The following is a 56437-nucleotide window of genomic DNA, read 5'->3' as shown; positions in this document are numbered from 1 at the left end:
GAACTTCGGCATCCCCGTGGCCGACGGGGTCACCCCGCAGCGCTTCTCCTCGTACAACTTCCCCGACCGGTTCGTCCGGCACTACGACTACCGGGCCCGGATCGAGGCGAACGTCACCAAGCTCGCCGACTCGCAGTTCCGCGTCGTGCCGGGCCTCGCCGGCAGCGGCACCGTCTCGCTGGAGTCGGCCAACTTCCCCGGCTCCTACCTGCGGCACAAGAACTTCGAGGTGTGGCTGGAGAAGAACGACGGCAGCGCTCAGTTCGCGTCCGACGCGACCTTCCAGCGGCGGGCCGGACTCGCGGACCCGGCCGGTGTGTCGTTCGAGTCCTACAACTACCCGGGGCGATACGTCCGCCACTGGGAGTTCCTGCTGAACGTGCAGGCGGTGAGCACGGCCACCGACCGGGCGGACGCCACCTTCTACGCCCAGTGACGCACGGTAAATGCACGTAATGCCCTGAATGTCTTCCCGATGGGCGGGCACTCAGGGCATGTGCACATACAAGAGGGCAAGCGACCGCGCAGGGTGCTGCTCACCGGCTGGTTCAGCTTCCGCGACAGGGAGGCGACCGCCGGGGACGTGCTGGCCCTGCGCCGGGTGGAGGACGTGCTGCGGGGGACGGGCATCCCCTACGACGTCGCCTGGAGTCCCCGTTTCCGTCCGGAGGCGCTGCATCTGGACCGGCTGTGGCCCGAGGACTACACCCACCTGGTGTTCGTGTGCGGCCCGCTGCACGGGCCGCAGGTGGAGGAGCTGCACCGGCGGTTCGCGCACTGCGTGCGGATCGCCGTCGGCACCTCGGTGATCGACCCCGGCAGCCCGGCTGTGACCGGCTTCCACCGGGTGCTGCCCCGCGACGGGCCGGACAGCGAACCGGTGGAGGACCTCGCGGCCCGCGCCCCGGACGTACCGGCGCGGCCCGTCGTCGGGGTGATCCTCGCGCACGGGCAGCACGAGTACGGGCAGCTGCGGCGGCACGGGCAGGTCGCCGAGGAGGTGACGCGCTGGCTGGCCGCGAAGGACTGCGGGCGGCTGGAGCTGGAGACCCGGCTGGACACGCACGACTGGCATCTGAGCGCGACGCCCGCGCAGCTGCAGTCCGTGCTGGCCCGGCTGGACCTCGTCGTCACCGACCGGCTGCACGGGCTGGTGATCGCGCTGCGGGTCGGCACACCGGTGCTGGCCGTCGACCCGGTCGCGGGCGGCGCCAAGCTGACCGCGCAGGCCCGTGCCTGCGGCTGGCCCGCCCTGGTGCCCGCCGAGCGGCTGGACGTGCGGCAGTTGGACCGCTGGTGGGACTGGTGCCTGACCGGCGGCCGGGTGACCGCGCGGCAGATCCGCGACGGGTTCCGCGAGGGCTCCGTGCCGGACAGCGCGGACCGGCTCGTCGAGGCGCTGGCACGGCCGGTGCCCGGTTAGCGCAGGGGCACCACGGGGCACCCGCTTGTACGTCCCCCGCTGTACTTCCCCCGCCGCACGTCCCCCCGGGAGGAGAGACGGTCCGGCCGCCCGGAAGGAGTAAGCGTGTCCATCGGCCGACTTCCCGAGAACGAGCAGCGCATCCTCGACGAGATGGAACGCGCCCTGCGCCGCGACCGTCGCCTCGCCCGCAGGCTGCGCACCCACCGAGTGAGCCGCCGCCCCGACCCCGCCCGCGTCCTGGCCCGACTGGCCTCCTACCGTCCCCGTGGCTGGACCGTGGCGGTCCTGCTCGCGGTGTCGGTCGGGCTGATGGTGGCCGGGATCGTCACGTCCGAGCCGGGCGTGATCTGGGCGTTCGCCGCGCTGTGGCCCCTGACGATGTTCGCCGCGTTCCGGCTGTTGTGCCGGTGGTGCGAGGACTGAGCGCGGTCCTTCCCGCTACGGCCGCGGGGCGCCGGGCAGTTCGCCGACGGCCCGCAGGACGTCCTCGACGGTGATGCGCAGGAGCGCCGGGTCGGGCCGGCGGCCGTGCGGGTCGCCCTCCGGGCCGTACCACAGGGCGCGGTGCCGCGGGTCGGGCGGCGGGCCCCAGCGGCTCGGGGCGACCGGGCCGAACAGGGTGACGGAGCGGGTGCCGTGGGCGACGGCGAGGTGGGCGATGCCGGTGTCGCCGCTGATCACGGCGTAGGCGTCGGCGACAAGGGCGGACAGCCGGTCGAAGGGCAGGCCGCCGCCGAACACGTCGGTGTCCGGCAGGCCGGCCTGCTTGGCGAGCCGGGCCACCAGGTCGCCCTCGGCCGGGCCGCCGGTCACCACGACCCGCAGGCCCAGGGCGCGCAGAGCGGCCGCGACGGCCGCGTACCGCTCGACGGGCCAGCAGCGCGCGGGTGACCCGGCGCCGGGATGCAGGACGACCGCGCAGGGCGCCGGGGACGCGGCCCGCGGGCGGGGCAGCAGCAGATCGCCCGGGTCGGCTTCGATGCCGTACGCCCGCAGCAGCCGGCACCAGCGCTCGCGTTCGTGCTCCTCCGGGTGCCAGGGCGGGCCGTCGATCCCGGGCAGGTCCGGGTGGGCGAAGGCGAGCAGCTTCAGCGGGCGCAGGCCCAGGAGCAGCCGGTGGCTGGGCGGGCCGTTGCCGTGCAGGTCGACGGCGACGTCCGGGGGCGGTCCGTTCCAGTCGAGCGTGCGCGGGACGGCCCGCCCGGGGGCGGAGGCGGGCAGCAGCCGGTCCACGGCCCCGGTCGCCGCCGCGACCGGCGCGAGCTCGACGGGCGCTGCCAGGACGAGTTCGTGCTCCGGGTGGGCCCGCCGCAGGGCGCGCAGCGCTGGGACGCCGGCGAGGAGGTCACCGAGCCCGAGGGCGCGCAGGACGAGGAGACGGGGGCGTACGGGCTGCGCTGTCCGGTCCGGGGTCATACCAGCAGCCTGCCGTGCGAGCCCCGGCCCCGCCGCCGCAAGCCCGCCCATCGGGTACACCACAGCACCTCTGCGGCCGGGTCGGCGAGAGCGAGGGCCTGGTGCGGCACCGCCCCTCACGGGTACCTGCCCGGGCCTGAACCGCAGCCGCTCATCGCGTGCCGCCCAACACCGCTGCGGCCGGGTCGGCAAAGGTGACGGCCCCGTGCGGCACCACCCCTCACAGATGCCACCCGGCCCGTCCGCCGCCGCGACCCACTCATCAGGTGCCGCGCAGCACCTGTGCGGCCGGGCAGCGACAGCGGCGGCCCCGTGCGGCACCGGCCGTCACAGGTGCCTGCGCGGGTCCGGGCCGGCCGTGAAGGCGTTCTGGATGGGGCGTTCGTCGGCGAGGACTCGGCCCTTCGGCGGTCCGTCCAGTACCGCGCGGACGGCGGTGAGCAGGTCGGGGGCGACGTGGTCGGCCCGGGTGGTCTCCTCGGGGCGGGTCTGCCCGTTCGGGACGAGGATGCCGTGGGCGCCCGCCCGGCGCGCGGCCTCCGCGTCGGCGGCGGTCGCGCCGATCACGACGAGTTCGGCGGGCCCGGTACAGATCCGTCCGCCCGCCCACAACAGCATGCCGGGCTGGGGCCTGCGGCAGTGGCAGCCGTCGTCGTGGCCGTGCGGGCAGACGGCGAACACGTCGAAGGGGCCGAGGAGTTCGTCGACACGGTGGTTGACGCGGCGGACGTCGGCGTCGGTGAGCAGTCCGCCCGCGACACCGGGCTGATCGGTGACGACACCGGTGCGGATGCCGCGCCCGCGCAGCAGGGCGAGTGCCTCGCGGGCGCCCTCGACGGGGCGTACGCGGTCGGGGTCGGCGTTGTTCGGGACGTCCTCGACGAGCGTGCCGTCGCGGTCGAACAGCACGGTCTTCACCGGGCTCACGGGGTGGCCTCCTCCTGCCAGGCGGGGGTGTGACGGTGGCGCCAGGCACCTGCCAGCCGGTGCCAGGTCGCGGTGGGCGGGATCAGCACGCTGGTCGCCAGCATCGTCGCCACCTCGTGGCGGGTGCGCGGGCCGGGCGCGATACGGGCGCGGGCGAACTCCGCCGTGCCGGCCGCCCAGCCGAGCGCGCAGGCCGTCGCGGCCCGGCCGTGCCCGGCGGCGGCGAGAGCGCACGCGGCGACCCCGGCGGTCGTGATGGCCGCGTGGGTGCGGATCCGGCCGCGCGGCGCGACGGCCTTGTCCCACCAGTCGGGGCCGTGCAGATGCCGCATGAGGGCGTCGTCGGCGTTGCCGCGCTGCTGGCGCACGGACACCCAGCGGGAGGCGGAGCGCACGGGGTGACGGCTGGTGCGGCGGCCCTGCCGGATGCGCCGGCCCGAGTCGAGGACGCGCAGTGCGAGGTCCGCGTCCTCGCGGAAGGCGCGCTGGAAGCGTTCGTCGAAGCCGCCGACCTGCTTGAGGACCTCCGTGCGGTAGGCCATGTCGGCGGTGACCCAGTGGGCCCGGACGAGGCCGGCGGTGCCGCGTTCCCAGTCGGTGGGGCGGCGTTCGCCGGGCAGTGGCACGGCGAGGACGCCCTGGACGCCCGCGGTGTCGTGGGACGCCTCGTCGAGGTCCTCGGCCAGCTGGTCGCACCAGTGGGCTCCCACCTGGACGTCGTCGTCGAGGAACACGGTCCACGGCGTGCTCACGGCGTGCAGCCCGGTGTTGCGGGCGGCGGCGGGCCCACGACCGCCGCCGCCCAGCACGGTGGTCCGCTCCCGCAGGTCGCCGAGGACCCTCAACGGGTGCTGCAGCAACCCGGGTTCGCGATCGGTCCGGTCGTCGACGAGGACGATCTCCTCGGGACGCGGCCCGGTGGCGGCGGCGAGCGCGGCGAGACAGTCGGCGAGGGTGTCCGGTACGAGGGTGGGGATCACGACGGAGTACGAGGTCATGCGGGCGGGCCCTCCCTCCGACGGCGTGCGCGGACTACGGTGCTGGCGAGTGCCGCGGTACGGCTCGCTCAAACACCAGGTCAGACCGTCAGGAACGCCTCGGAGACTATAAACCACGTGTATACACGCGATATATAGTCCCGCCATGCCTTCTCTGACCAAGAAGATGAAGAAAACGGGGACCGCGTTCCGAACGGCCGGAACGCTCGCGGCGATCGCCGCCCTCACCCTCGCCCTGAGCGGCTGCACGGGGGCCGACACCACGGCCCCCAGCGCCGCCCGGGCCCGACCGGCCACGGACGTGCAGGCGGCCCGCTTCGGCGCCGTCGACTGCCGCGAGGTCAAGTGCATCGCGCTCACCTTCGACGCCGGGCCGAGCGAGCACTCCGCGCGTCTGCTGGACATCCTGAAGGAGAAGCAGGTCCCGGCGACCTTCTTCCTCCTCGGCGAGCGGCACATCGAGAAGTACCCGGAGCTGGTGCGGCGCATGGCCGACGAGGGCCACGAGGTGGCCAGCCACACCTGGGACCACAAGATCCTGACGAAGCTGAGACCCGAGGAGATACGCGAGGAACTGGAACGCCCCAACGAGGAGATAGAGCGTCTCACCGGCCGGCGCCCCACCCTGATGCGCCCGCCACAGGGCCGCACCGACGACACCGTGCACGCGATCTGCCGCGAACTGGGCCTGTCCGAGGTGCTGTGGAGCGTGACGGCCAAGGACTACCGGACGACCGACTCCGACCTGATCACCCGCCGCGTCCTCGACCGGTCCTCCCGGGACGGGATCATCCTCCTCCACGACATCTACGACGGCACGGTGCCGGCGGTACCAGGGATCATCGACGTGCTGAAGGAACGCGGCTACGTCTTCGTGACCGTGCCCCAACTCCTGGCACCGGGTAAGGCCGAGCCGGGGAAGGTGTACCGATAACGCTCCGCGGGTTCCTTACGATCGGGGGGTGGCGAACATCCTGCTCGAACGCACGGCCCCGCTCCCCCTCGACGAGGCGTGGCGGCGGATCACGCGGTGGCCCCGGCACGGTGAAGCGGTGCCGTTGACGGTGGTCCGGGTGGTGCCGCCCGGGCCCACGCGTGAGGGCACTCTCGTCGTGGCCCGCTCGGGCGCCGGGCCGCTGGCCTTCGACGACCCGATGGAGGTCACGGTGTGGCGGCCGCCCGAGGGCGGGGCCGTGGGGATGTGCCGGCTGGAGAAGCGGGGCCGTGTGGTGCTCGGCTGGGCCGAACTAGAGGTGCGGCCGGGGCCCGGGGGCCGTACGCGGGTGGTCTGGCGGGAGGAGATCCGGGTCCGGTTCGTGCCGTCGCTCTTCGACGGCGTGGTGCGGCGCTCCTCGCGGTACGTGTTCGGGCGGGCCCTGAACCGCCTGCTCAGACAGCCCTGACCCACCGGCCGCCGGTGGGGCGTTCGGCGACCAGGGCCTCAGGCCACCGAGCCGATCCGCCCCACCGCCTTCGGCTCCGGCTCGTGGTGGATCGGCGTGTGCGCCCCGGTCAGCGAGACCCCGCTGCCGCCACGCCGGCCGGCGACGATCTCCGACGCGATCGACAGGGCCGTCTCCTCGGGTGTACGGGCCCCGAGGTCCAGGCCGATCGGCGAGTGCAGCCGGCTCAACTCCAGGTCCGTGAGGCCGACTTCCCGCAGGCGCGCGTTGCGGTCCAGGTGGGTGCGCCGGGAGCCCATGGCACCGACGTACGCCACCGGCAGGCGCAGCGCCAGCTTCAGCAGGGGCACGTCGAACTTGGCGTCGTGGGTCAGCACGCACAGGACCGTACGGGCGTCGACGTCGGTGCGCTCCAGGTAGCGGTGGGGCCAGTCGACGACGATCTCGTCGGCCTCCGGGAAGCGGGCCCGGGTCGCGAAGACGGGGCGCGCGTCGCACACGGTGACGTGGTAGCCGAGGAATTTGCCCACGCGGACCAGGGCGGAGGCGAAGTCGATCGCGCCGAACACGATCATGCGGGGCGCGGGGACCGAGGACTCGACCAGGACCGTGAGGGGCGCTCCGCAGCGTGAGCCCTGCTCGCCGATCTCCAGAGTGCCGGTGCGTCCGGCGTCCAGGAAGGCACCGGCCTCGGCGGCGACCGTGCGGTCCAGTTCCGGATGGGCGCCGAAGCCGCCTTCGTGGGAACCGTCGGGGCGGACCAGCAGGGCACGGCCGGTCAGTTCGCGCGGGCCCGACACGATCCGCGCCACCGCCGCCGCCTCCCCTCGGGCGGCGGCGGTGAGCGCGGACGCGACCACCGGGCGGACCGGATCGGCGGCCCGTACCGGGGTGACCAGGATGTCGATGACGCCACCGCAGGTCAGACCCACGGCGAAGGCGTCGTCGTCGCTGTACCCGAAGCGCTCCAGGACGGTTTCGCCGTCCCGCAGCGCCTGCTCGCACAGGTCGTAGACCGCGCCCTCCACGCAGCCGCCGGAGACCGAGCCGATCACCGTGCCGTCGGCGTCCACCGCGAGCGCGGCGCCGGGCTGCCGGGGCGCGCTGCCGCCGACGGCCACCACGGTGGCAACGGCGAAGTCACGGCCCTGCTCGGCCCACCGGTTCAGCTCCTCGGCGATGTCCAGCATCTGTCTCGGTCTCCTTGAGGCTGCGGCGTCAGGGCTGCTGCGGGGCGTCAGTGGACGCCCAGCCAGCTCTCGATCGGGTTGAGGGCGAAGTAGACGACGAAGACCGCCGTGAGGATCCACATGAAGACGCCGATCTCGCGCCCCTTGCCCTGGGCGGTCTTGATGGCGACGTAGGAGATGACACCCGCGGCGACACCGGTGGTGATGGTGTACGTGAACGGCATCAGCACGACGGTGAGGAACACCGGGACGGCGGTGGCCCGGTCGGCCCAGTCCACGTGCCGGGCGTTCATCAGCATCATGGCGCCGATGACGACGAGGGCGGCGGACGCGACCTCCGAGGGCACGATCGCGGTGAGCGGGGTGAAGAACAGGCAGGCCGCGAAGAACAGGCCCGTGACCACGGAGGCCAGGCCGGTGCGGGCGCCCTCACCCACACCCGTGGCCGACTCGATGAACACCGTCTGGCCGGAGCCGCCCGACACACCGCCGATCGCGCCGCCTGCCCCGTCGATGAACAGTGCCTTGGACAGACCCGGCATGCGGCCCTTGTCGTCGGCGAGCTTGGCCTCGGTGCCGACGCCGATGATGGTGGCCATCGCGTCGAAGAACCCGGCGAGCACCAGCGTGAAGACGATCATGCCGACGGTCATCGCGCCGACCTCGCCCCAGCCGCCGAACTCGACGTCTCCGAAGAGCGAGAAGTCGGGCATGGAGACGGCACTGCCGTGCAGTTCGGGTGCGCCGCCCGCCCACTGCTTGGGGTCGATGACACCGGCGGCGTTCAGGATCGCCGCGACGACCGTGCCGCCGACGATGCCGATGAGGATGGCGCCCGGGACGTTCCGGGCCTGGAGCATGAAGATCAGCAGCAGGGTGCCGGCGAAGAGCAGGACGGGCCAGCCGGCCAGTTCGCCCGCCGGGCCGAGCGCGAGGGGCGTGGCCTCGCCCTGGTGCACGAAGCCGGACTTGTAGAAGCCGATGAGGGCGATGAACAGGCCGATGCCCATGGTGATGCCGTGCTTGAGGGCGAGCGGGATCGCGTTCATGATCATCTCACGCAGGCCGGTGACGACCAGCAGCATGATGACCACGCCGTACATCACGCACATGCCCATCGCCTGCGGCCAGGTCATCTCGGGTGCGACCTGGGAGGCGAGGACTCCGGAGACGGACAGGCCGGCGGCGAGGGCCAGGGGCACCTTGCCGATGAAGCCCATGAGCAGGGTGGTGAAGGCCGCCGCGAACGCGGTCGCGGTGATCAGGGCCGGCTGGGCGAGCGTGGCCCCGGCCGCGTCCTTGCCGGACAGGATCAGGGGGTTGAGCAGGAGGATGTACGCCATCGCCATGAAGGTCGTGATGCCACCGCGCACTTCACGGGCGACCGTGGACCCTCTGTGGGATATGTGGAAGTACCGGTCGAGCCAGGACCGTCCGGCCGGGACGCGGGTGCCTTCACCCGCGTCTTCGGCTGTGGCCCTCGGCTCCAGTGATTGCTGGGTCATGGGTGCCGTCTCCCAAGTTTCAAAGGGGGTTGGGATGTTCACGCCCGGGGGACGGCCCGAGACGAACAAGGGGTCCGGGGGACGAGGTCCCCCGGGAGGACGTGACTGCTCAGCCCGCGGGGAGCTGCGTACCCGTCAGGTGCTCGGGCCTCACCGGGGTCCGGTTCAGCTCGAGCCCGGTCGCGTTCCGGATCGCCGCGAGGACGGCCGGGGTCGACGACAGGGTGGGGGCCTCACCGATGCCGCGCAGCCCGTACGGGGCGTGCTCGTCGGCGAGTTCGAGCACGTCGACCGGGATGGTCGGCGTGTCGAGGATGGTCGGGATCAGGTAGTCGGTGAAGGAGGGGTTCTTGACCTTCGCCGTCTTCGGGTCGACGACGATCTCCTCCATCACCGCCACACCCAGGCCTTGCGTGGTGCCGCCCTGGATCTGGCCGAGCACCGACAGCGGGTTGAGCGCCTTGCCGACGTCCTGGGCGCAGGCCAGCTCGATCACCTTGACCAGGCCGAGCTCGGTGTCGACCTCGACGACGGCACGGTGCGCGGCGAAGGAGTACTGCACATGCCCGTTGCCCTGGCCGGTGCGCAGGTCGAAGGGCTCGGTCGGCCGGTGCCGCCACTCCGCTTCGACCTCCACGGTCTCGCCCTCCAGGACGTCGGCCAGGTCGGCCAGGACCTCACCGCCGTCGGTGACGACCTTGCCGCCCTCCAGGAGCAGCTCGGCAGTCGCCCAGGCCGGGTGGTAGGAGCCGAACTTGCGGCGGCCGATCTCCAGCACCTTCTCGCGGACCAGCTCGCAGGAGTTCTTCACCGCGCCACCGGTGACGTACGTCTGCCGCGAGGCCGACGTCGAACCGGCGCTGCCCACCTGCGTGTCGGCCGGGTGGATGGTCACCTGCGCGACGCCCAGCTCAGTGCGGGCGATCTGCGCGTGGACGGTGACACCGCCCTGGCCGACCTCCGCCATGGCGGTGTGCACGGTGGCGACGGGCTCACCGGCGACGACCTCCATGCGCACCTTGGCGGTGGAGTAGTCGTCGAACCCCTCGGAGAAGCCCACGTTCTTGATGCCGACCGCGTAGCCGACCCCTCGTACGACGCCCTCGCCGTGCGTGGTGTTGGACAGGCCGCCCGGCAGCTGCCGCACGTCGGCGCCCTCGCTGGACTCCCACTGGCGTTCCGGAGGCATCGGCATCGCCTTGACGCGGCGCAGCAGTTCGGCGACGGGGGCCGGGGAGTCGACGGGCTGCCCGGTCGGCAGGAGCGTGCCCTGCTCCATGGCGTTGAGCCGGCGGAACTCCACCGGGTCCATGCCGAGCTTCGCGGCGAGCTTGTCCATCTGCGCCTCGTAGGCGAAGCACGCCTGCACCGCGCCGAAGCCGCGCATGGCGCCGCAGGGCGGGTTGTTGGTGTAGAGGGCGATGGCCTCGATGTCCACGTCCTCGACCACGTACGGGCCGACGGACAGGGAGGAGGCGTTGCCGACGACGGCCGGGGAGGCGGAGGCGTAGGCGCCGCCGTCCAGGACGATCCGGCACTTCAGGTGGGTGAGCTTGCCGTCCTTGGTGGCCCCGTGCTCGTAGTACAGCTTCGCGGGGTGGCGGTGGACGTGCCCGAAGAAGGACTCGAACCGGTTGTAGACGATCTTGACGGGCTTGCCCGTGCGCAGGGCCAGCAGGCAGGCGTGGATCTGCATCGACAGGTCCTCGCGACCGCCGAACGCGCCGCCGACGCCGGACAGCGTCATCCGCACCTTGTCCTCGGGCAGGCCGAGCACGGGCGCGATCTGGCGCAGGTCGCTGTGCAGCCACTGGGTGGCGATGTAGAGGTGGACGCCGCCGTCCTCCTCCGGCACGGCGAGCCCGGACTCGGGGCCGAGGAAGGCCTGGTCCTGCATGCCGAAGGTGTACTCGCCCGTGACGATCACATCGGCCCGCTCGCGGGCGGCCGCGACGTCGCCGCGGATGATCGGCTGGCGGTGCACGATGTTGGGGTGCGGGACATGGCCGGCGTGGTGGTCGTCGCGGTTCTCGTGGATGAGGATCGCGTCCGGGGCGGTGGCGGAGGCCTCGTCGGTGATGACGGGCAGCTCGCGGTAGTCCACCTTGATCTTCGCGGCGGCGCGGCGGGCCGTCTCCGGGTGGTCGGCTGCGACCAGTGCGACCGGCTCGCCGTGGTGGCGGACCTTGCCGTGCGCGAGGACCGGGGTGTCCTGGATCTCCAGCCCGTAGTTCTTCACGGCCGTGGGCAGGTCGTCGTACGTCAGCACGGCGTAGACGCCCGGCATGGCCAGGGCCTCGCTCGTGTCGACGGACACGATCTCGGCGTGCGCGACGGTCGAGCGCAGGATCTGGCCCCACAGCATGTCCTCGTGCCACATGTCGGACGAGTACGCGAACTCGCCGGTGACCTTGAGGATGCCGTCGGGGCGGAGCGTGGACTCGCCGATGCCACCCTTGGTCCGGGACCCCTGGGTGATCTTCGTGGGGGTTCCGCTGGGGGAAGCCATGATCAGACCGCCTCTGACTGCCGGGCGGCCGCCAGGCGGACCGCGTCCATGATCTTCTCGTAGCCGGTGCAGCGGCACAGGTTGCCCGAGAGGGCCTCGCGGATGTCCGCGTCGCTCGGGTTCGGGTTGCGCTCCAGCATCTCGTCGGCGGCGACCAGCAGACCGGGAGTGCAGAAGCCGCACTGCACGGCGCCGGCGTCGATGAACGCCTGCTGGACCGGGGACAGCTCGGTGCCCTCACCGGTGTGCGAGTCGGATCCCTTGGCCTCCCTCCCCCAGGCTTCGCCCGGGGGACCACCAGCCGGGCGTCCTGCAGCGACGTGCCACCGCAGGCGCCGGACGCGCAGCCGCTCTCGGCGCGCTGCTGGGCGAAGTCGGCCAGCCCCTCGACGGTGACGACCTCGCGGCCCTCCACCTGCCCGGCGGCGACCAGGCACGAGCACACCGGCACACCGTCCAGACGGACCGTGCACGAGCCGCACTCGCCCTGCTCGCAGGCGTTCTTCGAACCCGGCAGCCCGAGCCGCTCCCTCAGCACGTACAGCAGGGACTCGCCCTCCCACACGTCGTCGGCTTCCTGCGGACGGCCGTTGACCGTGAAGTTGACGCGCATTACGCAGCGCCCCCCTTTCGATAGGCGGTGCGGCGGGCGCCGCGGTAGGACTCCCAGGTCCAGGTCAGCGTGCGGCGGGCCATGACGCCGACCGCGTGGCGGCGGTAGCTCGCGGTGCCCCGGACGTCGTCGATCGGGTTGCAGGCCGCGGAGCACAGGTCCGCGAACTGCTTGGCGACCGACGGGGTGATGATCTGTCCGTTGTCCCAGAAGCCGCCCTCCTCCAGCGCGGCGTTCAGGAACTCCTCGGCGGCCTTGGCCCGAACGGGTGTCGGGGCGGCCGAACCGATCCCGGTCCGCACGGTCCGCGTCTCGGGATGCAGCGCGAGCCCGAAAGCGCACACGGCGATGACCATCGCGTTCCTGGTCCCCACCTTGGAGAACTGCTGCGGCCCGTCGGCCTTCTTCACGTGCACGGCGCGGATCAGCTCGTCGGCCGCCAGCGCGTTGCGCTTCACGCCCGTGTAGAACGCGTCGATCGGGATCCGGCGCGATCCGCGCACCGACTCGACCTCCACCTCGGCGCCCGCGGCGAGCAGGGCGGGGTGGGCGTCGCCGGCCGGGGAGGCGGTGCCGAGGTTGCCGCCGACGCCGCCACGGTTGCGGATCTGCGGGGAGGCGACCGTGTGCGAGGCCAGGGCGAGACCCGGCAGCTCGGCACGCAGGTTCTCCATGATCTTCGTGTACGGCACGGAGGCACCCAGCCGCACGCTCTCCTCGCCGACCTCCCACTCGAAGAGGTCGCCGACGCGGTTCAGGTCCAAGAGGTACTCGGGCCGGCGGTGGTCGAAGTTGATCTCGACCATCACGTCGGTGCCACCCGCAATCGGCACAGCCGAGGGGTGCTCCGCCTTCGCGGCGAGCGCCTCCTCCCAGCTGGCGGGGCGAAGGAAGTCCATGACCGGCTCTCTTCTTCGTCATCTCGTGGGGCGTTCAGATTGAGCCAATCCGTGTGCGGCGGTCCCGGCTCGTTCATGTGCTGTTAACGCGTAGTGGCCTCAGTACACAGCGCGCTGCGCCGAGCGAGTCAGTCACGGAAACCATGAAGGAGTTGGCTGGCCAGGACAGGCATCTTGTAGATTCGTATGAACAGAGGTCATCGGAAACCTCCTCGTTCTCCTGTGGAAACGCGCGACCCAGCCGCGTGACCTGGGACACAGCCGGGACGCGGTCCGAAGGCCGGCGGGCATCGCCCACCAGCCCGCCGAACAGCGTTCCCCGCGTACCCCTCCAAGATCCACCATAGATTTCGAGACAAAGAACGGCGGCGACGAGAATGCGGCTGCGCGCACTGCTGGACACCGACGCGCTGGGCCTCAAGCTGCTCGGCGGCGAGGATGAGCTGGACCGCACCGTGCGGGGTGTGATGACCACCGACCTCCGCGACCCCAGCCGCTACCTCGCGGGCGGCGAACTGGTGCTCACCGGCCTGGCCTGGCGCCGGGACGCCGACGACTCGGAGCCGTTCGTCCGGATCCTGGTGCAGGCGGGCGTGACGGCCCTCGCCGCGGGCGAGGCCGAACTCGGGGACGTCCCCGAAGACCTGGTCGTGGCCTGCGCCCGCCACCGCCTCCCGCTCTTCGCGGTGCACGAGTCGGTGGCGTTCGCGACCATCACCGAACACGTCGTACGGCAGGTGTCCGGCGAGCGCGCCGGCGACCTCGCGGCGGTCGTCGACCGCCACCGCCGGATGATGACCTCGGGCCCGGCTGGCGGCGGCCCCGACGTGGTCCTGGACCTGCTCGGCACGGACCTGGACCTGAGGGCCTGGGTCCTCTCCCCCACCGGCCGCCTGATCGCCGGCTCCAAGGCGGCGGGCCCCGCCCTGCCGGCCGAGGTGTGCGCCCGGCTCGCCGGCGAGCACCTGGCCGCCACCCGCACGGGCCGCCGCGGCCCCCACCGCGTCCTCCTGGGCGCCACGACGTACTCCCTGTTCCCGGTCCGCTCCACCGGCCGCTCCCCGCAACCGGCCCGGGACGTCCGCGAGACCGTCCTGTCGGACTGGCTGCTGGCCGTGGAGGCGGACGCCGGGGACTGGCCCGAGGAGCGCCTGGACCTGCTCTACGGCGTCACCCAGCTGATCGCGGTCGAACGGGACCGCCGCGACGCGGCCCGTTCGGTCCGCCGCCGCCTGGCCCAGGAGGTCCTGGAACTGGTCCAGACGGGCGCCGCGCCCGCCGAGATCGCCGCCCGACTGCGCGTGGCCGCGCCGGTGCTGCTGCCCGGCCTGGGCGCCGCGCCGCACTGGCAGGTGGTCGTGGCCCGCGTCGACTGGGAGGGTGAGGAGATCGAGGGCGGCCCGGTGGCGCAGGCCCTGCTGGAGGAGGTCCTCGTCGACCCATCGGCCGCCGGGCCGGAGCACTCCGACCGCATCGCCGTCGCCCACACGGGCGACGAGGCCATCGCGCTGGTTCCCCTCCCGGCCGTCTCGACGGAGCACGACGGTTCGGAGGCGGGCGTCCTCGCGGACGCGCTCCTGGAATCGGTACGGGACCCCCTCACGGCGGGCCTCGACGACGACGGCCGGCTCACCCTCGGCGTCAGCGCGGCCGTCCACTCGGCGGAGGGCCTGCGCGGCGCGCTGGAGGAGGCCCGCCACGCCCGTCGCGTCGCCGCGGCCCGCCCGGGCCGGGTCTGCGCGGCGGGCCACCAGGAGCTGGCGTCACACGTCCTGCTGCTGCCCTTCGTCCCGGACGACGTCCGCCGGGCCTTCACGGCCCGCCTCCTGGACCCCCTGCGCGACTACGACCGCCGCCACCGCGCCGAGCTGATCCCCACCCTGGAGGCGTTCCTCGCCTGCGACGGCTCCTGGACCCGCTGCGCCGCCCGTCTGCACCTGCACGTCAACACGCTGCGCTACCGGGTCGGCCGGATCGAGCAGTTGACGAGTCGTGATCTCTCACGGCTCGAGGACAAGCTGGATTTCTTCCTGGCACTGCGCATGAGCTGATACGCGGGGTGTCCCGGCGGCAAACCCGGGACACCCCCGAGTCCCACGACTTTGTGAAATCCTTCACCCACCCTCTTGGCCCGGCCCGCCGATTCGTGCTGAGATGCCGCCACCACTCAACAGCTCGATGGCGTGCTCGGGGAGGGCAACGTGGCGCATACCGCCATGTCTGGTAACGGAACGACCGCCGGTGACGATCCCCTCCAGACCGCGGTATGGCGGCTGCGCTCCCGCGGGTGCTGGGCCGACGCGGCCGCCCTGCTGCTGCCGGCCACACCGGCGGCGGCGCTCCAGCGCGCTTCGTTGCTGGTGGAACGGTGTCTGTACACCGAGCAGGGCTGGGAGGAGGCCGAGGACGCGCTGCGCACGGCCGAGGCGATGGCCCACAGCGACGACGAACGCGGGGCGGCAGCTTGTGAACGCGGGTACTTGGCCTACGCGGCGACCCTGCTCGCGGTGCGGGACCGGGCCGACGAGGCGCGGGCCGCGCTCGGGCGGGCGGCGGCGCTGATCCCTCCGGGGGCTCCGGCGCGAGCTCTGCTCGACTTCCGTCGCGGGCTTCTGGCGGAGAACCTGACGAGTGCCCCGCAGGCCGCGCGGGCCGCGTACCGCCGGGCCCACGCGGGCGCGACGGCGCACTCCGATCCGCTGCTGCTGTCCTTCACGTGGCGTCATCTGGCGGGACTCGCCCTGCGGGACGGGGAGTTGGCTGAGGCGCGGCACGGTTTCACGGAGTCGCTGCGGATCCGGGAGGAGCTGGGCTACCTCATCGGCACGGCCCCGGCGCTGGTGGCCCTCGCCGACACCGAGACGGAGCCGGAGGCGTCCCGGCTGCGGGAGGAGGCCCGGCGGTTGTTCCGGCTGCTCGGGGGCGTACCGACGTGGCTGGCCCGCCAGTTGGCTCCGCCGGCTGCGACGGCTTGAGGCGGTGCCGGCTACCCGGCGTTGTCGCTGAGGCCGGGTGGGCCCGCAACCCGGCGGAGCGGGGTGCCGCTGCGCCCACCCGTGCCGCCCTTAGCGGCACGATTGCCCGCAGCTAGGGCGGAAGCCACGACGCACCCGCACCCGCCGCCGTACGCAAGGGGACGTGTCGGGGGGTGTCCGCCCGCAGCTGGTTGGCGCGTCAACGGACAGTCAGTCGGCGTGAGACCCCATCGCGCCGTTCCGAGGACGGACACCCCCCGACACGGCCCCGACCCACCACCCGGCGATCAGGCGAAGCACGGCGCCATCCCGAGGACGGACACCCGCCGTCACGCTGAGCGCTCAGCCAGCAGCAGCCGCCCCCGCGAAATGCTCGCCCACCAGTGCCCGGACCACGTCCAGGTCCCGTGCGATCAGCGCGTCCAGCAACGCCGTGTGCTCGTGCGCGTCCGCCACCAGATCGGCCCGCCCCCGGGCCCCCGGCCCACCCCCGACCAGCGGCCACTGCGCCCTGCGGTGCAGGTCCTCCGCGATCTGGACCAGCTGCACGTTGCCCGAGAGGGACAGCACGGCCCGGTGGAACCCCCGGTCGGACTCCGCGTAGGTCGCGCGGCAGCCCGAGGACGCCGCGCGCACCGTCGCCTCGGCGAGAGGGCGCAGCGCGGCCCAGCGTTCGGCGGGGACGGTACGGGCCAGCCGCAGCATCACCGGCACCTCGATCAGCGCCCGCACCTCGGCCAGTTCCGCCAGTTCCCGCACACCCCGTTCGACCACCCGGAACCCGCGGTTCGGCACGACCTCGACGGCCCCTTCGAGGGCCAGTTGCTGCATGGCCTCCCGCACCGGCGTCGCCGAGACCCCGAACCGCTCGCCCAGCACCGGCGCCGAGTACACCTCACCCGGCCGCAGATCCCCCGCCACCAGCGCGGCACGCAGCGCGTCCAGGATCTGCCCCCGCACGGAGGCCCGCTGGACAACCGGCCGAGCCCGCGGAACGGCCGGCCCGGGCGGCTCACTGTGCGTGTGCTCCCCCCGCACCGCCGCCCAGGGTGTTCCCGTTTCCGCGGAGCCCTGCGCTCCCTGCTTCACGGGTCCTCCTCCGGACGTATCGGTACTTGGGGTCATTACGGCGGGTTGTTACTCGTCCGTCAAGCACCATAAGCGCCCCGGCCCCCAGTTCAAATCTCAGTTCAATTTCCGCGGATCTTGGGTAAGGTAAGGCTTACCTTCAAGAGCCCCGTTTCACCCCCGACGGATCGGTGATCACATGCCCGCGCCCCAATCGGCCGTCTCCGGCGCCTACACCCGCCTGGCCGAGGTCCTCCCGGGGCTCGCCGTCACCGAACTGAACGCCGAGGACGAGACGCCGATCGGCGGCGGCTGGACCGCGGCGGCCGACCTCGCGGCCGCCGGCCCCGCCCTCGACCGCTTCCTGGCCTGGGACGTGGAGCAGATCCAGCGGGACTACGACCGGCAGGCCCGCCCCGACGTCGTCGCCAGCTTCGGCCTGCACCGCTACGCCTGGCCCGCCTGCCTCCTGATCACCGTGCCGTGGTTCCTGCACCGCCGGGTCCCCCGCTACCCCGTGACGCACGTCTCCTACGACCGCACCGCTCCCGGTCACGCCCTCGGGCACCTGGCCGTCCGCCCCGCCGGCTTCGCCTGCCTGCCCGGCGACGAGGCGGCCGAGCTGCCCGGTGCCCGGGTCGTCCCCGACGAGGAGGCGCTGCGGGCGGAGGTGCGGTCGGCGGTCGCCGAGCACCTGGAGCCGGTCCTGGCCGGTTTCGGCCCCCGGATGCGGCGCCGCGGACGCGCCCTGTGGGGTATGGCGACCGACGAGATCGTCGAAGGCCTCTGGTACATCGCCCAGCTGCTCGGCGAGATCGAGGAGCGGCGCGCGATGCGCGAGCTGGAGCTGCTTCTGCCGGGCGCGACCAAGCCGTACGTCGGCACGGCGGCGTTCCGCGAGCTGACCGGGCCCGGCGGCGAGCCACTGCTCACCCGCGACCGCGCGAGCTGCTGCATGTTCTACACGCTGCGCCCGGAGGACACCTGCGCCACCTGCCCGCGCACCTGCGACACGGACCGCGTCACCAAGCTGCTGGCCACGGCCGGTTGACGTGCGGCCGGGGTCGATCGCTCCCGCCGTCCCGTAAGATCATCGCGGAACCGGACACCCACACGCCCACCGGCGATTCACAACTTCCCCACGCGTCACGGGAACTTTCCGGAGAACCACTCGTACGGGTAGTCTTGTTCGAACTCAACTCCCGCCCCTCAAGCGGCAGTTCGAGCAGAACGCCGCCCTGGGCATTCCCTTGCACTTCCTTGGCGGCCTCTTGCCCCGAAACCCCCTGAGGGCCGATGGGATTGGGCCAATATGGCGGGCGTTACGCCCTATCCCAATGCAAGGGACCACCCAGATGAGACTGACCGACATATCGCTGAACTGGCTGCTTCCGGGCGCCGTGCTTCTCCTGGGCATGCTGGCGGCGGTGGCGGTGCTCGCACGCGGCAAGCGCTCCTCGGTCAAGGACACGAGCGCGGACGACTCCTGGGAGCGCAGCGAGGAACGCCGCAGACGCAAGGAAGCCCTCTACGGCACCCTCTCTTACCTCCTGCTCTTCTGCTGTGCGGCCGTCGCCGCCCTGCTCTCCTTCCACGGCCTGGTCGGCTTCGGCGAGCAGAACCTCGGACTGTCCGGCGGCTGGCAGTACCTCGTCCCGTTCGGCCTGGACGGCGCCGCGATGTTCTGCTCCGTCCTCGCGGTGCGCGAGGCCAGCCACGGTGACGCCGCTCTCGGCTCCCGGATACTGGTCTGGACGTTCGCCTTCGCCGCGGCCTGGTTCAACTGGGTGCACGCGCCCCGGGGCGCCGGCCACGCGGGTGCCCCCCACTTCTTCGCGGGTATGTCCCTGTCGGCGGCGGTGCTCTTCGACCGCGCGCTGAAGCAGACCCGCCGGGCCGCCCTGCGGGAGCAGGGCCTGGTGCCCCGCCCGCTGCCGCAGATCCGTATGGTGCGCTGGCTGCGGGCCCCCCGCGAGACGTACCGTGCCTGGTCGCTGATGCTCCTCGAGGGTGTGCGCAGCCTGGACGAGGCCGTCGACGAGGTGCGCGACGACAAGCGCAAGAAGGAAGAGACCCGGCAGCGGCGGCGCGACCAGCAGCGCGTGGAGCGGGCCCAGCTGAAGGCGATCAGCCGCGGTCACCGCGGCCACTTCGGCCGTGGTGCCGGACGCCAGCTCGAGGTGCAGGTGGAGCGCGGCTCCTCGCAGGTCTCCGCGGAGCCTGCCATATCCGCGCCGGAGCCCCTGCCCGTGCGCTCGCGTCCCTCCCTTCAGCCGGTACGCAAAGGAACTGACCCCGTGACCGTCGACCTCACCGCCGAGGACGACACCATGGCGCTGCCGCGTCTGGACTCCCTGGAGCGCAAGCTCAAGGACCTCGAGCAGCAGTTCGGTTAGCCGCACCGCGTCGACGCGGTGAAGGGGCGTGGCCTGCGGGCCGCGCCCCTTCGGCGTTCACGCCGCCTCGGCCTCCAGCTCGAACCAGATGGCCTTGCCCACTCCGTGCGGCCGGATCCCCCAGGCGTCCGCGAGGGACTGCACCAGGAACAGGCCCCTGCCGTTCGTACCGTCGTCGGCGACCGGTACGCGCAGCCGGGGCCTGCGGGCCACGAAGTCCCGTACCTCCACCCGCAGTCCGCGGGGTCCGACGGTGGCCGTGAGGACCGCGTCGTGGTCGGTGTGGACGATCGCGTTGGTGACGAGTTCGCTGGTGAGCAGTTCCGCCACGTCCGATTGTCCGTGCTTCCCCCACTGCCGGAGCAGTTCCCGCAGGGCCCGGCGGGCTTCCGGGACGGCCCGCAGGTCCGCCCGCCCGAGTCTGCGCCTCAACTGCGGCGCCGGATCCCGCTCCGTGACGTCGTCGGTCCTGTCCTCCACCGTCTTCGCCGAGATGCCCCCGATCGCTATGGGTCCGCCTCGTCGTGCCTGCCTCTCCATGACCCCCGCCCGCGCGCCGATGTCGGTTCCCCTCCTGCTCGAACATGTTCACGGGGATCCATGCCCCATCGGGAACGCGGCAGTCATGTCGAATCGTCAACGACCGGGTGTTCGGCCACCGGAACGGGGCGGACGGCCCGGGCGGCGGGCCGCTGAGCGGCACGGCGGTGGAGGAGAGGGGGACAAGAGGGTAGCCGGTCATCGTCCTCCGGCGGATCCTGACCGCCGGAGATCGGACGATGGGCCGACGGCCGGCTGCCGATCCCTGCGTACGCGGCGAAGGAGCGGGCGACCGGCCCCCTGCGCGGTGCTCCGGTGAAGTTGGCCGAAGTACGACGGTCTTGACGGACACCGAGACCGGTACGGGGCCGTCCTCCCCACCCCCGTGGCGGGAGGACGACCCCGGTCTTCCGGCGGAGAGGCGGTCAGTACAGCTTGTTGACGGCGGTGGCCGTCGTCTTCTTGAAGGCCGCCACAGGAGCGTCGTCGAAGTCGCCCATCTGCCCCCATGACACGACGGTGACGGTCCTGCCGTCGCGTCCGACGGACAGCAGCGAGATGTCCGTGGCGCCCCAGGACGTCTCGGTGTGCAGGCCGCGCACGCGAGCGCCCTCCTCGACGGGCAGCGAACCGTAGTCCCGGCCCTCGGCCTCGACGTCCGGGTCGGATTCCTCGATGCGGTGTGCGCAGGTGCGGATCAGATCGTCGTAGTGCTTCGCCAGGGCCTTGGCCTGGGCGGCTGTGCCGGTCACGACGGTCAGCTGCACGGCGCCGGCGTCCAGGTCGGTCCGGAACTCACGGTGCCGGTAGTCGTAGTCGAGCACGCCCTCCGTACTCACGCAGAAGCCGAGCCCCTCCGGGAACCCTTCGGTGACCGGGCCGGCCGTCCAGGCCGAGGTCGGGTGCGGCGGCAGCTGGGACGCCGACAGGAACTTGGGTGCGGCGGCCTTCGGCGCGGCGCCGGCGGCCGGTGCCGTGAGGACCGTGCCCGCCGTGAGGGCGGCGACGGTGAGTGCGGTGAGCGCGCCGGCTCGGATGCGCATGGGCATGGGTGTTCCCCCGTGGGTGAGTTCGTGGATGTGGATGCCGCGGCGAGGCCGGCTGGTCGGCCCGGGCCTGGTCGGTGCGACACCAAGAGCATCAGCGGTCCCACCGCCCGGATGCAACAGCCCGCACCCGATCCGGCGCGGTGGAACCATCCCAGCCCGTCTGACGTGCAGGTACATGGAGTGCCTGGGATGCCGTTCCGGGCCGGGTCGGACCACAAGGGCGGGGGAACGGTGTCGGCACAGGACGACGTCGACGACGTCGGGGAGTTCGCGGCGCTGCTGAGGACGCTGAAGGAGCGCACGGACCGCAGTTACGGTTCACTGGCCCGGCGCCTGGCCATGAACACCTCGACGCTGCACCGCTACTGCGCGGGCGAGGCGGTCCCGCTCGACTTCGCGCCCGTGGAGCGCTTCGCCGCCCTGTGCGGGGCGTCACCGGAGGAACGTCTGGAGCTGCACCGCCGCTGGCTCCTCGCGGTGGCGGCGCGGCAGCGTCCCCGGACGGCGAGCGCGGCCGGTACGGCGGAGGAGTCCGCGATCGCCGCGGACGAACCGGGGGACGCACCCGAAGGCATCGACAGCCCTGCCGACACACCCCCACTTCCCCACCGCCCCTGGTACCGCCGCAGACGCGTCGTGGTCGCGGTGGCCGCCGCCTGTGCGGTGCTCGCGACGCTCGGGAGCCTGTCCGCGCTGCCGGACGAGCGGCGGGCGTCCGGCGACGACCGGCCCCGTGCCGCCGGTCCGGCCGCGTCCGCCACGACGTCAGCCGGTGCCTCGGACCGGCGCGGCGCCTCCCCCACCCCGAGCGGTGGCTCCCCCGCTCCCGAGCGGCCCTCACCGTCCGCCACCCCGAGACAGAAGAAGCCCGCCCCCTCACCCTCCGTCCGCACCACCCCGCCCACCGGCACAACCGCCCCCACCACGCCCCTCACCTGGTCGGCCGACTCCCAGGCCTGGAAGCTGGGCTGCGGTCACGACTACGTCGTCGCCGCGCCGCCCGAGCAGGTGCCACCGCCGCCGGTCCCTCAGGACGCCGGGGTCTGGGCCGCGTCGCAGAACGCGGTGCACGGCGGTGAGACGCTCGTGCGGCTGTCCGTGCAGGGGCGGACCGACACGGCCGTCGTACTGGAGGCGCTGCGCGTGCGCGTGGTGGGGCGTACGGCACCCGCGCAGGGCAACGCCTACGCCATGGACCAGGGCTGCGGCGGTTCGGTCACCCCGCGCTCCTTCGACGTGAACCTCGACAAGGACCGCCCCATCGCCCGCGCGGTCGCCGGGAGCGACACCGGTACGCCGATCCCGGCGGTACGCATGCCGTACCGCGTCTCCGCGCGGGACCCCGAGGTGCTGCTGGTCAACGCCAGGGCCCAGGCGTGCGACTGCCGTTGGTACCTGGAGCTGGACTGGTCCTCCCAGGGCCGCACGGGCACGGTCCGGATCGACGACGACGGTCGCCCGTTCCGGACCAGCGGCATCAAGGGCCTGCCCCGCTACATGTACGACACCTCCGCACGCCAGTGGGCGCCCTATCGCTAGGGCCGCGGCACGTTGCGCAGGTTGGAACGGGCCATCTGGAGCATCCGGCCGACCCCGCCGTCCAGCACCATCTTCGAGGCGGACAGGGCGAACCCGGTCACCATCTCGGCCTTGATCTTCGGCGGGATGGACAGCGCGTTGGGGTCGGTGACGACGTCGACGAGAGCCGGACCCTTGTGCTTGAAGGCGTCCTTCAGGGCCCCGGGGAGGTCCTTGGGCTTCTCGACGCGCACCCCGTACGCACCGCAGGCGCGGGCGACGGCGGCGAAGTCGGGGTTCTTGTTGGCGGTGCCGTACGACGGGAGCCCGGCGACCAGCATCTCCAACTCGACCATGCCGAGGGAGGAGTTGTTGAACAGGACGACCTTCACGGGCAGGTCGTACTGCACCAGCGTCAGGAAGTCGCCCATCAGCATGGAGAAGCCGCCGTCACCGGACATCGACACGACCTGCCGTTTGCGGTCGGTGAACTGGGCGCCGATCGCCATGGGCAGCGCGTTCGCCATCGAGCCGTGCGAGAAGGAACCGATGACGCGGCGGCGGCCGTTGGGGGAGATGTAGCGGGCGGCCCAGACGTTGCACATGCCGGTGTCGACCGTGAACACGGCGTCGTCGGCGGCGACTTCGTCGAGCACGGAGGCCACGTACTCGGGGTGGATCGGCGTGTGTTTCTCGACCTTGCGCGTGTACGCCTTCACCACCCCCTCCAGCGCGTCCGCGTGCTTCTTCAGCATCCGGTCGAGGAAGCGGCGGTTCTTCTTCTCCTTCACCCGCGGGATCAGACAGCGCAGCGTCTCCCGTACGTCGCCCCACACCGCGAGGTCCAGCTTCGAGCGGCGACCGAGGTGTTCGGGCCGGATGTCCACCTGGACGATCTTGACGTCGTCGGGCAGGAAGGCGTTGTAGGGGAAGTCGGTGCCGAGCAGGATCAGCAGGTCGCACTCGTGAGTGGCCTCGTAGGCGGCGCCGTACCCGAGCAGCCCGCTCATCCCGACGTCGTACGGGTTGTCGTACTGGATCCACTCCTTGCCGCGCAGGGCGTGCCCCACCGGGGACTTGACCTTCCCGGCGAACTCCATGACCTCGGCGTGCGCGCCGGCCGTGCCGCTGCCGCAGAAGAGGGTGACCTTGCCGGCCTCGTCGATCATCTCGACAAGCCGGTCGATCTCGGCGTCGCCGGGGCGGACCGTCGGGCGGGAGGTGACGAGGGCGGTCTCGGCGGCCTTCTCCGGGGCGGGCTGGTCGGCGATGTCGCCGGGCAGGGTGACGACACTGACGCCGCTGCGGCCGACGGCGTTCTGGATGGCGGTCTGCAGCAGCCGGGGCATCTGCTGCGGGCTGGAGATCATCTCGCTGTAGTGGCTGCACTCGGCGAACAGCCGGTCGGGGTGGGTCTCCTGGAAGAAGCCGAGGCCGATCTCGCTGGACGGGATGTGCGAGGCGAGGGCGAGGACCGGGGCCATGGAGCGGTGGGCGTCGTAGAGGCCGTTGATGAGGTGGAGGTTTCCGGGGCCGCAGGAACCGGCGCAGGCGGCGAGCCCGCCGGTGATCTGCGCCTCGGCACTGGCGGCGAAGGCGGCGGTCTCCTCGTGCCGGACGTGGATCCAGTCGATGGCGGAGTTGCGTCGGACGGCGTCGACGACCGGGTTGAGGCTGTCGCCGACGACTCCGTAGAGGCGTTTGACTCCGGCACGGGTGAGGATGTCGACGAACTGTTCCGCGACGTTCTGTTTGGCCATGGTTCTCGTCTGCCCCTTCGGTCTCCTGGGATCCCTCCGGGTTCCATCAAGTCACACCGGTCGCGCTCACGCCTCCCACACGGCGGCGGCCGTACGGTCGTCCGCATAACCCTTGACCCGGACTTGGGAGTCGGCGAGGAAGGCCGCGAGGCCGGGCGGCTCGGGGCGGGACCAGCGCTCGGCGAGGTACTCGCCCAGTTCGGGCTCGGCGCGCAGGGGCTCGGCGAGGCCGCCGCTGCACATCAGGAGCGTGTCACCCGGGCGGGCGACGGAGGTCCGGAAGCGGAAGGGCTCGCGGGGCGGCTCCGGGGCCGGCTCGTACGGGCTGGGCGGGGTCGGGATGCCCAGGTCCATGGTGAGCCGGTCGCCCTCGGGGGTCTCGGAGGGCGGCGAGCCGAACCCCACGACGGGTTCTCCCTTGACGTCGGCGACCTGCGGCTCGATGTCCTGCCACTCCCCCTCCCGCAACCGGAACAGTCCGCCCGGCCCGACCCCGAAGAACACACGCGTACGGCATGCGGGGTCGGCCGACAGCAGCAGGCAGCGCAGACTGGCCGCGTACTCCTCGGGGTCGACGCCCTGCTCGGAGGCGCTGGCCCGGAGCTTGCCGAGGCTACGGTCGGTGAGCCGGTGCAGCCCGGACTTCAGGTCGCCGCGCCGGCCGTCCCTTATGTCCTCGACCAGGCGTGCGTGGCTGCGTCCGACGGCCCGCCCGATCCAGTGGCAGGCCTCGGCGGCGGCCCGGTGCGCACCCGGCGTGGCCCGGGCCCCGGTCGCCATCGCCACCAGCAGCAGCGCGTGCTCCCCCGTGCCGAAGCGGGCGGTGAGCAGCGAATCCCTGCGGGGCTCGCCCCGGTACCGCGCGGAGTCGCCCCGCACGGAAACGGCCCGCACCGTACAGGCCCCGTACCGGGCCCCGTCCAGCACGGTGTCCGCCACGAGGTCGTCGAGATCATCCGGATCGGCGGCCGGGAGAGCGGTGGGTTCGCCGTCGTAGGTGGGCGGCCGGGTTCCGACGTAGCCACGGGAGCGGGGAGTGGACGCGGGGCGCTCGATCCGGGGGCCGGGTTGGCCGGGCGGGGGGTCGGTGGTGGGGGGCGGGGGCGCCGGGTCGGCGGGGCGCAGCAGTACCGACTGAGGATCTGCGGGACGCGGGACCGCGGACGGCGGCTCGGCGGGGAGCGGCGGCCAGGTCGGAGGGGCCGTCGGGGGTGAGGGGACCGGGGGTGTCGGTGAGGTGGGGGTCGTCGGGGCGGGGGGCTGCCTCGGGCTCTCCGAGGGTGGACGGGGGGCGGCGGCAGGCGGGGCCCCGTCGCCTCCGCGCTCGCCCGGGGACGGACCCGGGCCGACCGGCGAAGCCGCGTCACCCCCCGCGCGCTCGCCCGCGGACGCACCCGGGCTGACCGGGGGAACCGCGTCATCTCCGGCGCACTCGCCCGGGCGCGCACGCGGGTCGGCCGGCGAAGCCGCGTCGAGCCCCGCGCGCTCGCCCGCGGACGCACCCGGGCCGACCGGCGAGGCTGCCTCGCGTGGGCGCTCGTCCGTGGGCGCGCGGTCGGGTTTCCGCTCGGCGCGCCCCGGCGGTTTCGCCGCGGTCGGGAAGCTCACGGGCCCGGTGGGCCCGGGCGGCGGCTCCCAGGGCGCGCGCTGCGGGGACCGGCCGTACGGGCGGGGCGTGTCCAGCACGTCATCGGCCCCGCTCCGGGGCGCCGGGAACATGGGCTCCGCGCCGAAGAGCCGCCCCACCGGCCGGTCCGAGGGCCCTGTCCGCTCCTCCGCCCCGTCTCCCACAGCTCCCGACGCCGAAGCGAACCGGTCGTCCAGAGAATCCCGCGCCGGTGTGGGGCCCGTGTCGTCGGTGGAGTCCTCGTACAACTCCCTCCACCAGTCGTCCTCGTGACCGGTGGGCCTTCCCCCCTGCTGGCTCATGCCCGTAATTGTCCACCGCACGAGCCGGATGAAAACGGGGCTTGTGGAAAAAACCGCCCCGCCACGGGACGGCGAACGGCACGTCGAGTGAGCCGTAGAACGGTCATGCGATATCGGGAGCCCGGCGGGCCGCGGGCGGCTGACCTGCGGGTCTGGGTCCCGGACACGCTTCTGACCTGCGCGTTCTCGCTTGTTCCGGCAGTCTGGTCAGATGGGAGTGTGGGACCTCCTGCTGGTCGGGCTGGTCATCCTGCTCGGGCTGTGCGGAGTGCTGCTGCCCGCGATGCCGGGACCATTGCTGGTGTGGGCCGCGGTCATGTGGTGGGCGCTGAAGGATCCGCAGCCCGTCGCGTGGTGGGTGCTGGTCGCCGCCACGGTGCTGCTGCTCGTCTCCCAGGCCGTCCGCTGGGCGTTGCCACCCCGGCGGCTGCGTATGAACGCCACCACCCGCCGCATGCTGTCCTGCGCCGGAGCCGGTTCCGTCCTCGGCTTCGTCCTGGTCCCCGTACTGGGCGCGATCCCGGGATTTTTGGCCGGTGTCTACCTCTTCGAACGGCTCCGCCTCGGCCGTCACACCGACGCGATCGCCGCCCTGCGCACGGTCATGCGCGCGGGCGGCTCCAGCATCCTGGTCGAACTGTTCACCTGCCAGCTGATCGCGGCGGCCTGGGTGGGTGCGGTCTTCTGGGGCTGAGCCCTCAGGCGGGCAGCACACCCTCGTGCGTCAGCAGCCGAACCTTGCGGTCCAGGCCGCCCGCATAGCCGGTCAGTGCGCCGTCCGCGCCGATCACCCGGTGGCACGGCCGGACCACCAGCAGCGGATTCGCGCCGATCGCACCGCCGACGGCCCGCACGGCCGCCCGGGGCGCCCCGATGCGCGCGGCGATCTCGCCGTAGGTCGCGGTCGAGCCGTAGGGGATGTCGTCCAGCGCGGCCCAGACCTGCTCGCGGAAGGCGGTGCCCTCGGTGCGCCAGGTCAGGCGGAACTCCTTCAGTTCCCCGGCGAAGTAGGCGGCGAGCTGCTCCTCGGCCTCCCGGAAGGGCCCGGGGTCGCGCCGCCAGTCGTCCCGCACCTCGCGTCCGCCCTTCTGGCCGGGCACGGACAGGGAGGTCAGCTCTCCGGTCGGGGCGGCGGTGAGGAGCAGCGGCCCGAGGGGGCCGGTCACACTCGTCCAGTAGATCGGGCAGGTCATCGGGACTCCCACTCCCCTGCTGCGCGCAGGTGGTTCAGAGCGTACGAGCGCCAGGGGCGCCAGCTGTCGGGGACGTCGAGGCCGGGCGGGGCCACGTCCGGGTCGCCGAGGGCGCGGATGCGGATCTCGGCCACGGTACGGGCGTCCAGGCCGGGCACGGCACGCAGGGCGTCCCGCGCGTCGTCCCGGTCGACGCCCGGGTCCAGTCGGACGGCCTGGTCGGCGAGGGCGGCGGTGAGCGCGCCGAGGGTGCCGCCGGGTTCGGCCCCGGCGAGGACGGCGGGCTCGGGGAAGAGGTGGGTGAGGCTGCCGCAGGGGGCGTCGAGGGCCTTGCCGTAGCGGTGTACGAGCCGTTCCGCCTCGACGCGGCCGGTCAGCGCGCGCACGGCGAGTTCCTCCGGGTCGGCGGTGCCCGGTGAGCGCAGGCCGGGCCGGGCGGCGACCAGGGGTGCCAGCCGCGGGTCGGCGGCGAGGCGCTCGTCGACGGCGTAGGGGTCGGCGTCGAGATCGAACAGCCGCCGCAGCCGCTGGACGGCGGTGGTCAGGTCGCGCGGGTCGGTGAGGTGCAGCCGGGCGTCGAGCCAGCCGCCCGGGTGGGCGCCGAGTCCGGTCCGGGCGGCGCCCGGGCGTTCCTCCACGGCGACGATGCCGGTGCCGTACGGCAGGCGGAGGGTGCGCCGGTAGGTGCGGGTGCCGGGCGGGCCGCTCACCTCCTCGATGCCGGGTACGGCCTCGTGTTCCAGCAGGTCGAAGACGGGTCCGGCCCGGTAGGGGCCGCGGTGGGCGAGCCGGAGCGGGATGCCCGCGTTGGGGGTGGCCGTGCGGCGGCCCCGGCCGTGCTTCGGCGCGGCGGCGCGCAGCTCGCTCGGGGTCGACGCGTACACGGCCCGGATCGTGTCGTTGAACTGCCGCACGCTGGCGAAGCCCGACGCGAACGCGATCTCGGTGATGGGCAGCTCGGTGGTCTGCACCAGGACGCGCGCGGTGTGGGCCCGCTGGGCCCGGGCGAGCGCGACCGGTCCGGCGCCGAGTTCGGCGGTGAGCTGCCGCTGTACCTGCCGTGCGCTGTAGCCGAGGCGTTCGGCGAGCCCGGCGACGCCCTCCCGGTCGACCACGCCGTCGGCGATCAGCCGTACGGCCCGGCCCACCACGTCCGCGCGGACGTTCCACTCGGCGGAGCCGGGCACGGCGTCCGGGCGGCACCGCCGGCAGGCCCGGAAACCCGAGCCCTGCGCGGCGGCGGCCGTGGCGAAGAACCGTACGTTGGCCCGCTTCGGGGTGACCGCGGGGCAGCTCGGCCGGCAGTAGATGCCGGTCGTCTCGACCGCGAAGAAGAACACGCCGTCGAAACGGGCGTCGCGGCTGCGAACGGCCTCGTACCTGGTGTCTTCGTCCGTTCCCTGGTTCATCACCCGTCCAGTCTCCGCCGCCGGCCGGTCGGCCGCTGGCGGAAATCGGACACCGTGATCGGGCCGGGGGTCCGAACGGCGGGACGCGGAGCGGTTACGAACGCCCGTGCGGTCCCCGCTTCGCCTCCATCGCGGCCTTGCCGATCGCCCCCTTCCGCTTCCAGTCCTTGCGGATCTCGGCCCGCAGGCGGGCGTCGGTCTTGGCGACGATGCGCTGGTTCTCCCGCAGCAGCTTGCGGTAGCTCTGCAGCCGGCGCTCCGGCAGCTCACCGGTGTCGACGGCGGCCAGTACGGCGCACCCCGGCTCGGCCTCGTGGGCGCAGTCGTGGAAGCGGCACCGCTCGGCCAGTTCCTCGATCTCGGAGAACACCTGCCCGACGCCGGTCCCGGCGTCCCACAGGCCGACGCCCCGCAGCCCGGGGGTGTCGATCAGGACGCCCCCGCCGGGCAGCGCGAGCAGGTTGCGCGTGGTCGTGGTGTGGCGGCCCTTGCCGTCGACGTCCCGGATGGCCTGGACGGTCATGACGTCCTCGCCGAGCAGCGCGTTGGCGAGGGTCGACTTGCCCGCGCCGGACTGCCCGAGCAGCACGGACGTCCCCCCGCCGACGATCGCGGCGAGCACGTCGAGCCCGTCCCCGTCCACGGAGCTGACGGGCACGACGGCCACGCCGGGCGCGCTCGTCTCCACGTCCTGGACGAGGTACGAGAGGGTCACGGCGTCCGGCACGAGGTCGGCCTTGGTGAGGACGACGACGGGCTGGGCCCCGGACTCCCAGGCGAGTGCGAGGAAGCGCTCGACGCGGCCGAGGTCCAGCTCGACGGCGAGGGACACGGCGATGACGGCGTGATCGACGTTGGCCGCGAGGATCTGCCCCTCGGACCGCTGGGAGGAGGTGGAGCGGACGAAGGCGGTGCGGCGCGGCAGGTAGGTGCGGACGTAGCGCGGGTTCCCGCCGGGTTCGACGGCGACCCAGTCGCCGGTGCACACGACCCGCAGGGGGTCGTGCGGGGTGACGAACGCGGTGTCGGCCCGCAGCAGCCCGTCGGCGGTGACGACGTCGCACTGCCCGCGGTCGACCCGGACGACCCGGCCGGGCAGCAGCCCTTCGGCCTCGTAGGGGGTGAACGCCTCGGCCCAGGCCTCGTCCCAGCCGTAGGGAGCGAGAGCGGTGGAAACGGATGAAGCGGAGGAGGAAGACAAGGGTGACCCTTCCAAGGTCGGCCCCCGGCCCGACAGTCAGTCGGATCAGCCGGTGGCCACGGAGGTGGACTTGATGAACTGGATGCGGGCAGCGCTCGGCGCAATGACAGCCATCGGTCAACACCTCCCTGTCTCTCTCGTGTTCTCATCGGGGAACCGCCGTGTGCGCGGAACCACCATGTCTACGGAACCGCCGTGTGGGCGGAACAGCCGTCACGTTATCCCGTCACGGCGGAGGTGCGTCAACCGCTTTTCGCGCAGGCGTGGCCGTTCAGCTCGAAGTCGTACGGCGGGGAGTTCTTGCCCCGCCAGGAGGCGAGGAAGCCGAAGGCCAGGTCGCCGCCCGCGGGGACCGACTTGTTGTAGTCGGCGGCGGTGGCGGTGACGCGGGAGCCGTCCTGGGCGACGGAGGCGTCCCACATCTGGCCGACCCGCTGGCCGTCCCGGAAGGACCAGGCGACGCGCCAGGAGTCGAGGGACTTGGTGCTGGTGACGGTGACGGTGGCCTGGAAGCCGTCGGGCCACTGGTTGACCAGGTCGTACTCGACCCGGCAGGCGGGGTCCGCGCTCTCGCCGGGTTCGGTCCGGTCGGTGGGCGAGGAGGTGCCCTGCGGTTCGGTGTGGCGGTTCTGGCCCTCCGACTTGCCGGACTTCTCCGGCTGCTTCGTGCCCTGGGTGGTCCGGTCGGCCGGCTTCGAGGTCGCGGGCGGCAGGGACGGGGCGGACGGCAGGGGCGGAGCGGGGTCGGCGACCGGCTGGCGCTCGCCGCCGGGCGCGCCGAGGTCGTCGTCACCACTGCCGAAGGGCATCAGCGAGACGCCGAGGGCCAGCACGGAGACCAGGACCGCGGCGACGAGGAGGCCGTTGCGGGCGACGCGCGCCTTCTGCTCCCCGTCCTCCGGTTCTCCGGCCGTCTTGTCCCCCGGGCCGGGTCGGCCGGCGCCGAGCCGTACCTCGGCGGCGCGGCGGCGGCGCTCCAGGTAGGCGAGTCCACCCCAGCCGATCACCCCGCCGGCCAGCGCCCCGGGCAGGGCGCCGCCGTGCAGGCGCAGGCAGGCTGCGGCTTCGGCGCACGGCACGCAGGTGGCGAGGTGCCGGGAGAGGTCGCCGGGGGTCTCGGCGGCGGAGGAGCGGGTCACGGCGTCGAGCAGCCGGGCGTAGCTGCGGCACCGGGCGTCCATCGGCGTGTCGAGGTGGTTGCGGTGGCAGCGGTCCCGGAACAGGGTGCGCACCTGCTGGAGTTCCCCGGCGGCGCCGGCCGGGTCGAGGCCCAGGCGGCGGGCGACCACGGGCAGCGGCAGCGCCTCCACCTCGGCGAACCACAGCAGTTCGGCGTCGGGCTGCTGGAGATCGCGCAGGCCGCGCAGCGCGAGCGGGCGCTGCAGGGGTGGGCCGGTGTAGCGGGCGGCCTTGTCCGAGTTGAGCCACAGGCGCAGGTCGGGGTCGAGTTTGTGCCCCTGCCCCTGTTCCTCCCAGGCCGCGGCCGTGGTGCGTACGGAGGTCAGCAGCAGGGGTATGCGGGGCAGCCGGGCCGGGCGGCGGCCGGTGCCGCGGACCGGGCCGGTGCCGGCGGCGCGGGCCTCGCGTATGCCGTGCGCGAACGCCTCGCGGCCCAGCTGTGCGGCGGCCGAAGAACCGGACGTGCACAGGTCCGCGTACGCGAGGACCGCGTCCCAGCACTCGGAGAACAGCGCGGCCTCGGTGGCGTCCTGAGGGGTCGGCAGGTCGGGCATGAGTCTCCTGCATCCACAAGCGAGGTCAACTCACCACATCGGCATTGGAGTTGGGGGGAACCTCGCGGCAGTGCAAGAGCTTTTCACGCCTCCCACACAACTGACAAGCGCCCTGTTCAGATATCACGACAGGGCGGCCGCACCCCCATGGCTCCGGCCTCGGAGTGCCATACGGGTGCGGCCGCCCTGCGACTCAGCGTCGTGCCGTCAGAAGGGACGACGTGATCGAAGTGTTATCAAACGGCGGTGGGTTCGTCGGCCGGGAGGCTGTCCATGAAGGAGCTGACCGAGAAGACCGCGTTGCCGGCGCCGGGCGGGCCGTAGCCGGGGGGCGAGGAGAGGCCGAAGTCCTCCATGGTCTGCCGGTAGGCCTGGAGCAGGCGGATGTGGTACTCCAGAGGCGCGCCCTGCGGGTTGGCCTTGCCGAGCGGCGTCGTGGGCTCCGGGCACCAGGTGGTGAAGCGGGGCGTGATGCCGTGCGACATGAAGAACCGCAGGCCCTCGGTGGTGGAGGCGATGGCCTCGTCGACCGTCTTGAAGCCGAACGGTTCGGCCATCTCCACACCCGCCACGAAGTTGGGGATGACGTTGCGTGCCCCGAAGATCTCGGCCGAGTCGAGGATGCGCTTGTGCCACTCGTCCCGGCCGACGTACCGCTCCTTGCCCGGGCAGTACATCTTGAAGAGGTACTCGTCCCACACCTCGTAGTTGGGGTGGTAGATCTGCACGCCGTAGTCCTTGAACCGCTGGACGTCGTCGCGCGGCAGCGCCTGGGCGACGACCTTGCCGATCCAGCGGCCGGGGAAGTGCTCCTCGATGGCCTTGGCGTACCGCCCGTAGAAGTCCGCCTCGTCCAGCCCCTGGACCTTCGACGTGATCGCGCCACCGGTGAGCGTGTACGCGGTCGACACCTTCGCGGTGTCGTACTTGTCGATGATCTCCAGGGCCTCGAGGACCTCGTCGACGTCCTTCACCCCCGTGTAGGGGCGGCCCGCCGCCTTGTGCTGGCGCCAGTTGTGGTTGATGTCGCAGTACTGGCACTCCTCCTTGGCGCCGAAGTACTGGCAGACGCGGAACGCGGTCAGGTAGATCAGGTAGCCCCACTGGATGGTGGGGGCGACCTCCATGACCGACTTCCCGTTGGAGAGGGTGTGCCGGTAGTACTCGGGCATGGGCGGCACGCCGACGTCGGAGATCCGCCTGCCGTCGAGGTAGAGGCCGAGCATGCCGGACTCGTCGGCCGCGACCCGGTAGGGGGAGGCCGGGTTCACCCGGACCGAGACCACCGTGCGGCGCAGGTCGTAGGGGCCGCCGGTGAGGATGATCTCCTCGGGCGGGCGGCGCAGCGCGGCTTCGCCCAGCTCGGGCAGGGTGCCGTGGTCGAAGGAGAAGATGAAGTACGACTTCGGCTTGACCTCGCCACCCTCGTTGTCACTGAGCGCGGACGGGTCGAAGGCCACTCCGCCGCGGAGCAGGTCCTCCTTGAAGACGGCCTCCCGCGGTACGTGCGGGAACCGCTCCATCAGATCCTCGACCAGCGCGGTACGGCTGCCCATCCCGATTCTCCTCCCGGTTCGGACGTACGACTCCTCACGGTATGCCCATGGGTGTACGCGGCCGGTACCGGGTCCCCCCGAGCCGGGGAACGCCCCGTTCGTGGCGTGGTGCCCGGGGTGCGGGTCAGGCTTCGCGCGCCAGCGCCGCCCAGTCGACCCCGTACGCGGGCTTCTCTCCGGCCAGCAGCCGTTCCGCCTCCTGCGCGACCGTCAGGCCGAGCCGGGCCAGTTCGTTGCCCTGGGAGCCCGCGAGGTGCGGGGTGACGAAGGCGCCGGGCAGGTCGTAGAGGGGCGAGTCGGCGGGGAGCGGCTCCGGGTCGGTGACGTCGAGGATCGCGGTCAGACGGCCGGTGCGCAGTTCCGTCACAAGGGCGTCGTGGTCGACCAGCGCGCCGCGCGCGGTGTTGATCAGCACCGCCCCGTCGGGCATGAGGGCCAGCTCGCGGCGGCCGATCATGTGGTGGGTCTCGGGCGTCTCGGGGGCGTGGACGGTGACGATGCCGGACGTGCGCAGCAGCTCGTCCAGGGGCAGCAGGGGGACGCCGAGCGCGGCGGCCTGCCGCTCGTCGACGTACGGGTCGGTGAGGGCCGGCCGCAGGTCGAAGGGGCGCAGCAGTTCGAGGACGCGGCGGCCGATGCGCGAGGCACCGATGACGCCCACCCGGCGGCCGTAGTTGCCGATGCCGGGGATGACGCCCCAGCCGGCGGAGGTACGGGCGGTGCGCATCCGGTCGCGGGCGGCGAGGACGTCCTTCCCGGCGAGCAGGATCATGGCGAGGGTGTACTCGGCGACCGGCAGCGCGTTGGCGACGGCCGCCGAGGAGACGGCGATGCCGCGCTGCCAGATCCCGGGGGTGGCGAAGGACTTCACCGAGCCGGCCGAGTGCAGCACCGCCCGCAGCCGGGGAGCGGCGTCGAGGACCGCCTCGTCGAGCCGGGGGCACCCCCAGCCGGTCACCAGGATCTCGGTCCGGGCCAGCGCGCCGAGGACGCGCGGGTCGGTGAAGTCCTCGGCCACGAGGCCGGGATCGATGTCCACGGACTTCCGCAGCCGCGCCAGCACCTCGGGCGGGAAGACCTGAGGCACGTTCTCGGCGGCCATGGCGAACAGTGCCTGGGGGCGCTGGCTCAAGGAGGTGACCTTCCGGCTCGGGGGGCGCTGCTGGAACGGCTCCCGTGACACGGACAGAAACCGGGACGGAAACCAGGGTGGAAACCCGGGGTAGAAACCGCTCTCTACGGCCCCTACCGTAGGCGGAGCCGGGCAGCAGCGGCAATGGACACCGGGCCGGGGTAGGTTCCGGCGGGGGCTTCCCGGTCCCCGCTGCCTCGGGGAAGGACGAAGCGATGAACGGGACCGTGACCAACTGGGCGGGCAACATCACCTACGCGGCCAAGGAACTGCACCGGCCCGGTTCGCTCGCGGCGCTGCGCGCGCTCGTCGCGGACGGTGACCGGGTGCGGGTCCTGGGCAGCGGGCACTCGTTCAACGAGATCGCCGAGCCGGGCCCCGAGGGCGTTCTGCTGTCGCTGGCCGACCTGCCCCCGGAGGTGGACGTCGACACGGCCGCCCGTACGGTCCGGGTCGGCGGCGGCGTGCGCTACGCGGAGCTGGCCCACCGGGTGCACGGGCAGGGACTCGCGCTGCACAACATGGCGTCCCTGCCGCACATCTCGGTGGCCGGGTCGGTCGCGACCGGCACCCACGGTTCGGGGGTGCTCAACGGCCCGCTGTCGGTCGCCGTGCGCGAGGTGGAGCTGGTCACGGCCGACGGCTCGGTGGTGACCATAGGACGGGACGAGGAGCGGTTCGGCGGGGCCGTCACCTCGCTCGGCGCGCTCGGGGTCGTCACCGCGCTCACCCTCGATCTGGAACCGGCCTACGAGGTGGAGCAGCACGTGTTCACCGAACTGCCTTTCCAGGGGCTGGACTCGGGGACGTTCGAGACGGTGATGGCGACGGGGTACAGCGTCAGCCTCTTCACCGACTGGCGTGAGCCGGGCTTTCGGCAGGTGTGGCTCAAGCGGCGCACCGACCAGCCGCTGCCCGCCTTCCCCTGGGCCGCTCCCGCGACGGAGAAGATGCACCCGGTGCCGGGCATGCCCGCGGTCAACTGCACCGAGCAGTTCGGTGTGCCGGGGCCGTGGCACGAGCGGTTGCCGCACTTCCGGGCGGAGTTCGTCCCGAGCAGCGGGGCGGAGCTGCAGTCGGAGTACCTGCTGCCGCGCGGGCACGCCGTGGAGATGCTGCACGCGCTCGACGCGATCCGGGAGACCGTCGCCCCCGTCCTGCAGACCTGCGAGGTGCGCACGGTCGCCGGCGACGACCAGTGGCTGAGCCCCTCCCACGGCCGGGACACCGTCGCGGCGCACTTCACGTGGGTGGAGGACACGCAGGCGGTACTGCCGGTGGTGCGGCGGGTCGAGGCGGCCCTCGCTCCCTTCGGGGCCCGGCCGCACTGGGGAAAGGTGTTCGCCCTGCCCGCCTCCGCCCTGAGCGAGCTGTACCCGCGACTCGCCGACTTCCGGGCGCTGACCCAGGAACTGGACCCACGGGGGAAGTTCGCCAACGCCTTCGTGCGGGGTGTGCTCGCGGGGGCGTAGGGGGGACCCGGGGCGGCCTCTCGTCCGGGTGCGGATGGCTCCGCCGGTCAGGCCATGACGGGCGTCGGCCGCAGGTCGGCGCGCGGGCGACCCGTCGGCCAGGCCGTGGCGTTTGGCCGGCCCGCAGGTCGGGCCGTGGCGTGCGTGGACCGCAGGGCAGGCTGTGGCATGCGTGAACCGCAGGGCACGCAGGGCAGGCCGTGGCATGCGTGGACCGCAGGTCGGGCCGTGGCGCGCGGGTGGCCCGTCGGCCGGGCGCCGGCATCCGGGTCGCCCGCCGGTCAGACCGCGGCGCGCGGTTGCCGGCCCGTTGGGCATGGCGTGCGGGTTGCCGACCCGTTGGGGCATGGCGTGCGTGGCCCTCCGGTCAAGCGGTGGCTTGCGGGGGCCCGTCGGCCAGGCCGCGGTCGGCCGATTCCCGGTCACGGCGCCACGTGCGGGTGGCTCGCCGTCAGGTCGACGCGTGCGGGCGGCTGCGGACGGCGGAGGTTGTGGCACGGTCGACCTCGTCCTTGACCAGCAGGGACATCAGGGACGCCACGGTCAGACCCGCCTCGGCCGGGTGGCGCAGCACCTTGCCGGGGTCGATCCGGTACGTGTTGGTGCGCCCCTCCCGGGTGTGGGAAAGGTATCCGTCCTGCTCCAGGTCCGCGATGATCTTCTGCACGGCTCGCTCGGTGAGCCGGCAGTGGGCCGCGATGTCCCGGATACGAGCACTGTGATTGTCGGCAATGGCGGCCAGCACACGGGCATGGTTGGTGAGAAACGTCCATCCGGTGTGTGACTCGGGCACTCCATCCATGCCCCCAACTCTAGCGACCGAACATTCACGCACCCAAAAACACGTACTCCGTTTCATGTATCGGTTGACGTGTATGGGGTAGAGAGGGAACGCTGGAAGCGGAGGAAAGGCGAACAGAGCAAGGGAGAACAGGGCCATGCCGGAGCCTGCGTACTCTGCGCGGTCTCACACGCAGCAGGACGCCCCACCCACGGCGGGCGACAGTGCGCCGGCGGCGATCCCGCCCTGTATGGCGACCATGGACGTCGTTCCGGACGGCGACCGGTTGACGGTGACGCTGTGGGGTGAACTGGACCTGGGCAGCCGACGGTTGCTGCCCGAGCTGTACGACATGCTCACACTGTCCGGCGGCGGCATCGACCTGCGTCTGGACGCGGTCGGGTTCTGCGACTGCTCCGGCCTCAACGCGCTGCTCGATCTGCGCAGCCGCGCCGTCGACCAGGGCAAGACGGTCACTGTCCGGTCCTGCGGCGTCGCGGTCGAGCGCCTTCTCGACCTGACCGGCACGCGGGAGCTGTTCGCGGACACCGGCCGGCCGGAGAGCCCCGCATCCCCGGCCGCGCCCGACACCGACCCGCCGGAGAAGAACGGCCAGGACCTGCGCGCCGAAGTCGCCCAGCTGCGCCGCGCCATGCAGACCCGGCCCACCATCGACCTGGCCCGCGGCATCCTGATGGCGTCCTTCGGCCTGAGCCCCGAGGCGGCCTGGAACGTACTGGTGAGGACCTCCCAGAACACCAACACCAAGCTGCACGACCTGGCCCACGACCTGGTGGGCAGCGTGCACGGCAGCACCCTGCCGGAACAGGTGCAGCAGCAGCTGGCCGCCGCGGTCGCCGGCGCGAGCGGCGACGCGGCGGCGCACCCCGCGGGCGGAGCCGCCGAGGACTGGGACTGACCCACCCGGTCCGACGCCGCCACGATCACCGCACCCCCCATCCGACCCCGCACCCGCACCCCTCTGAGGCATCATGGGCAGGCCACGGTCGGCCACCTCCGGTCCGCACCGGACGAGCACTTTATAAAGCCCCTTTCCAAACCCCTTGTCGAAAGTCCCCGGCAGCCCATAGCCTTGCGCCGCGCCGGTGCCGACGTCGACCCGGCCCGGCCGGTCTGGGAAGGAATGGGGCACCCCGGTGAAGCGCACATCACGCGACATCCGCACCGCGAACCGATACGAGGTGCTGCGCCAGATCATCGCGGAGTCACCCACCTCCCGGCAGGAGCTGGCAGCGGCCACAGGCCTCAGCCTCGCGACGGTCGCCACCCTCGTAGGTGAGCTGCTCGACCTCCGCATGATCACCGAGGTCGGCTTCGAGGACTCGGCGGGCGGGCGCCCCCGGGGCCTGGTCGCGGTCAACTCCTCGGGCGGCGCGCTGATCGGCGTGGACATCGCCGAGACGTACGTGCATGTCGAGCTCTTCGACCTCGGGTTGAACGTGCTCGCCCGCGCCGAGGAGGACGTCCGGCCCAGCGAGAGCCTGCCCGAGCAGGTGGTGGCCCACGTGGCCACCGCCGTCGGCTCGGTGGTCATGCAGGCCGGCATCGAGGGCGCACGGGTGCTCGGCGTCGGCGTGAGCGTGCCGGGGCAGGTGGACCGCGCGACCGGCATCTCGGAGTACGCGCCCAACTGGGACTGGCACGACGTACCACTGCTGGACCTGCTCACCGAGCACATCGCCTACCCCCTGTACCTGGACAACCCGCTGCGCGCCAGCGCGGTCGCCGAGCTGTGGTTCGGGGCGGCGCGCGGGCGCGGGAACGCCGTGGTGGTCAACCTCGGCACCGGCGTGGGCGCCGGGCTCGTCCTGGGCGGCGGCCTGCACCGCGGGGTCAGCAACAGCGCCGGTGAGTGGGGCCACACCACGATGGTGCTGGACGGACGCCTGTGCCGCTGCGGCAACCACGGCTGCGTGGAGACGTACGTCGGCGCCCGCGGCATCATGCTGAACCTGCGCGAACTCAGCCCCGACAGCACGCTGTTGCACCCCGAGGACCAGACGGCGACCATCGACGCCCTGGCCCGCGGGGTCGCGGCGGACGACCCCGTGGCGCGCCGGGTCGTCCACGACACCGCGCGCTATCTGGGCGCCGGTGTCGCGGACCTGGTCAACCTGTTCAACCCCGAGATCGTCGTGCTGAGCAGCTGGGTCGCCCGCACCCTGGGCGAGCCGCTGCTGCACGAGGTGCGCGAGGCCGTGACCCGGCACGCGCTGCCACGGCCCCTGGCCGCCACCGAAGTCGTCCTCTCCCCGATCCCCACCGACCCGGTGTGCCTGGGCGCGGCGACGTTCGCGCTCGAGGGCGCGCTCCAGGCCGTCGGGCAGAAGAACGGCAAACGCACCGCCCCCGTGAGGAGCCGTACCACCACCCCACCTTCGTAGCGGCGGAACCAACTCCTCCGCTCCCCCCGCGCGTTCGAAATCACGAACCGGACACAACGCTTCGCACAGACTTCGTCCAACCCCTTGCCGAAGCCTTAGCCGAAGCTCTAGCGTCCCGCACCGCACCTCTCTTTGAGCCATCTGGCGCGAGCCTTCGGGCCGTGAGCCATCAGGCAGTGAGCCGCAGAGCCGCAGCCGCACTCGAGACAAGGACGTCAGCATGTCGGCATCGAGCAACATGAACTGGGACCGCCGAAACGTACTGCGGGCCGCGATGGGCCTGGCCGCCGCGGGCGGACTGGCCGCGTGCGGCGGCAACACCGGACGGAGCGGCGGCGGGTCGGGCGACGCCCTCGTCCAGTACTTCCACGCGTACGGCGAGGCCGGCGTCGAGCAGGCCGTCAAGCGCTACGCGAAGGCGTACAAGGACGCCAACGTCGCCACGCAGTGGATCACCGGCAACAACTACGAGCAGAAGCTCTTCGCCGCGCTGCTCACCAAGAACGCGCCGGACGTCTTCGAGTTCCACCCGCAGATCCAGCTCATCAAGAGCGGCCAGGTGGCCGACCTGACCGACATCATCGAGCCGGTCAAGGACGACTTCAACCAGGCCGACATCAAGTCGCACACGGTCGACGGCAAGATATACGGCGTCCGGATGATCGACGACCCGCAGTTCCTCTTCTACCGGCCGTCGCTGTTCAAGAAGGCCGGGGTCGAGGTTCCGACCACGCTGGATGAACTGATCGAGGCCGCCGACAAGCTGACCACCAGCAAGGTCAAGGGCATCTTCCTCGGCAACGACCTGACCTCTGTGCAGAACCCGCTCATCTGGTCGGCCGGCGCCGACACCCTCACCGCGGACAACAAGCCCGCCTTCAACACCGACGCCGTCGCCGAAGGTCTCAAGCAGCTGCGCGGCCTGTTCACCAGCGGCAACCTGCTCCTCGACGCCCCCGCCGACTCCTGGGACCCGTCGGCCTTCATCCAGGGCCTCACCGCGATCCAGTGGTGCGGCATGTGGGCCATGCCGGCCATGCAGAAGGCGCTCGGCGACGACATCGGCATCTTCCCCTTCCCGAAGATCGGCTCGGCCGGCAAGCAGTCGGTCTACAACGGCGGCTGGTCGATGTTCGTCAACGCCAAGGGCAAGAACGTCGAGGCGGCCAAGGAATACGTCAAGTGGCTGTGGATCGACCAGAAGAAGTACCAGGAGGACTTCGCCACCTCCTACGGCTTCCACATCCCGCCGCGCACCTCGCTCGCCGAGTCCGCGACCAAGCTGAAGTCCGGTCTGCCGGCCGAGGGCGTGAAGCTCTTCAACGAGTTCGGCCACTTCGACAACATCGGCTGGACGCAGGCCATGATCGCCGCGTTCAACGACGTGATGGCCAACGCCGTCCGCAAGGACGGAGACCCGAAGGCCCAGCTCGCCGCGTGCGAGAAGAAGGTCAACGCCGAACTCAAGAAGCTCTTCGGATAGACCACCGGACGGATCTCGACATGTCGACCACCACCACGCGCGGGGTCGCCCAGCCCGCCCCGGCCAAGGTCTCCAAGCCTCGGCCGCGGCGGGGCCTGCGGGCGAGCAGCACCTTCAACTTCTGGCTCTTCACCGGCCCGTTCCTCATCGGCCTGGTGATCTTCGTCTTCGTGCCGATCGGCTGGAGCATCTGGCTCAGCTTCTTCGAGGCACGTTTCACCGTCACGCCGAGCGAGTTCGTCGGCTTCGAGAACTACCGGCAGGTCCTCACGGACGAGGACTTCCTGAACTCGCTGGTCACGTTCACCGTGTTCGCCGCGTTCATCGTGCCCGCCACCTGGGCCATGTCGCTGGGACTCGCCCTGCTGGTGAACCGGCTGCGGTTCATGCGGGCGTTCTTCCGGTCGGTGTTCTTCCTGCCCACCGCGGTCAGCTATGTCGCCGCCGCGCTGATCTGGAAGATGTCCATCTTCAACGGCGTCCGCTTCGGCCTGGCCAACACCGTCATCGGCTGGTTCGGCATCGACAACGTCGCCTGGCTGGCCAACCCCGACCCGCCCTGGTACTGGCTGGTCATCGTGACCGTCCGCCTCTGGCTGCAGTCGGGCTTCTACATGATCCTGTTCCTCGCGGCGCTGCAGAACATCCCGCGGGAGTTGTACGAGGCCGCCTCCCTCGACGGTGCCAAGCCGGGCTGGCAGACCTTCCGGCACATCACGCTGCCGCAGCTGCGCGCCACGTCCACCGCGGTCATCCTGCTCCTGCTGGTCGCCGCCTACCAGGCCTTCGACGAGTTCTTCAACCTCCTCGGCAAGGCCACCTGGGGCCAGCCCCCGCTGGTCGAGCTGTACAAGATGGCCCTCGGCGAGAACCAGAACTACGGCGCGGGCAGCGCGGGCGCGGTCGTCCTGACCGTGCTCATCTGCCTGGTGACCCTGCTCCAGGGCAAGATCATGGGCTTTGGACGGGGTGAGGAGAACAAGTGACCACCACAGCACCCGACGTCAGGAAGACCGCCAAGCCGGCCAAGCCCAAGCGCGGCGGCGTCATCGGCAACACCGGCCTGTACCTCGCGACCGGCGTCGCGGGCCTCCTCTTCCTCGTCCCGTTCTACCTGATCATCCGCAACGCGGTGATGACGGACCCGGAGATCACGGGCGAGGAGTGGAAGTGGTTCCCCACCTCCATCCAGTGGAGCAACTTCAGCGAGCCGTTCAACGACGTCACCGTCGACTTCGCACGGGCCCTGTGGAACTCCGTGGTCGTGGCCGTCCTGCACACCTCCGGCATCCTGCTGATCTGCTCGATGGCCGGATACGGACTCGCCCGGATCCCGTACAAGCACGCCAACAAGGTGTTCTACGCCGTTCTGGTGACCCTGATGGTTCCCACGGCGGTCACCTTCGTACCGAGCTTCGTTCTGGTCTCGTCCCTCGGCTGGGTGGACAGTTACCGGGGTCTCATCATCCCGGGCCTCTTCAGTGGTTTCACGTGCTTCCTGTTCCGGCAGTACTTCCTGGGGTTCCCCAAGGAGCTCGAGGAGGCGGCGCGCGTGGACGGGCTCGGCTACTGGGGCGCCTACTGGCGTGTCGTCGTGCCGAACTCGCTGAACTTCTTCGCGGCCATCGCCACGATCACCTTCATCAACGGCTGGAACGCCTTCCTGTGGCCCCTGGTCATCGGACAGGATCCGAGTGCCTGGACAGTCCAGGTGGCGCTGTCGTCGTATATGACGAACCAGACCGTCAACTACCACCTGATCTTCATGGCCACCGCCATCTCGATCCTGCCCCTGATCTTCGTCTTCCTCTTCCTCCAGCGCTGGCTGGTGCAGGGGATCGCACAGACCGGCATCAAGGGCTGAGCTAGGAGACCGATGTCTTTCCGCACGACCCCATCCGTCGACTACGTCGAGGACGTCTCCCCGGGCAGCGGTGCCCTGCCGCCCCGCGCCTGGTACGCGTCCTCGGACGCGCGGTCCCTGTCGCTGAACGGCAGCTGGCGCTTCCGGCTGTCGGCCACCGCCGGCGCCGAGGACGACTCGTTCGCCGAGGAGGGCTACGACGCCGGGAACTGGGCCGAGGTCACGGTCCCCGGGCACTGGGTCCTCCAGGGCGACGGGGCGTTCGGCTCCCCCATCTACACCAACCACCTCTACCCCTTCCCGGTGGACCCGCCGTACGTCCCGACGGAGAACCCGACCGGCGACCATCTGCGTGTCTTCGACCTGCCGTCCGACTGGCCGTCGGACGGCGGGGCGGTGCTGCGCTTCGACGGTGTCGAGTCCTGCGCCCGCATCTGGCTGAACGGCACCGAGCTCGGCGAGTTCAAGGGCTCCCGGCTGCCGCACGAGTTCACGGTCGGTGAGCTGCTGAAGCCGGGCGGCAACGTGCTCGCCGTGCGCGTGCACCAGTGGTCGGCGGGGTCGTACCTGGAGGACCAGGACCAGTGGTGGCTGCCGGGCATCTTCCGTGACGTGACACTGCTGCACCGCCCGGCGGGCAGCGTCGCCGACTTCTTCGTGCACGCCTCCTACGACCACACCACCGGCGAGGGCACCCTGCGCGTCGACTCCGACGTCGACGGGCGGGTGACCGTGCCGGCCCTGGACATCGATGTCGCCACCGGCGAGCCCGTGACGGTCGCGGTCGAGCCGTGGACCGCCGAGACGCCGAAGCTCTACGACGGTGTGCTGGCCACGGACGGGGAGCGGGTGCCGCTGCGGATCGGTTTCCGTACGGTCGCCCTCGAGGACGGGCTCATCAAGGTCAACGGCAAGGCGATCCTCTTCAAGGGCGTCAACCGGCACGAGTGGCACCCCGAGAAGGGCCGCGCGCTCGACCTGGAGACCATGCGCGAGGACGTGCTGCTGATGAAGCGGCACAACCTCAACGCCGTGCGCACCTCGCACTACCCGCCGCACCCGGCCTTCCTGGACCTGTGCGACGAGTACGGCCTGTGGGTCATCGACGAGTGCGACCTGGAGACCCACGGCTTCACCGAGCAGGACTGGCGGGACAACCCGGTCGACGACGACCGCTGGACCCCGGCCCTGCTGGACCGCGCCGCGCGCATGGTCGAGCGGGACAAGAACCACCCGTCGGTCGTGTTCTGGTCGCTGGGCAACGAGGCCGGCACCGGCCGCGGGCTCACCGCCATGGCCGAGTGGATCCACGACCGCGACCCCGAGCGGCTGGTGCACTACGAGGGCGACTGGAACTGCCGCGACACGGACGTGTACTCGCGGATGTACGCCTTCCACGAGGAGGTCGACAAGATCGGGCAGCAGCTCGACGGCGGCACCCGCAAGCGCCGCGAGCTGCCGTTCATCCAGTGCGAGTACGCGCACGCCATGGGCAACGGCCCCGGCGGGCTCGCCGACTACCAGGAGCTGTTCGAGAAGTACGACCGGCTCCAGGGCGGGTTCATCTGGGAGTGGATCGACCACGGCGTCAAGCACGCCGAGCTGGGCTATGCCTACGGCGGTGACTTCGGCGAGGAGCTGCACGACGGCAACTTCGTGTGCGACGGGCTGGTCTTCCCGGACCGGACGCCGTCGCCGGGCCTGATCGAGTACAAGAAGGTCATCGAGCCCGTCCACATCGAGGGCGACGGTGCCAACGGCATCGTGCGGATCACCAACAAGCAGGACTTCGCCGACCTGTCCGCGCTGGCCTTCGAGTGGTCGTGCCAGGTGGACGGCGAGACCGTCGAGTCGGGTTCGCTCGCGGTACCGGCGCTGGCGCCCGGTGAGAGCGCCGAGGTGAAGCTCCCGGAGCCGCCCGTGGACGGCCGGGGCGGCGAACGCCAGTGGACCGTACGGGCCCTGCTCGCCGGCGACACGCTGTGGGCCGCGAAGGACCACGTCGTGGCCTGGGGGCAGTTCGCCGCGGGGGCGCGGCCGCTGCCGTCCTTCCCCGCGACCGACCGGCCCGTGCTCGACGACGGCCGGATCGCGCTCGGCCCGGCCCGGTTCGACGCCCGCACCGGTGCGCTGCTCTCGATCGACGGGGTGGAGGTCACCGCCGCGCCGCGGCTGGACGTGTGGCGGGCGCCGACCGACAACGACGACGGCGCCGAGTGGCAGACCGACACCCGCTACGGGATGCTCTGGCGCACGCTCGGCCTGCACCGCATGCGGCACCGCCTGGTCTCGGTCGAGGCCGGCGACGACGCGCTGACGGTCCACACCCGGGTGGCGCCCGCCGCCCGCGAGGTGGGCCTGGACACGGTGTACCGCTGGACGTCCGACGGCGAGCGGCTGAGGCTGACCGTGTCCGTGATGCCGGAGGGCGACTGGACGGTACCGTTGCCCCGGCTCGGTGTGCGCTTCGGGCTGCCGGAGGCGGACCGGGTGGAGTGGTTCGGCGGCGGTCCCGGCGAGGCGTACCCGGACACCGGCACGGCGTCCATGGTGGGCCGCTGGCAGTCGACGGTGGACGGGCTGCAAACGCCGTACGTCCGTCCGCAGGAGAACGGCGCCCGCGCCGACGTGCGGTGGGTGGAGCTCGGCGGTCTCAGGATCGAGGGCGACCCGGAGTTCTGGTTCACGGCGCGGCGCTGGACGACCGAGCAGCTCGACGCGGCCCGGCACCGCAGCGACCTCACGGCCGGCGACACGGTGTGGGTCAACCTCGACCACGGTCTGCACGGCATCGGCTCGCAGTCCTGCGGCCCGGGTCCGCTGCCGCGGTACTTCCTGAAGGCGGAGCCGGCGGAGTTCTCGTTCGTCATCTCGACCACCAGGTAAGAACTCGATTAATCGATTGACCCATTGATCGACATTTTGACAGTGTCGGTGCGTCATCCGCGGCCGGTCGGCTCTCGCAGCCGACCGGCCGCAACTGCGTTCAACCGCAAGAAAGTTGGTGGACCAGTTGAGTGTCGCCATCGAGGTTCGCGGACTGTCCCGTACCTTCCACACCACCGTCCGCCGCCCCGGCTTCGCGGGCGCCGTCCGGTCCCTGGTCAACCCCGAGCGGGTGGCCAAGCACGCCGTCTCCGACATCACCTTCGACGTGGCGGCGGGCGAACTCCTCGCCCTGCTCGGGCCGAACGGCGCCGGCAAGTCCACCACCATCAAGATCCTCACCGGCATCCTCACGCCCACGTCCGGCGAGGCCCGGGTCGCGGGCGTGGTGCCGTACCGGGAGCGGGAGCGCAACGCCCGCAACATCGGGGCCGTGTTCGGGCAGCGCACCCAGTTGTGGTGGGACCTGCCGGTGCGCGAGTCGTTCGCGATCCTGCGGGACATCTACGAGGTGCCGAAGGCCGAACACGCCGCCCGGCTGAAGGAGTTCGACGACATCCTGGAGCTGTCGTCGTTCTGGGACACCCGCGTCCGCCACCTCTCGCTCGGCCAGCGGGTGCGCAGCGATCTGGCCGCCGCACTGCTGCACGACCCGCCGGTGGTGTTCCTCGACGAGCCGACCATCGGCATGGACGTGGTGGTGAAGGAGCAGGTGCGGGAGTTCCTGCGGCACCAGGTGGAGCAGCGTGGCCGTACGGTGCTGCTGACCACGCACGACATGACGGAGGTCGAGCGGCTCGCCGAGCGGGTCGTGCTGGTCAACCACGGCCGGCTGATGCTGGACGGCACGCTCGACGAGATCCGCCGCGAGTTCGGCTCCACCTGGCAGGTGCGGGCCACGCTGGCCGATCCGCACGCCGAGGTCGTGCCGCCGCCGGGCACCGCCCTGCTGCGGCACACCGGCGCGCAGGTCGTCTTCGGCCCCGACGGGGACGCCGCGCCCACGGTCCACCAGGCGCTGAAGGCGGTGATCGAGCGGTTCGAGGTGACGGACATCGCCCTGGACGAGGCGGACCTCGAGGACGTGATGCGGGCCGCCTACGCGCACGCCGGGGAGGTCTGACGTGGCCGTGCTCCATGCCTGGCGCGCCGCCCGGGTCACCCCGCTCGGCGAGCTGAACGCACCGCCCCGGATGACCGCCGTCGCCCTCCGGCTGGCCGTGCAGGTGGTGCTGGTCTGGTCGCTGTGGAGGGGCCTGTACGGGCAGTCGGGCACCACCGCGGGGCTGAGCCGCGACCAGGCGGTCACGTACGCCGTACTGGCCGTCCTGGCGTCCCGGCTGCGGGAACTGGACCAGTACGCGGGCCGGGACACGGTCCTGCAGCACATGCACTTCGGCACCATCGTCTACTGGTACCTGCGGCCGCTGCCGCCGCAGCGCTACTACGCCCTGCGGGCCGCCGGGGAGCAGCTCTACGGGCTGGCGTGGGCGCTGACCGGGTACGTGATCTGCCTGGCCGCGGGGGTCGTCGAACCACCAGGATCGGCCGGCGTGGCGGGGGTGTTCCTGCTCAGCATGCTGCTGGGGCAGTGGGTCCTGTACTACGTCATGCTCGTGCTCGACCAGTTGTGCTTCTGGACGGTCCGCAACACCGCGGCCATGCTGATCCTGCTGTTCGCGCAGAACCTGCTGTCGGGTGTGTACGCGCCGCTGTGGTTCTTCCCGGACTGGTTCGTGACGATGAGCGCGTTCCTTCCCTTCCAGGCCACGCTGAGCGTGCCGCTGTCGCTGTACGTGGGGCGGATTCCCCTGTCGGACGCGGCGTTCCAGCTCTCCGTGCAGGCCGCGTGGGTCGTGGCGCTGGCGCTGTTCACCCGGTTGCTGTGGCGGCGGGCCGCCCGGCGCGTGATCTCGCAGGGAGGCTGAGATGTCGCTGAAGGCTCTGCGGATCGTGTGGCGCGTGACGGCGCTCAACTTCCGGGCACAGATGGAGTACCGCACGGAGTTCCTGCTGATGATCGCGATCGGGGCGATCTGGCAGGTGTCGGTGATCGTGTTCGCGACGGTGCTGCTGTCGCGGTTCGCCGGGATGGGCGGCTGGGACAGCTCCGACGTGCTGCTGATCCCGGCGACGCGGATGCTGGCGCACGGGCTGTTCGTGCTGTTCCTGGGGCGTATGCACTGGGCCGGCCGGCAGATTCAGGAAGGCCGCATCGACATCTATCTGATGCGCCCGATGCCGGTCCACCGACAGATCCAGCTGGCGTTCTTCCCGACCAACGCCATCGGTGACCTGACGGTGGCGGCGGGGCTGATGGTGGGCGCGCTCTCCCGCAGCGACCTGGACTGGACGACGGGCCGCGTCACCTACCTCGTCGCGGCCGTACTCGGCGGCATGCTGCTGGAGGCGGCCCTGTTCACGGTCGTGGCGAGCGCCTCCCTGCGCTTCCCGGCCGCCGACATGTGGGGCCGCTGGCTGGAGGAACTCCTCGGCACGTTCGGCAGTTACCCGCTGAACGTCCTGCCCAAGGCGGTGGGCGGTTTCCTCACCTACGGCCTCCCGCTCGCGTTCGTCGCCTACTTCCCGGCGGCGGTCCTGACGGGCCACGGCCACACGACAGGAGTCCCGTACTGGCTCGCGGCGGCCTCACCGCTGCTCGGGCTGGTGGCGTATCTGGCGGCGCGGGTGCTGTGGAAGTGGAGCCTGCGGCACTACAGCGGGGTCAACGGCTGACGGTCCGGCCCGCGCCGCGGATCGGGGTGAACAGGGCGGTCACGGCGAGCAGGACGCAGGTCGCTCCGGCGACCAGGGCGACCGGTGCCGTGCCCTGTTCCTCCGCGGCCCACGTCAGCACGGCGGCGCCGATCGGTGCCGCCGCGTAGTGCAGGGTCCAGAAGGCGGAGGTGACCCGGCCCAGGAGGTGTTCCGGGGTCACCTCCTGGCGGAGCGACAACGAGCAGGTGCCTCCCATGGCGGCACAGGCGAGGAAGGCGGCGCTCAGGGCCGCGACGACCGGCACGTCACGGGCCCAGCCGAGACCGGCGAACGCCAGACCGCAGCCCGCGACCGAGCCGGTCCACGTCGGCCCGAAGCCGACGCGGCGGCGGATCCTGGCCACGAGCAGGGCGCCGGTGACGGTACCGAGTGCGCCGGCCGCCATGACCGTGCCGACGGTGCCGTCGTCGTGCCCGAGGTCGTGCTTGAGGTGGTAGATGACCAGGTCGTAGATGCCGAGGGTGAGGAAGCTGAAGACGAACAGCAGGGCGGTGAGCGAGCGCAGCACGGGGTGGCCGTAGAGGAAGGCGATGCCGGCGCGGAGGTCGTGCCACAGTCCGGTGCGCTTGCCCGGCTGTTCGTCCGGAGCGCGTGTGCGAATCCGTACGAAGAACAGGCACATAGCCGACACCCCGAAACTGACCGCGTCCACGCCGACGGCCGCGGCCGGGCCGGACCACGCGGCGACCAGCCCCGCGCACAGCGGTCCGAGGACACCCGCCGCGGCGGCGGTGGCGTTGAGCCGCCCGTTGGCCTCGGTGAGCCGCTCGGTGCCGACGAGGCCGCGCACGACCGTGACGTAGCCGACCGCGAACAGCATGCCGACGGCCTCGCACAGCGGCAGCACCACGTACAGCAGCCAGATCTGCGGGCCGAACAGCCACACCAGCGGGATCACCCCGTACAGCCCCATGCGCACCAGGTCACAGACGATGAGCAGCCGGCGCCGGTCCACCCGGTCCACGACCGCCCCGGCGAACACCGCCGCCACGACCGCCGCCGCCCCGCCCACCGCCGTCAGCAGGCCCATCCGCGCGACCGACCCCGTGGCCTCCAGCACCAGCAGGGGCAGGGCGATCAGCGCGAAGGAGTCGCCGAGCACGGAGAGGGTCTGGGCGGCCCAGAAGATCCCGAAGTCGCGCTGCCGCCACAGCGGACGCGCACCGTGTAAGCCGTCGTCGGTGGCCTCCGCCGGGCTGCCGGTCCCGTCCTCGCGCCGCGCCGACCCGTGCGTCATGCCGCCTCCCCCGCGTCCCCGGAAACCTTATGGCGTGCACAGGTCTGCCCAACGGGCTGAACCCACAAGCCTGAACGGGTAGCCTCGGCACCGTGAAGTGATCTCTCCGGCGGCGCTCCCCGGCGCCGCAGAAGCGAACCGATCCGTAACCGCGGCCGCCGCCAGCGCGCGAGCCGCGGACGTTTCCGCATGGAGAGATCACCATGGTGCGCGACCACTACGCCCCCGTCCCCGGCCGGACCCCCGAGGAGACGCTGCGGGCCTTCACCTCACGGGCGAGGGCCGACCCCGGTGTCGTCGGGCTCGTCCTCAGCGGCTCCCGGGTCCACGCCGGCATGCCGACGGTCCACTCCGACTACGACCTGCACGTCGTCGTGCGCGACGAGAGCGTCCCCGTCCTCGCCGCGCTGGACCGCTTCCGCTCGGCCCACCTCGACCTCGTCGTCATCACCCTCGCGCAGTTCCGCACCCGCGGCATGCCCGGCCGCCCGGACGGCTTCGCGCGGTACTCCTACGTCCACGCCGAGGTGCTGTTCGACCGGCTCGACGGGACCGTCGCCCGGATCCTGGACGAGAAGCGGACACTCGGCGCCGACGAGGCCCGGGACGCCGCCGCCGGCTGGCTCGACGCCTACGTCAACCAGACCTACCGCTCCCTGAAGAGCTACCGCGACGACCGTCCCGGCATGGGCCATCTGGACGCCGCCGAGACCGTCCCGTACGCCTTGGAGGTGCTCTTCGCGCTGCACCGCCGCGTCCGGCCCTACAACAAGTACCTGCGGTGGGAGCTGGAGCGGCAGCCGCTGGGCGAGCCCCGGTGGGACGCGAACCGGCTGCTGCCCGCCCTGCGGCGCATCCTGGCCGACGGCGACCCGCCCACCCAGCGCGCCCTCTTCGCCGGGATCGAGGAAGCGGCGCGCCGCGCCGGTCACGACGAGGTCCTGGACGCCTGGGGCACGGATCTTCAGCTCCTGCGTCACCGGTGACGCACTCGTCCCCCACTGTTTCCCCAACTCCTCTTGCGTACCACAACGGTTGCCCTCGAACCTGAGCACTGCTCATCTCTCCCCCCGCTGGGCTCTCCCCGACCTGAGACAGGACCCCATGAGACGACTCACCGGCGCCCTCACCGCCGCCGTACTGGCCGTGACCGGCCTCGCCACCACGGGCGCGCCGACCGCCACCGCGGCGGACTCCGGCTCCTTCGACGTGCTGACGTACAACATCGCGGGCCTCCCGCTCGGCCTCGGCGACAGCGACCCCGAGGCCAACACCCCGCTGATAGGGCAGCGGCTCGGGCCGTACGACATCGTGAACGTGCAGGAGGACTTCAACTACCACGCGTCCCTGTACGCCAACGACAAGCACCCGTACCGCACGGCGACCAGTGGCGGCGCGGCCTTCGGTGACGGCCTCAACACCCTCTCCGACCACGCCTTCGAGGACTTCCAGCGGGTGAAGTGGAACGACTGCACCGGCACCAACTGCCTGACCCCGAAGGGCTTCACGCTCGCGCGGGTCAGACTGGCCGAGGGCACCTACGTCGACCTGTACAACGTGCACACCAACGCCGACGCCACCGACGACGCGCTGGCCGCCCGTCGCGCCAACGTCGAGCAGCTCTCCGACTTCATCCGGGCGAACTCGTCCGGCAACGCGGTCATCGTCATGGGCGACACGAACACCCGGTACACGCGCACCGGCGACAACATCCGCACCCTGCTGTCGGAGAACGGCCTGACGGACGCGTGGGTGAAGTTGGTGAAGGGTGGCACGCCCCCGGCCCAGGGCAGCGACGCGCTGGTCTGCGACGCGGCGGCGCCGACCGACGACTGCGAGGTCGTGGACAAGGTCCTCTACCGAGGCAGCGAGCTCGTGGACCTCACCGCCACCCGCTACCACAACGACTGGGTGTCCTTCCTGCGCTCCGACGGCAAGCACCTCTCCGACCACTTCCCGCACACCGTCGGCTTCTCCTACACGCTCGGCTCCGCGCTGCGGGCGAGCGACTTCTTCGGCGGCCCGCACGGCACGGCCTTCAACGACGCCGACGACCTGCCGCCGGCCCCGTCCCCGCGCACGCTCACGCTGCGCGGCGGCGCCCGTCTGGACGCCGTGTCCCTCACCCACGACGGCGGCACGACCCTCACCCACGGCGGCACGGGAGGCACCACGACCTCCCTGACCCTGGCCGCAGGTGAGCATCTGACCTCGGTGAAGCTGACGCGGGGCCAGAAGGACGGCCGTACACGCCTGTTCTCGGCGGTCTTCACGACGGACCGCGGCCGCACCCTGTCCACCGGCACGGCCACGTCCGACGCGAAGACCTTCGCGGCCCCCTCCGGCTGGCAGATCGTGGGCTTCACGGGTCGCGCGGGCGCCGAGCTCGACAAGCTGGGGGTGGTGTACGCGCCGGTCCGCTGAGCGGGCCGGCCGACGCGATCGGCCCCGCCCGTCCGTGTCCCGTACTACGCTCGATCCCTCTGAACTGCGCTGATGGGCATCGGGGGAACGGGCGATGGCACGGGTCGTGGTGGTGCACGGGATCGGGCACGAGTGGTCGGGGCCGGCGCTGATGGGCCGGGACGTGGTCCCGGCCCTGCGCGACGGCGTACGGCACGGATCGGGGCTGCGGCTCACCGAGGACGAGGTCGCCTGCGCGTTCTACGGCGACGTCTTCTTCGAGGAGGGCACCCGCAACCCCGGCGTGCCGCCCTGGGACGAGCACGACGTCGAGGACGGTTTCGAGGCGGAGTTGCTCACGGCGTGGTGGGAGGCCGCCGCGGGCACGGACCCGGCGGTGGCGGCCCCGGACGCGCCCGGCACCCGCGCGTTCCCCGGCACGGGACGGCTGCTGTCCCGGCAGGTCCGCTCCGCGCTGGACGCGCTGTCGGGCTCCCGGTTCTTCGGCACGTACTCGGACCGCATGATGGTGCTCGCCCTGAAGCAGGTACGGCGGTACATGAACGAGCCCGTCGTCTGGCAGGAGGCCCGGGCCCGGGTGGCGGAGGAGATCGGCCCCGACACCCGCGTGGTGGTCGCGCACTCGCTGGGCTCGGTCGTGGCGTACGAGGCGCTGTGCGAGCACCCCGAGTGGCCGGTCACCGACTTCGTGACGGTCGGCTCCCCGCTCGGCCTGTCCCTGATCTTCAACCGGCTGAGCCCGCTGCCCGTGGAGGGCCGGGGCGCCTGGCCGGGCGGGGTCCGCCGGTGGACGAACATCACCGACCCGGGCGATGTGGTGGCCGTCGTCGACGAACTCGCCCCACGCTTCGGGGCGGTGGTGGACGAGTCCCTCGACAACGGCCTCAAGCCGCACAGTCTGCCGCGCTACCTGACGGCGAAGAAGACGGGCCGGGCGGTCGCCGAGGGGCTGATGTGACCGACTCGAGGGCCGGGAGGCGCTCGCTGATCTCGGTCGGGTTCGGCGCGTACAAGGACTCCGGCATTGCGGACCTGCCGGGTACGGTGGCGGACGCCGCCGTCGACAACCAGCTCATCATCTGCTTCGCCAACGACATGGCCCTCTTCGAGAGGTAACCCCGAACTCCCCATGCCCAGAGCCGGCCTCACCCCCGAACGTCTCGTCGCGGCCGCGGCCGATCTCGCCGACGAGGCCGGATTCGAGGGCGTCACCCTCGCCGCCCTGGCCCGCCGCTTCGGGGTGAAGGACGCGAGTCTGTACACCCATGTCCGGAGTCTGAAGGACCTGCGGACCCGCATGGCCCTCCTCGCCGGTGGCGAGATGACCGACCGGATCGCGGAGGCGGTCGAGGGCCGGGAGACCGGCAGGGACACGCTCGCCGCCTACGCCGCCGCCTACCGGGCCTACGCCCTGGAGCACCCCGGCCGGTACGCCGCGACACAGATCCGGATCGACCAGGAGCTCGTCACCGACTCCCCCGCGATGCGCCGCACGGCCGACGTCACCTACGGCATGCTTTGCGCCTACGGCCTGGAGGAACCCGACCTCACCGACGCCGTGCGCCTGCTGCGCAGCACCTTCCACGGCTACTGCGCCCTGGAGTCCACCGGAGCCTTCGGCGCGCCCCGTGACGTACAGGCCTCCTGGGACAGGTCGATCGACGCCCTGCACGTACTGCTCCTGAACTGGCCCCACGAGAAGAGGACACCTGATGGCCGAGCGAGCCCGTCCCGATGACACGGCCGGTGTCATAGCCGAGAGCTACTCCCTCGGCACCGGCCCCTGGACCATGACACCCATCACCCGGGGCGCTCTCGGCCAGATCTGGAAACTCTCCGGAAACGGCCGTTCCTGGGCCGTGAAGGAACTCCTCTTCGGCTGCGACGCCGCCCAGGTCGCCCGCGAGGCCGCGGTGCGGGACTCCGCGGCGGCTCTGGGCATCGCCTCGCCCCGGCTCCACCCCGACCGGCACGGCGCACACGTCTCCCGCCTCGACTCCCCGAGCGGCGGGTCCTGGGTGAAGCTGTACGACTGGATCGACGGCGCCTCGGCGGACGCCTTTGACCCGGACGTCCTGGACTGGTTCGGCCGGACCATGGCACTGCTCCACCAGGCCGGTGAGGGAGCCGTCGACCAACCCAGCGGCTGGTACGAGCGGTGCCCCGACGACGCCGACTGGGAGGACGTCCTCAAGAAGGTGCGCGACGCCGGCCTGCCGTGGGCGGACGAACTGGACCGGTTCATCGCCACGTCCGCGCCCCTGCTCGCCCACTGGGTGGCCCCGTCCGCACCCGGTGGCCTGGTGACCTCGCACCTCGACCTCCAGCCCCAGAACGTCCTGATCGGCCCGGACGGACCGGTCCTCCTCGACTGGGACAACGCCGGACCCGTCTCGGCGGAACGGGAGTTCGCACGTGCCGTCCACGTCTGGTCCGGCGGCAACGAGGTGAACATCGCCTCCGCGCGACGCCTGGCCCGGGCCTACCGCGAGGCCGGGGGCCGGGCCGTCCTCACCGGCCCGGAGTCCTTCTCGATGCTCTTCGCGACGGCCCTGAACTACATCCACGTGCAGGCCGGGACGGCCGTCGATGTCGCCGTGACCGCCGCACAGCGCGAGTTCGGGGCCACGCAGGCCGTCACCTGCCTGCGCAACGTGCCCGACCTCACCGCCGTCTCCCTGCTGCTCGCCGCGCTCGACACCCCCTAGAAGGTCTACGCGAAGTCCTGCCTGCCCTGCGACGCCCCCCTAGATGTCGAGCGCGGCGAGCCCCGCCACATCGCCGTAGGCCGGTGTCGTGCCCGTCGGTGTCCGGCCCGCGCGGATGTCCGCCGCCGCCTCCAGGGCCGCGCCCAGCGCCCGCCGGTACAGCAGCGAGCCGAGGCTGACGCGGCCCACGCCGACGTCGGCGAGGTGGGGGACGGGCGGGCCGCCGGGCGAGTAGAGGACGTTGAGGGGCACGTCCAGGTGGCGCACCAGGGCCTCGATCTCCCGCAGGTCGGCGAGGCCGGGGACGAACACCCCGTCCGCACCCGCCTGCTGATAGGCGTCGAGGCGCGCGAGGGTGCCGTCGCCCTCTCCCAGCCAGTGGGTGTCGGTACGGGCGTTGACGAACAGGCCGGGAGCGGCCTGCCTGACCGCCGCGATCTTCGCCGCGTGCCGGGCGGCCGGGCCGAGGCCGTCCTCCAGGTTGATGCCGTCCGCTCCGGCCGCGTACAGCTCCCGCGCGAACCGGGCCACTTCGTCCGGGTCGTCGCTGAATCCGCCCTCCGCGTCGACGGACAGCAGAAACGGCCCGGGCCCGAGGGCCACGGCCAGCCGCAGCGTCTCCTGCCGGGTCGCTGCCGCCCCGTCGGGCAGACCGGCGGCCGCGGCGACGCCCAGGCTCGTCGTCCCGACCGCCCGGAACCCCTGCCCCGAGAGCGCCCGGGCGGACGCGTGGTCCCAGGCGTTGGGCAGGAGCAGGGGCTCCCCGGCGCGGTGGAGGCCGGCGAAGGCGGTGACGGCCCGGCCGGACGGCGTCTGCTGCGGATCTGCAGTCATGCCGCCACGCTAGGCCCGGTTCGCTTCGGCGCGGACCGAAGTACGGCGGCCGTCGGCGAACCGGGGGCGACAGATCTCAGTCGACGTTCACACCGGACGCGTCCAGCCGGACCCGCACCTCCGGCCCCTCATTCCAGCGGACCGTCAACTCCCCGCCCTCAAAAGCGGTTACGGCGACCGTTTCCGGCAGCGGAACCGGATCCGCCTCGGCGGTGAGCCGGGCCAGGGCGACGAACAGGGTGGTGTCCCCGGTGGTGACGCCGGTGAGGTCGTCGTCGAGGCCGACGGCGGGCAGCAGTTCGGCCCGGGCACCGTCCGATGCCATCCAGCCGGTCACGCGGACCGCCGTACCCGGCTCCGCCCCCGCGACCAGATGCGCGCGCACCTCGGCCGCCCCGCGTGCCAGCACCACACTCGTCACCCGCGCTCCCCCGGCCGCCGTGTGCCGGGACGCCGCCCAGCCGTCACCCGTGCCGAGCGGTTCGATGCCGGTGCGGCTCGGGTCGCCGCCGACGAAGACGCTGTTGTCGCAGGAGTCGGCGGGTGTCGTCACGGTGGAGTACGCCAGCCGCGTGTAGTACGGGTCGTAGCGGACGTCCTCGCTGCCGTGGTTGTGGAGGCGGACCACGCCGTCGGAACGGGTGGACTGCAGCAGCCAGTTGGGAGGGCCGACGGGGGTGACGGCGTCGGCGCGTTCGGCGGGAACGGGTTCCTCCGGCGCCGTCCAGACCTCGTGGTCCGGGGGCAGGAGCAGGCCGAGGAAGCCCTTGCTCGCCCAGTACGGGGAGGCCGGGCCCGAGTAGCCCTGCAGGACGGACTCGTCGGGACCGTGCCAGCCCAGGGAGAGCAGGCCCCGCTCGTCCACCGCGCCCCGGTCCAGGAAGTACTTCAGCGCGCCCGAGGCCAGCCGCCGGGTCTCACCGGGGGGCAGGGGCGTACGGCCGGTCAGCGCGCCCAGCCACAGCGGGGCCGTCGTCGCGAAGCGGTACGTCAGGGAGCGGCCCTGGTGCATGGGGGCGCCGTCGCCGCCGAAGAGGCGGGCGTAGTCGGACAGGTGCCGGGCAAGGCGGTCGCCGTACAGCGCCAGCAGTCGCTCGTCCTGCTCCAGCCAGGCGTGCAGCACCGGGTAGAGGTGCATCGCCCAGCCGTTGTAGTAGTCGTACTTGCGGCCGTCGCCGTCGGTGTACCAGCCGTCGCCGACGTACCACTGCTCGATGGCT

Annotated in this window: 49 protein-coding genes and 1 pseudogene (2 of these 50 only partly in view); 27 read left to right on the top strand and 23 right to left on the bottom strand. The window is 72.1% G+C overall.

Features of this window, described 5'->3' with window-relative positions; all coding sequences use genetic code 11:
- The 3 genes from CEB94_RS32100 to CEB94_RS32090 all read left to right on the top strand — a co-directional run.
- A protein-coding gene (locus tag CEB94_RS32100) for a family 43 glycosylhydrolase (protein ID WP_246111972.1) crosses the window boundary here: on the top strand, positions 1–436 show its 3' end. 1007 nt of this gene lie to the left of the window's left edge; only the last 436 of its 1443 coding nucleotides appear in the window; its start codon lies off the left edge, out of view; its stop codon occupies positions 434–436.
- 39 nt (positions 437–475) lie between these two features.
- The gene (locus tag CEB94_RS32095) at positions 476–1423 is read left to right on the top strand and encodes a polysaccharide pyruvyl transferase family protein (RefSeq protein ID WP_175435507.1); all 948 of its coding nucleotides are present in this window, start codon (positions 476–478) and stop codon (positions 1421–1423) included.
- Between the two features lie 105 nt (positions 1424–1528).
- On the top strand, positions 1529–1849 hold the full coding sequence (locus CEB94_RS32090; RefSeq protein ID WP_175435506.1) for a DUF3040 domain-containing protein: 321 nt from the start codon (positions 1529–1531) through the stop codon (positions 1847–1849).
- Between the two features lie 15 nt (positions 1850–1864).
- Here CEB94_RS32090 and CEB94_RS32085 read toward each other — a convergent pair whose 3' ends face one another.
- From CEB94_RS32085 to CEB94_RS32075, 3 genes are all read right to left on the bottom strand, one after another.
- Complete coding sequence (locus CEB94_RS32085) at positions 1865–2842, bottom strand: glycosyltransferase family 9 protein (RefSeq protein ID WP_175435505.1); 978 nt, start codon at positions 2840–2842, stop codon at positions 1865–1867.
- 327 nt (positions 2843–3169) lie between these two features.
- Positions 3170–3769, bottom strand: a complete 600-nt coding sequence (locus CEB94_RS32080) for an HAD-IIIA family hydrolase (RefSeq protein WP_175435504.1) — start codon at positions 3767–3769, stop codon at positions 3170–3172.
- Positions 3766–4767, bottom strand: a complete 1002-nt coding sequence (locus CEB94_RS32075) for a glycosyltransferase (protein ID WP_175435503.1) — start codon at positions 4765–4767, stop codon at positions 3766–3768. The genes CEB94_RS32080 and CEB94_RS32075 overlap by 4 nt, the downstream gene beginning before the upstream one ends.
- 145 nt (positions 4768–4912) lie before the next feature.
- Between CEB94_RS32075 and CEB94_RS32070 the strand changes: the two genes are divergently transcribed.
- Positions 4913–5701 carry a polysaccharide deacetylase family protein gene (locus CEB94_RS32070; RefSeq protein WP_425472507.1) on the top strand — a complete coding sequence of 263 codons (789 nt, stop codon included), beginning with the start codon at positions 4913–4915 and terminating at the stop codon, positions 5699–5701.
- 28 nt (positions 5702–5729) lie between these two features.
- The gene (locus CEB94_RS32065) at positions 5730–6170 is read left to right on the top strand and encodes an SRPBCC family protein (protein ID WP_175435502.1); all 441 of its coding nucleotides are present in this window, start codon (positions 5730–5732) and stop codon (positions 6168–6170) included.
- Between the two features lie 38 nt (positions 6171–6208).
- Here the strand turns inward: CEB94_RS32065 and CEB94_RS32060 are convergent, their stop codons facing one another.
- The 5 genes and pseudogenes from CEB94_RS32060 to CEB94_RS32040 form a co-directional block, all read right to left on the bottom strand.
- Positions 6209–7360 (bottom strand): XdhC family protein, encoded by a 1152-nt coding sequence (locus tag CEB94_RS32060; protein ID WP_175435501.1) that lies wholly within the window; start codon positions 7358–7360, stop codon positions 6209–6211.
- Between the two features lie 47 nt (positions 7361–7407).
- Positions 7408–8865, bottom strand: a complete 1458-nt coding sequence (locus CEB94_RS32055) for an NCS2 family permease (RefSeq protein ID WP_175435500.1) — start codon at positions 8863–8865, stop codon at positions 7408–7410.
- A 109-nt stretch (positions 8866–8974) separates the two neighbouring features.
- Positions 8975–11374: a xanthine dehydrogenase family protein molybdopterin-binding subunit gene (locus CEB94_RS32050; RefSeq protein WP_175435499.1), complete on the bottom strand. Its 2400-nt coding sequence runs from the start codon at positions 11372–11374 to the stop codon at positions 8975–8977.
- Between the two features lie 2 nt (positions 11375–11376).
- Positions 11377–11987: pseudogene (locus CEB94_RS32045) on the bottom strand ((2Fe-2S)-binding protein).
- Entirely contained in the window at positions 11987–12886 is a 900-nt protein-coding gene (locus CEB94_RS32040) for an FAD binding domain-containing protein (RefSeq protein WP_175435498.1), read from the bottom strand. Before CEB94_RS32040 ends, CEB94_RS32045 begins: the two are co-directional and overlap by 1 nt.
- Positions 12887–13263: 377 nt before the next feature.
- On the opposite strand from CEB94_RS32040, the gene CEB94_RS32035 reads away from it, so the two are divergent.
- Both CEB94_RS32035 and CEB94_RS32030 read left to right on the top strand, forming a co-directional pair.
- On the top strand, positions 13264–14937 hold the full coding sequence (locus CEB94_RS32035) for a PucR family transcriptional regulator (RefSeq protein WP_175435497.1): 1674 nt from the start codon (positions 13264–13266) through the stop codon (positions 14935–14937).
- Between the two features lie 150 nt (positions 14938–15087).
- Positions 15088–15861 (top strand): hypothetical protein, encoded by a 774-nt coding sequence (locus tag CEB94_RS32030; protein ID WP_175435496.1) that lies wholly within the window; start codon positions 15088–15090, stop codon positions 15859–15861.
- Positions 15862–16203: 342 nt separating this feature from the next.
- On the opposite strand, the gene CEB94_RS32025 is transcribed toward CEB94_RS32030, so the two are convergent.
- Positions 16204–16986: a GntR family transcriptional regulator gene (locus CEB94_RS32025; protein WP_175435495.1), complete on the bottom strand. Its 783-nt coding sequence runs from the start codon at positions 16984–16986 to the stop codon at positions 16204–16206.
- Positions 16987–17128: 142 nt separating this feature from the next.
- Here CEB94_RS32025 and CEB94_RS32020 point away from each other — a divergent pair, with 142 nt between their 5' ends.
- Positions 17129–17980 carry a (2Fe-2S)-binding protein gene (locus CEB94_RS32020; RefSeq protein ID WP_175435494.1) on the top strand — a complete coding sequence of 284 codons (852 nt, stop codon included), beginning with the start codon at positions 17129–17131 and terminating at the stop codon, positions 17978–17980.
- A gap of 304 nt (positions 17981–18284) precedes the next feature.
- Positions 18285–19325 carry a DUF2637 domain-containing protein gene (locus tag CEB94_RS32015; protein WP_175435493.1) on the top strand — a complete coding sequence of 347 codons (1041 nt, stop codon included), beginning with the start codon at positions 18285–18287 and terminating at the stop codon, positions 19323–19325.
- Between the two features lie 57 nt (positions 19326–19382).
- Here the strand turns inward: CEB94_RS32015 and CEB94_RS32010 are convergent, their stop codons facing one another.
- Together CEB94_RS32010 and CEB94_RS32005 are read right to left on the bottom strand one after the other, a co-directional pair.
- Entirely contained in the window at positions 19383–19865 is a 483-nt protein-coding gene (locus CEB94_RS32010) for an ATP-binding protein (RefSeq protein ID WP_246111970.1), read from the bottom strand.
- Positions 19866–20290: 425 nt separating this feature from the next.
- Positions 20291–20914, bottom strand: coding sequence for a hypothetical protein (locus CEB94_RS32005; protein WP_175435492.1), 624 nt, complete (start codon positions 20912–20914; stop codon positions 20291–20293).
- A gap of 231 nt (positions 20915–21145) precedes the next feature.
- Here CEB94_RS32005 and CEB94_RS32000 point away from each other — a divergent pair, with 231 nt between their 5' ends.
- The gene (locus CEB94_RS32000) at positions 21146–22453 is read left to right on the top strand and encodes a helix-turn-helix domain-containing protein (protein WP_175437234.1); all 1308 of its coding nucleotides are present in this window, start codon (positions 21146–21148) and stop codon (positions 22451–22453) included.
- On the opposite strand, the gene CEB94_RS31995 is transcribed toward CEB94_RS32000, so the two are convergent.
- Together CEB94_RS31995 and CEB94_RS31990 are read right to left on the bottom strand one after the other, a co-directional pair.
- The gene (locus CEB94_RS31995) at positions 22450–24192 is read right to left on the bottom strand and encodes a pyruvate dehydrogenase (RefSeq protein WP_175435491.1); all 1743 of its coding nucleotides are present in this window, start codon (positions 24190–24192) and stop codon (positions 22450–22452) included. The genes CEB94_RS32000 and CEB94_RS31995 overlap by 4 nt on opposite strands.
- A gap of 66 nt (positions 24193–24258) precedes the next feature.
- Positions 24259–26121 (bottom strand): protein phosphatase 2C domain-containing protein, encoded by a 1863-nt coding sequence (locus CEB94_RS31990; protein WP_175435490.1) that lies wholly within the window; start codon positions 26119–26121, stop codon positions 24259–24261.
- 211 nt (positions 26122–26332) lie between these two features.
- On the opposite strand from CEB94_RS31990, the gene CEB94_RS31985 reads away from it, so the two are divergent.
- Entirely contained in the window at positions 26333–26815 is a 483-nt protein-coding gene (locus CEB94_RS31985; RefSeq protein WP_175435489.1) for a DUF456 domain-containing protein, read from the top strand.
- Between the two features lie 4 nt (positions 26816–26819).
- Here the strand turns inward: CEB94_RS31985 and CEB94_RS31980 are convergent, their stop codons facing one another.
- The 6 genes from CEB94_RS31980 to CEB94_RS31955 form a co-directional block, all read right to left on the bottom strand.
- Positions 26820–27314: a methylated-DNA--[protein]-cysteine S-methyltransferase gene (locus CEB94_RS31980; protein ID WP_175435488.1), complete on the bottom strand. Its 495-nt coding sequence runs from the start codon at positions 27312–27314 to the stop codon at positions 26820–26822.
- Positions 27311–28723, bottom strand: a complete 1413-nt coding sequence (locus CEB94_RS31975) for a bifunctional transcriptional activator/DNA repair enzyme AdaA (protein WP_175435487.1) — start codon at positions 28721–28723, stop codon at positions 27311–27313. The genes CEB94_RS31980 and CEB94_RS31975 overlap by 4 nt, the downstream gene beginning before the upstream one ends.
- Positions 28724–28817: 94 nt before the next feature.
- Complete coding sequence (gene rsgA / locus CEB94_RS31970; protein ID WP_175435486.1) at positions 28818–29924, bottom strand: ribosome small subunit-dependent GTPase A; 1107 nt, start codon at positions 29922–29924, stop codon at positions 28818–28820.
- Between the two features lie 242 nt (positions 29925–30166).
- Positions 30167–31657 (bottom strand): cellulose-binding domain-containing protein, encoded by a 1491-nt coding sequence (locus CEB94_RS31965; RefSeq protein WP_175435485.1) that lies wholly within the window; start codon positions 31655–31657, stop codon positions 30167–30169.
- A gap of 236 nt (positions 31658–31893) precedes the next feature.
- Positions 31894–33213: a radical SAM protein gene (locus tag CEB94_RS31960; RefSeq protein ID WP_175435484.1), complete on the bottom strand. Its 1320-nt coding sequence runs from the start codon at positions 33211–33213 to the stop codon at positions 31894–31896.
- Between the two features lie 124 nt (positions 33214–33337).
- A complete protein-coding gene (locus CEB94_RS31955; RefSeq protein WP_175435483.1) occupies positions 33338–34345 on the bottom strand; it encodes a hydroxyacid dehydrogenase in 1008 nt (335 codons plus the stop codon).
- A 215-nt stretch (positions 34346–34560) separates the two neighbouring features.
- Between CEB94_RS31955 and CEB94_RS31950 the strand changes: the two genes are divergently transcribed.
- Positions 34561–35817, top strand: a complete 1257-nt coding sequence (locus tag CEB94_RS31950; protein WP_175435482.1) for a D-arabinono-1,4-lactone oxidase — start codon at positions 34561–34563, stop codon at positions 35815–35817.
- Positions 35818–36268: 451 nt separating this feature from the next.
- Here CEB94_RS31950 and CEB94_RS31945 read toward each other — a convergent pair whose 3' ends face one another.
- Positions 36269–36619: a helix-turn-helix transcriptional regulator gene (locus CEB94_RS31945; RefSeq protein WP_175435481.1), complete on the bottom strand. Its 351-nt coding sequence runs from the start codon at positions 36617–36619 to the stop codon at positions 36269–36271.
- Positions 36620–36848: 229 nt separating this feature from the next.
- Here CEB94_RS31945 and CEB94_RS31940 point away from each other — a divergent pair, with 229 nt between their 5' ends.
- The 9 genes from CEB94_RS31940 to CEB94_RS31900 all read left to right on the top strand — a co-directional run bounded on the left by CEB94_RS31940 (position 36849) and on the right by CEB94_RS31900 (position 47972).
- On the top strand, positions 36849–37517 hold the full coding sequence (locus CEB94_RS31940) for an ANTAR domain-containing protein (protein ID WP_246111969.1): 669 nt from the start codon (positions 36849–36851) through the stop codon (positions 37515–37517).
- A gap of 238 nt (positions 37518–37755) precedes the next feature.
- Complete coding sequence (locus tag CEB94_RS31935) at positions 37756–39003, top strand: ROK family transcriptional regulator (protein ID WP_175435479.1); 1248 nt, start codon at positions 37756–37758, stop codon at positions 39001–39003.
- A 220-nt stretch (positions 39004–39223) separates the two neighbouring features.
- The gene (locus CEB94_RS31930) at positions 39224–40486 is read left to right on the top strand and encodes an ABC transporter substrate-binding protein (protein WP_175435478.1); all 1263 of its coding nucleotides are present in this window, start codon (positions 39224–39226) and stop codon (positions 40484–40486) included.
- A 20-nt stretch (positions 40487–40506) separates the two neighbouring features.
- Positions 40507–41472, top strand: a complete 966-nt coding sequence (locus CEB94_RS31925) for a carbohydrate ABC transporter permease (RefSeq protein WP_175435477.1) — start codon at positions 40507–40509, stop codon at positions 41470–41472.
- Positions 41469–42350, top strand: a complete 882-nt coding sequence (locus CEB94_RS31920) for a carbohydrate ABC transporter permease (protein ID WP_175435476.1) — start codon at positions 41469–41471, stop codon at positions 42348–42350. Before CEB94_RS31925 ends, CEB94_RS31920 begins: the two co-directional genes overlap by 4 nt.
- A gap of 12 nt (positions 42351–42362) precedes the next feature.
- Entirely contained in the window at positions 42363–45236 is a 2874-nt protein-coding gene (locus CEB94_RS31915) for a glycoside hydrolase family 2 TIM barrel-domain containing protein (protein WP_175435475.1), read from the top strand.
- A gap of 127 nt (positions 45237–45363) precedes the next feature.
- On the top strand, positions 45364–46359 hold the full coding sequence (locus tag CEB94_RS31910) for an ABC transporter ATP-binding protein (RefSeq protein ID WP_175437233.1): 996 nt from the start codon (positions 45364–45366) through the stop codon (positions 46357–46359).
- 1 nt (position 46360) lies between these two features.
- The gene (locus tag CEB94_RS31905; protein WP_175435474.1) at positions 46361–47164 is read left to right on the top strand and encodes an ABC-2 family transporter protein; all 804 of its coding nucleotides are present in this window, start codon (positions 46361–46363) and stop codon (positions 47162–47164) included.
- 1 nt (position 47165) lies between these two features.
- Entirely contained in the window at positions 47166–47972 is an 807-nt protein-coding gene (locus tag CEB94_RS31900; protein WP_031134010.1) for an ABC transporter permease, read from the top strand.
- On the opposite strand, the gene CEB94_RS31895 is transcribed toward CEB94_RS31900, so the two are convergent.
- Positions 47962–49251 (bottom strand): MFS transporter, encoded by a 1290-nt coding sequence (locus tag CEB94_RS31895; RefSeq protein WP_175435473.1) that lies wholly within the window; start codon positions 49249–49251, stop codon positions 47962–47964. The two genes, CEB94_RS31900 and CEB94_RS31895, sit on opposite strands and share 11 nt — an antisense overlap.
- 203 nt (positions 49252–49454) lie before the next feature.
- Between CEB94_RS31895 and CEB94_RS31890 the strand changes: the two genes are divergently transcribed.
- From CEB94_RS31890 to CEB94_RS31865, 6 genes are all read left to right on the top strand, one after another.
- The gene (locus tag CEB94_RS31890; protein ID WP_175435472.1) at positions 49455–50237 is read left to right on the top strand and encodes a hypothetical protein; all 783 of its coding nucleotides are present in this window, start codon (positions 49455–49457) and stop codon (positions 50235–50237) included.
- A 118-nt stretch (positions 50238–50355) separates the two neighbouring features.
- Positions 50356–51675: a jacalin-like lectin gene (locus CEB94_RS31885; RefSeq protein WP_175435471.1), complete on the top strand. Its 1320-nt coding sequence runs from the start codon at positions 50356–50358 to the stop codon at positions 51673–51675.
- Positions 51676–51769: 94 nt separating this feature from the next.
- Positions 51770–52633, top strand: coding sequence for an alpha/beta hydrolase (locus tag CEB94_RS31880; protein WP_175435470.1), 864 nt, complete (start codon positions 51770–51772; stop codon positions 52631–52633).
- Positions 52630–52791 carry a hypothetical protein gene (locus CEB94_RS31875; protein WP_175435469.1) on the top strand — a complete coding sequence of 54 codons (162 nt, stop codon included), beginning with the start codon at positions 52630–52632 and terminating at the stop codon, positions 52789–52791. Before CEB94_RS31880 ends, CEB94_RS31875 begins: the two co-directional genes overlap by 4 nt.
- Positions 52792–52804: 13 nt before the next feature.
- Positions 52805–53413, top strand: a complete 609-nt coding sequence (locus CEB94_RS31870; RefSeq protein WP_175435468.1) for a TetR/AcrR family transcriptional regulator — start codon at positions 52805–52807, stop codon at positions 53411–53413.
- Positions 53388–54383 (top strand): phosphotransferase enzyme family protein, encoded by a 996-nt coding sequence (locus CEB94_RS31865; protein ID WP_175435467.1) that lies wholly within the window; start codon positions 53388–53390, stop codon positions 54381–54383. Before CEB94_RS31870 ends, CEB94_RS31865 begins: the two co-directional genes overlap by 26 nt.
- A gap of 39 nt (positions 54384–54422) precedes the next feature.
- On the opposite strand, the gene CEB94_RS31860 is transcribed toward CEB94_RS31865, so the two are convergent.
- Together CEB94_RS31860 and CEB94_RS31855 are read right to left on the bottom strand one after the other, a co-directional pair.
- Positions 54423–55217 carry an isocitrate lyase/PEP mutase family protein gene (locus CEB94_RS31860; RefSeq protein ID WP_175435466.1) on the bottom strand — a complete coding sequence of 265 codons (795 nt, stop codon included), beginning with the start codon at positions 55215–55217 and terminating at the stop codon, positions 54423–54425.
- 76 nt (positions 55218–55293) lie between these two features.
- On the bottom strand, positions 55294–56437 hold the 3' portion of the coding sequence (locus CEB94_RS31855) for a DUF2264 domain-containing protein (RefSeq protein WP_175435465.1). 539 nt of this gene lie beyond the right edge of the window; only the last 1144 of its 1683 coding nucleotides appear in the window; its start codon lies beyond the right edge, outside the window; the stop codon is at positions 55294–55296.

Source organism: Streptomyces hawaiiensis (genome assembly GCF_004803895.1).
Classification (GTDB): domain Bacteria; phylum Actinomycetota; class Actinomycetes; order Streptomycetales; family Streptomycetaceae; genus Streptomyces; species Streptomyces hawaiiensis.
The sequence above is the reverse complement of the archived record's forward strand: the minus strand, read 5'-3'. Positions and strand labels throughout refer to the sequence as shown.

What these genes read in the sequence shown, in the direction of transcription:
- CEB94_RS31930 (WP_175435478.1), top strand. Translation starts at nt 39,224, where the DNA reads ATGTCGGCATCGAGCAACATGAACTGGGACCGCCGAAACGTACTGCGG.
- CEB94_RS32050 (WP_175435499.1), bottom strand. Translation starts at nt 11,374, where the DNA reads ATGGCTTCCCCCAGCGGAACCCCCACGAAGATCACCCAGGGGTCCCGG.
- CEB94_RS32060 (WP_175435501.1), bottom strand. Translation starts at nt 7,360, where the DNA reads ATGCTGGACATCGCCGAGGAGCTGAACCGGTGGGCCGAGCAGGGCCGT.
- CEB94_RS31895 (WP_175435473.1), bottom strand. Translation starts at nt 49,251, where the DNA reads ATGACGCACGGGTCGGCGCGGCGCGAGGACGGGACCGGCAGCCCGGCG.
- CEB94_RS32070 (WP_425472507.1), top strand. Translation starts at nt 4,913, where the DNA reads ATGCCTTCTCTGACCAAGAAGATGAAGAAAACGGGGACCGCGTTCCGA.
- CEB94_RS31860 (WP_175435466.1), bottom strand. Translation starts at nt 55,217, where the DNA reads ATGACTGCAGATCCGCAGCAGACGCCGTCCGGCCGGGCCGTCACCGCC.
- CEB94_RS31995 (WP_175435491.1), bottom strand. Translation starts at nt 24,192, where the DNA reads ATGGCCAAACAGAACGTCGCGGAACAGTTCGTCGACATCCTCACCCGT.
- CEB94_RS32095 (WP_175435507.1), top strand. Translation starts at nt 476, where the DNA reads ATGGGCGGGCACTCAGGGCATGTGCACATACAAGAGGGCAAGCGACCG.
- CEB94_RS31960 (WP_175435484.1), bottom strand. Translation starts at nt 33,213, where the DNA reads ATGGGCAGCCGTACCGCGCTGGTCGAGGATCTGATGGAGCGGTTCCCG.
- CEB94_RS31985 (WP_175435489.1), top strand. Translation starts at nt 26,333, where the DNA reads ATGGGAGTGTGGGACCTCCTGCTGGTCGGGCTGGTCATCCTGCTCGGG.
- CEB94_RS31945 (WP_175435481.1), bottom strand. Translation starts at nt 36,619, where the DNA reads ATGGATGGAGTGCCCGAGTCACACACCGGATGGACGTTTCTCACCAAC.
- CEB94_RS32055 (WP_175435500.1), bottom strand. Translation starts at nt 8,865, where the DNA reads ATGACCCAGCAATCACTGGAGCCGAGGGCCACAGCCGAAGACGCGGGT.
- CEB94_RS32025 (WP_175435495.1), bottom strand. Translation starts at nt 16,986, where the DNA reads ATGACCCCAAGTACCGATACGTCCGGAGGAGGACCCGTGAAGCAGGGA.
- CEB94_RS31950 (WP_175435482.1), top strand. Translation starts at nt 34,561, where the DNA reads ATGAACGGGACCGTGACCAACTGGGCGGGCAACATCACCTACGCGGCC.
- CEB94_RS31940 (WP_246111969.1), top strand. Translation starts at nt 36,849, where the DNA reads ATGGCGACCATGGACGTCGTTCCGGACGGCGACCGGTTGACGGTGACG.
- CEB94_RS31915 (WP_175435475.1), top strand. Translation starts at nt 42,363, where the DNA reads ATGTCTTTCCGCACGACCCCATCCGTCGACTACGTCGAGGACGTCTCC.
- CEB94_RS31885 (WP_175435471.1), top strand. Translation starts at nt 50,356, where the DNA reads ATGAGACGACTCACCGGCGCCCTCACCGCCGCCGTACTGGCCGTGACC.
- CEB94_RS32075 (WP_175435503.1), bottom strand. Translation starts at nt 4,767, where the DNA reads ATGACCTCGTACTCCGTCGTGATCCCCACCCTCGTACCGGACACCCTC.
- CEB94_RS31900 (WP_031134010.1), top strand. Translation starts at nt 47,166, where the DNA reads ATGTCGCTGAAGGCTCTGCGGATCGTGTGGCGCGTGACGGCGCTCAAC.
- CEB94_RS31980 (WP_175435488.1), bottom strand. Translation starts at nt 27,314, where the DNA reads ATGACCTGCCCGATCTACTGGACGAGTGTGACCGGCCCCCTCGGGCCG.
- CEB94_RS31965 (WP_175435485.1), bottom strand. Translation starts at nt 31,657, where the DNA reads ATGCCCGACCTGCCGACCCCTCAGGACGCCACCGAGGCCGCGCTGTTC.
- CEB94_RS32005 (WP_175435492.1), bottom strand. Translation starts at nt 20,914, where the DNA reads ATGCCCATGCGCATCCGAGCCGGCGCGCTCACCGCACTCACCGTCGCC.
- CEB94_RS32010 (WP_246111970.1), bottom strand. Translation starts at nt 19,865, where the DNA reads ATGGAGAGGCAGGCACGACGAGGCGGACCCATAGCGATCGGGGGCATC.
- CEB94_RS31925 (WP_175435477.1), top strand. Translation starts at nt 40,507, where the DNA reads ATGTCGACCACCACCACGCGCGGGGTCGCCCAGCCCGCCCCGGCCAAG.
- CEB94_RS31975 (WP_175435487.1), bottom strand. Translation starts at nt 28,723, where the DNA reads ATGAACCAGGGAACGGACGAAGACACCAGGTACGAGGCCGTTCGCAGC.
- CEB94_RS32015 (WP_175435493.1), top strand. Translation starts at nt 18,285, where the DNA reads ATGAGACTGACCGACATATCGCTGAACTGGCTGCTTCCGGGCGCCGTG.
- CEB94_RS32085 (WP_175435505.1), bottom strand. Translation starts at nt 2,842, where the DNA reads ATGACCCCGGACCGGACAGCGCAGCCCGTACGCCCCCGTCTCCTCGTC.
- CEB94_RS31870 (WP_175435468.1), top strand. Translation starts at nt 52,805, where the DNA reads ATGCCCAGAGCCGGCCTCACCCCCGAACGTCTCGTCGCGGCCGCGGCC.
- CEB94_RS31890 (WP_175435472.1), top strand. Translation starts at nt 49,455, where the DNA reads ATGGTGCGCGACCACTACGCCCCCGTCCCCGGCCGGACCCCCGAGGAG.
- CEB94_RS32040 (WP_175435498.1), bottom strand. Translation starts at nt 12,886, where the DNA reads ATGGACTTCCTTCGCCCCGCCAGCTGGGAGGAGGCGCTCGCCGCGAAG.
- CEB94_RS31990 (WP_175435490.1), bottom strand. Translation starts at nt 26,121, where the DNA reads ATGAGCCAGCAGGGGGGAAGGCCCACCGGTCACGAGGACGACTGGTGG.
- CEB94_RS31865 (WP_175435467.1), top strand. Translation starts at nt 53,388, where the DNA reads ATGGCCGAGCGAGCCCGTCCCGATGACACGGCCGGTGTCATAGCCGAG.
- CEB94_RS32035 (WP_175435497.1), top strand. Translation starts at nt 13,264, where the DNA reads ATGCGGCTGCGCGCACTGCTGGACACCGACGCGCTGGGCCTCAAGCTG.
- CEB94_RS31880 (WP_175435470.1), top strand. Translation starts at nt 51,770, where the DNA reads ATGGCACGGGTCGTGGTGGTGCACGGGATCGGGCACGAGTGGTCGGGG.
- CEB94_RS32020 (WP_175435494.1), top strand. Translation starts at nt 17,129, where the DNA reads ATGCCCGCGCCCCAATCGGCCGTCTCCGGCGCCTACACCCGCCTGGCC.